Source organism: Micromonospora sp. NPDC049049, from assembly GCF_040649115.1.
Lineage (GTDB): Bacteria > Actinomycetota > Actinomycetes > Mycobacteriales > Micromonosporaceae > Micromonospora.
In genome coordinates this window covers 397,711-455,381 of sequence record NZ_JBEZEX010000001.1, presented here as the reverse complement: position 1 = coordinate 455,381, position 57,671 = coordinate 397,711, and the positions used below count along the sequence as shown (strand labels likewise).

General features: G+C 70.4%; 46 protein-coding genes and 3 pseudogenes (1 of these 49 running past the window's edge). 18 read left to right on the top strand and 31 right to left on the bottom strand.

The window, feature by feature from the left end; genetic code table 11:
* Together proB and AB0B68_RS02110 are read left to right on the top strand one after the other, a co-directional pair.
* Positions 1 to 1,123: the 3' portion of a glutamate 5-kinase gene (gene proB / locus AB0B68_RS02115; protein ID WP_357200772.1), read on the top strand. Its footprint begins 35 nt before the window's first position; only the last 1,123 of its 1,158 coding nucleotides appear in the window; its start codon lies beyond the left edge, outside the window; the stop codon is at positions 1,121 to 1,123.
* A 26-nt stretch (positions 1,124 to 1,149) separates the two neighbouring features.
* The gene (locus AB0B68_RS02110) at positions 1,150 to 2,391 is read left to right on the top strand and encodes a glutamate-5-semialdehyde dehydrogenase (RefSeq protein ID WP_357257454.1); all 1,242 of its coding nucleotides are present in this window, start codon (positions 1,150 to 1,152) and stop codon (positions 2,389 to 2,391) included.
* A gap of 190 nt (positions 2,392 to 2,581) precedes the next feature.
* Here AB0B68_RS02110 and AB0B68_RS02105 read toward each other — a convergent pair whose 3' ends face one another.
* The 6 genes and pseudogenes from AB0B68_RS02105 to AB0B68_RS02080 form a co-directional block, all read right to left on the bottom strand.
* A complete protein-coding gene (locus AB0B68_RS02105) occupies positions 2,582 to 3,418 on the bottom strand; it encodes a prenyltransferase/squalene oxidase repeat-containing protein (RefSeq protein ID WP_355005704.1) in 837 nt (278 codons plus the stop codon).
* Positions 3,419 to 3,597: 179 nt separating this feature from the next.
* Positions 3,598 to 4,846 (bottom strand): annotated as a pseudogene (gene moeZ / locus AB0B68_RS02100) (adenylyltransferase/sulfurtransferase MoeZ).
* A 56-nt stretch (positions 4,847 to 4,902) separates the two neighbouring features.
* The gene (locus AB0B68_RS02095) at positions 4,903 to 5,724 is read right to left on the bottom strand and encodes a DUF3152 domain-containing protein (RefSeq protein WP_357200763.1); all 822 of its coding nucleotides are present in this window, start codon (positions 5,722 to 5,724) and stop codon (positions 4,903 to 4,905) included.
* A gap of 96 nt (positions 5,725 to 5,820) precedes the next feature.
* Positions 5,821 to 6,690 (bottom strand): DUF3152 domain-containing protein, encoded by an 870-nt coding sequence (locus tag AB0B68_RS02090; protein ID WP_357257452.1) that lies wholly within the window; start codon positions 6,688 to 6,690, stop codon positions 5,821 to 5,823.
* A 5-nt stretch (positions 6,691 to 6,695) separates the two neighbouring features.
* On the bottom strand, positions 6,696 to 7,670 hold the full coding sequence (locus AB0B68_RS02085) for an alpha/beta hydrolase (RefSeq protein WP_357257449.1): 975 nt from the start codon (positions 7,668 to 7,670) through the stop codon (positions 6,696 to 6,698).
* A gap of 23 nt (positions 7,671 to 7,693) precedes the next feature.
* A pseudogene (locus AB0B68_RS02080) lies at positions 7,694 to 8,851 on the bottom strand (hypothetical protein); the annotation flags it as partial.
* Positions 8,852 to 11,154: 2,303 nt separating this feature from the next.
* Here AB0B68_RS02080 and AB0B68_RS02075 point away from each other — a divergent pair.
* On the top strand, positions 11,155 to 11,793 hold the full coding sequence (locus tag AB0B68_RS02075) for a TetR/AcrR family transcriptional regulator (protein WP_030489514.1): 639 nt from the start codon (positions 11,155 to 11,157) through the stop codon (positions 11,791 to 11,793).
* A gap of 64 nt (positions 11,794 to 11,857) precedes the next feature.
* Positions 11,858 to 12,085, top strand: a complete 228-nt coding sequence (locus tag AB0B68_RS02070; RefSeq protein WP_179781071.1) for a DUF3107 domain-containing protein — start codon at positions 11,858 to 11,860, stop codon at positions 12,083 to 12,085.
* 75 nt (positions 12,086 to 12,160) lie between these two features.
* On the opposite strand, the gene AB0B68_RS02065 is transcribed toward AB0B68_RS02070, so the two are convergent.
* Positions 12,161 to 12,802 carry a ferritin-like fold-containing protein gene (locus tag AB0B68_RS02065; RefSeq protein ID WP_238689107.1) on the bottom strand — a complete coding sequence of 214 codons (642 nt, stop codon included), beginning with the start codon at positions 12,800 to 12,802 and terminating at the stop codon, positions 12,161 to 12,163.
* Between the two features lie 418 nt (positions 12,803 to 13,220).
* Here AB0B68_RS02065 and AB0B68_RS02060 point away from each other — a divergent pair, with 418 nt between their 5' ends.
* Positions 13,221 to 14,909, top strand: coding sequence for a DEAD/DEAH box helicase (locus tag AB0B68_RS02060; protein ID WP_357257447.1), 1,689 nt, complete (start codon positions 13,221 to 13,223; stop codon positions 14,907 to 14,909).
* A gap of 86 nt (positions 14,910 to 14,995) precedes the next feature.
* Positions 14,996 to 16,159 (top strand): SAM-dependent methyltransferase, encoded by a 1,164-nt coding sequence (locus AB0B68_RS02055; RefSeq protein WP_357200751.1) that lies wholly within the window; start codon positions 14,996 to 14,998, stop codon positions 16,157 to 16,159.
* Here the strand turns inward: AB0B68_RS02055 and AB0B68_RS02050 are convergent.
* Positions 16,156 to 16,596, bottom strand: a complete 441-nt coding sequence (locus AB0B68_RS02050) for a hypothetical protein (RefSeq protein WP_357200748.1) — start codon at positions 16,594 to 16,596, stop codon at positions 16,156 to 16,158. The genes AB0B68_RS02055 and AB0B68_RS02050 overlap by 4 nt on opposite strands.
* Before the next feature lie 247 nt (positions 16,597 to 16,843).
* Here AB0B68_RS02050 and AB0B68_RS02045 point away from each other — a divergent pair, with 247 nt between their 5' ends.
* Positions 16,844 to 17,260, top strand: a complete 417-nt coding sequence (locus AB0B68_RS02045; RefSeq protein ID WP_357200745.1) for a helix-turn-helix domain-containing protein — start codon at positions 16,844 to 16,846, stop codon at positions 17,258 to 17,260.
* Between the two features lie 127 nt (positions 17,261 to 17,387).
* On the opposite strand, the gene AB0B68_RS02040 is transcribed toward AB0B68_RS02045, so the two are convergent.
* The 8 genes and pseudogenes from AB0B68_RS02040 to AB0B68_RS02005 all read right to left on the bottom strand — a co-directional run.
* Positions 17,388 to 18,314, bottom strand: a complete 927-nt coding sequence (locus tag AB0B68_RS02040) for a hypothetical protein (protein WP_357200742.1) — start codon at positions 18,312 to 18,314, stop codon at positions 17,388 to 17,390.
* Between the two features lie 289 nt (positions 18,315 to 18,603).
* Positions 18,604 to 20,727, bottom strand: a complete 2,124-nt coding sequence (locus tag AB0B68_RS02035; RefSeq protein WP_357257445.1) for a DEAD/DEAH box helicase — start codon at positions 20,725 to 20,727, stop codon at positions 18,604 to 18,606.
* 128 nt (positions 20,728 to 20,855) lie between these two features.
* Positions 20,856 to 21,959: a branched-chain amino acid ABC transporter permease gene (locus AB0B68_RS02030; protein WP_357257444.1), complete on the bottom strand. Its 1,104-nt coding sequence runs from the start codon at positions 21,957 to 21,959 to the stop codon at positions 20,856 to 20,858.
* Positions 21,956 to 22,846, bottom strand: coding sequence for a branched-chain amino acid ABC transporter permease (locus AB0B68_RS02025; protein WP_357200733.1), 891 nt, complete (start codon positions 22,844 to 22,846; stop codon positions 21,956 to 21,958). The genes AB0B68_RS02030 and AB0B68_RS02025 overlap by 4 nt, the downstream gene beginning before the upstream one ends.
* Positions 22,846 to 23,628, bottom strand: coding sequence for an ABC transporter ATP-binding protein (locus AB0B68_RS02020; RefSeq protein WP_357200730.1), 783 nt, complete (start codon positions 23,626 to 23,628; stop codon positions 22,846 to 22,848). Before AB0B68_RS02020 ends, AB0B68_RS02025 begins: the two co-directional genes overlap by 1 nt.
* 114 nt (positions 23,629 to 23,742) lie before the next feature.
* Positions 23,743 to 24,486: an ABC transporter ATP-binding protein gene (locus AB0B68_RS02015; RefSeq protein WP_357200727.1), complete on the bottom strand. Its 744-nt coding sequence runs from the start codon at positions 24,484 to 24,486 to the stop codon at positions 23,743 to 23,745.
* Positions 24,487 to 24,488: 2 nt separating this feature from the next.
* Positions 24,489 to 25,688 carry a substrate-binding domain-containing protein gene (locus AB0B68_RS02010; RefSeq protein WP_357200724.1) on the bottom strand — a complete coding sequence of 400 codons (1,200 nt, stop codon included), beginning with the start codon at positions 25,686 to 25,688 and terminating at the stop codon, positions 24,489 to 24,491.
* A 603-nt stretch (positions 25,689 to 26,291) separates the two neighbouring features.
* Positions 26,292 to 26,519 (bottom strand): annotated as a pseudogene (locus AB0B68_RS02005) (glycerophosphodiester phosphodiesterase family protein); the annotation flags it as partial.
* Between the two features lie 145 nt (positions 26,520 to 26,664).
* On the opposite strand from AB0B68_RS02005, the gene AB0B68_RS02000 reads away from it, so the two are divergent.
* Positions 26,665 to 27,999 (top strand): potassium transporter TrkG, encoded by a 1,335-nt coding sequence (locus AB0B68_RS02000; protein ID WP_357196371.1) that lies wholly within the window; start codon positions 26,665 to 26,667, stop codon positions 27,997 to 27,999.
* A gap of 68 nt (positions 28,000 to 28,067) precedes the next feature.
* Entirely contained in the window at positions 28,068 to 28,736 is a 669-nt protein-coding gene (locus tag AB0B68_RS01995; protein ID WP_357257441.1) for a TrkA family potassium uptake protein, read from the top strand.
* A 53-nt stretch (positions 28,737 to 28,789) separates the two neighbouring features.
* On the opposite strand, the gene AB0B68_RS01990 is transcribed toward AB0B68_RS01995, so the two are convergent.
* From AB0B68_RS01990 to AB0B68_RS01960, 7 genes are all read right to left on the bottom strand, one after another.
* The gene (locus AB0B68_RS01990; RefSeq protein WP_357257439.1) at positions 28,790 to 30,442 is read right to left on the bottom strand and encodes a serine/threonine-protein kinase; all 1,653 of its coding nucleotides are present in this window, start codon (positions 30,440 to 30,442) and stop codon (positions 28,790 to 28,792) included.
* Between the two features lie 71 nt (positions 30,443 to 30,513).
* Positions 30,514 to 32,076 (bottom strand): fused MFS/spermidine synthase, encoded by a 1,563-nt coding sequence (locus AB0B68_RS01985; RefSeq protein ID WP_357196381.1) that lies wholly within the window; start codon positions 32,074 to 32,076, stop codon positions 30,514 to 30,516.
* Between the two features lie 36 nt (positions 32,077 to 32,112).
* Entirely contained in the window at positions 32,113 to 33,129 is a 1,017-nt protein-coding gene (locus AB0B68_RS01980; protein WP_355005721.1) for a hypothetical protein, read from the bottom strand.
* 181 nt (positions 33,130 to 33,310) lie between these two features.
* Positions 33,311 to 34,120: an inositol monophosphatase gene (locus AB0B68_RS01975; RefSeq protein WP_357196384.1), complete on the bottom strand. Its 810-nt coding sequence runs from the start codon at positions 34,118 to 34,120 to the stop codon at positions 33,311 to 33,313.
* Positions 34,113 to 34,565: a response regulator gene (locus tag AB0B68_RS01970; RefSeq protein ID WP_357196387.1), complete on the bottom strand. Its 453-nt coding sequence runs from the start codon at positions 34,563 to 34,565 to the stop codon at positions 34,113 to 34,115. Before AB0B68_RS01970 ends, AB0B68_RS01975 begins: the two co-directional genes overlap by 8 nt.
* A complete protein-coding gene (locus AB0B68_RS01965) occupies positions 34,562 to 36,286 on the bottom strand; it encodes an ATP-binding protein (RefSeq protein ID WP_357257437.1) in 1,725 nt (574 codons plus the stop codon). Before AB0B68_RS01965 ends, AB0B68_RS01970 begins: the two co-directional genes overlap by 4 nt.
* Positions 36,283 to 37,482 (bottom strand): fused response regulator/phosphatase, encoded by a 1,200-nt coding sequence (locus tag AB0B68_RS01960; protein WP_357196392.1) that lies wholly within the window; start codon positions 37,480 to 37,482, stop codon positions 36,283 to 36,285. Before AB0B68_RS01960 ends, AB0B68_RS01965 begins: the two co-directional genes overlap by 4 nt.
* A 392-nt stretch (positions 37,483 to 37,874) precedes the next feature.
* Between AB0B68_RS01960 and AB0B68_RS01955 the strand changes: the two genes are divergently transcribed.
* Positions 37,875 to 40,193, top strand: a complete 2,319-nt coding sequence (locus AB0B68_RS01955; protein WP_357257518.1) for a M28 family peptidase — start codon at positions 37,875 to 37,877, stop codon at positions 40,191 to 40,193.
* Positions 40,194 to 40,248: 55 nt separating this feature from the next.
* Here the strand turns inward: AB0B68_RS01955 and AB0B68_RS01950 are convergent, their stop codons facing one another.
* Positions 40,249 to 40,737 carry a hypothetical protein gene (locus tag AB0B68_RS01950; RefSeq protein ID WP_357257435.1) on the bottom strand — a complete coding sequence of 163 codons (489 nt, stop codon included), beginning with the start codon at positions 40,735 to 40,737 and terminating at the stop codon, positions 40,249 to 40,251.
* Positions 40,738 to 41,018: 281 nt separating this feature from the next.
* Here AB0B68_RS01950 and AB0B68_RS01945 point away from each other — a divergent pair, with 281 nt between their 5' ends.
* A complete protein-coding gene (locus tag AB0B68_RS01945; RefSeq protein ID WP_357257433.1) occupies positions 41,019 to 43,169 on the top strand; it encodes a tetratricopeptide repeat protein in 2,151 nt (716 codons plus the stop codon).
* 75 nt (positions 43,170 to 43,244) lie between these two features.
* Here the strand turns inward: AB0B68_RS01945 and AB0B68_RS01940 are convergent, their stop codons facing one another.
* Together AB0B68_RS01940 and AB0B68_RS01935 are read right to left on the bottom strand one after the other, a co-directional pair.
* Positions 43,245 to 44,186, bottom strand: coding sequence for a threonine/serine dehydratase (locus AB0B68_RS01940; protein WP_357257431.1), 942 nt, complete (start codon positions 44,184 to 44,186; stop codon positions 43,245 to 43,247).
* Between the two features lie 16 nt (positions 44,187 to 44,202).
* Entirely contained in the window at positions 44,203 to 45,003 is an 801-nt protein-coding gene (locus AB0B68_RS01935) for a proline hydroxylase (protein WP_357257430.1), read from the bottom strand.
* Positions 45,004 to 45,197: 194 nt separating this feature from the next.
* Between AB0B68_RS01935 and AB0B68_RS01930 the strand changes: the two genes are divergently transcribed.
* Positions 45,198 to 45,446: a hypothetical protein gene (locus AB0B68_RS01930; RefSeq protein ID WP_357257428.1), complete on the top strand. Its 249-nt coding sequence runs from the start codon at positions 45,198 to 45,200 to the stop codon at positions 45,444 to 45,446.
* Positions 45,447 to 45,524: 78 nt separating this feature from the next.
* Positions 45,525 to 46,208 carry a hypothetical protein gene (locus tag AB0B68_RS01925; RefSeq protein WP_357257426.1) on the top strand — a complete coding sequence of 228 codons (684 nt, stop codon included), beginning with the start codon at positions 45,525 to 45,527 and terminating at the stop codon, positions 46,206 to 46,208.
* Between the two features lie 44 nt (positions 46,209 to 46,252).
* Here AB0B68_RS01925 and AB0B68_RS01920 read toward each other — a convergent pair whose 3' ends face one another.
* Both AB0B68_RS01920 and AB0B68_RS01915 read right to left on the bottom strand, forming a co-directional pair.
* Positions 46,253 to 47,701 carry an ATP-binding protein gene (locus AB0B68_RS01920; RefSeq protein WP_357257424.1) on the bottom strand — a complete coding sequence of 483 codons (1,449 nt, stop codon included), beginning with the start codon at positions 47,699 to 47,701 and terminating at the stop codon, positions 46,253 to 46,255.
* 80 nt (positions 47,702 to 47,781) lie between these two features.
* Positions 47,782 to 48,006 (bottom strand): hypothetical protein, encoded by a 225-nt coding sequence (locus AB0B68_RS01915; protein ID WP_357257422.1) that lies wholly within the window; start codon positions 48,004 to 48,006, stop codon positions 47,782 to 47,784.
* Positions 48,007 to 48,149: 143 nt separating this feature from the next.
* Between AB0B68_RS01915 and AB0B68_RS01910 the strand changes: the two genes are divergently transcribed.
* Positions 48,150 to 49,337 (top strand): GNAT family N-acetyltransferase, encoded by a 1,188-nt coding sequence (locus AB0B68_RS01910; RefSeq protein WP_357257516.1) that lies wholly within the window; start codon positions 48,150 to 48,152, stop codon positions 49,335 to 49,337.
* A 228-nt stretch (positions 49,338 to 49,565) separates the two neighbouring features.
* On the opposite strand, the gene AB0B68_RS01905 is transcribed toward AB0B68_RS01910, so the two are convergent.
* Both AB0B68_RS01905 and AB0B68_RS01900 read right to left on the bottom strand, forming a co-directional pair.
* Positions 49,566 to 49,784 carry a hypothetical protein gene (locus AB0B68_RS01905; RefSeq protein WP_357257420.1) on the bottom strand — a complete coding sequence of 73 codons (219 nt, stop codon included), beginning with the start codon at positions 49,782 to 49,784 and terminating at the stop codon, positions 49,566 to 49,568.
* Positions 49,785 to 49,980: 196 nt separating this feature from the next.
* Positions 49,981 to 50,307 (bottom strand): hypothetical protein, encoded by a 327-nt coding sequence (locus tag AB0B68_RS01900; RefSeq protein WP_357257418.1) that lies wholly within the window; start codon positions 50,305 to 50,307, stop codon positions 49,981 to 49,983.
* Positions 50,308 to 50,455: 148 nt separating this feature from the next.
* On the opposite strand from AB0B68_RS01900, the gene AB0B68_RS01895 reads away from it, so the two are divergent.
* The gene (locus tag AB0B68_RS01895) at positions 50,456 to 51,865 is read left to right on the top strand and encodes a helix-turn-helix transcriptional regulator (protein WP_357257416.1); all 1,410 of its coding nucleotides are present in this window, start codon (positions 50,456 to 50,458) and stop codon (positions 51,863 to 51,865) included.
* Here AB0B68_RS01895 and AB0B68_RS01890 read toward each other — a convergent pair whose 3' ends face one another.
* On the bottom strand, positions 51,866 to 52,432 hold the full coding sequence (locus tag AB0B68_RS01890; RefSeq protein ID WP_357257414.1) for an NUDIX hydrolase: 567 nt from the start codon (positions 52,430 to 52,432) through the stop codon (positions 51,866 to 51,868).
* Positions 52,433 to 52,840: 408 nt separating this feature from the next.
* On the opposite strand from AB0B68_RS01890, the gene AB0B68_RS01885 reads away from it, so the two are divergent.
* From AB0B68_RS01885 to AB0B68_RS01875, 3 genes are all read left to right on the top strand, one after another.
* Positions 52,841 to 53,050, top strand: coding sequence for a hypothetical protein (locus AB0B68_RS01885; RefSeq protein ID WP_357257412.1), 210 nt, complete (start codon positions 52,841 to 52,843; stop codon positions 53,048 to 53,050).
* A 466-nt stretch (positions 53,051 to 53,516) separates the two neighbouring features.
* Positions 53,517 to 55,508: an ATP-binding protein gene (locus tag AB0B68_RS01880; RefSeq protein WP_357257410.1), complete on the top strand. Its 1,992-nt coding sequence runs from the start codon at positions 53,517 to 53,519 to the stop codon at positions 55,506 to 55,508.
* 996 nt (positions 55,509 to 56,504) lie between these two features.
* Entirely contained in the window at positions 56,505 to 57,578 is a 1,074-nt protein-coding gene (locus AB0B68_RS01875; protein ID WP_357257408.1) for a pentapeptide repeat-containing protein, read from the top strand.
* The last annotated feature ends 93 nt before the right edge of the window (positions 57,579 to 57,671 follow it).

Sequence of the window (57,671 nt, the reverse complement as noted above, 5' to 3'; positions counted from 1 at the left end):
GCAGAATGGTCGGGTGCGAGACGCAGTCACGACGGCCCGGCGGGTCGTCGTCAAGATCGGATCCTCCTCGTTGACCACCGCCACCGGCGGGCTGGCCGACGAGCGCGTCGACACGCTGGTCGACACCCTCGGTCGACTCACCGCCGAGGGGCGCGAGGTGGTGCTGGTCTCCTCCGGCGCCATCGCCGCCGGGCTCGCCCCGCTCGGGCTGTCCCGACGCCCGCGCGACCTGGCCACCCAGCAGGCCGCCGCCAGCGTCGGGCAGGGGCTGCTGATCGGCCGGTACGCGGCCAGCTTCGCCCGGCACGGCCGCACCGTCGGGCAGGTGCTGCTCACCGTCGACGACGTGACCCGGCGAGCCCACTACCGCAACGCGTACCGGACGCTGCGCAAGCTGCTCGACCTGCGGGCGGTGCCGATCGTCAACGAGAACGACACGGTGGCCACCCAGGAGATCCGCTTCGGCGACAACGACCGGCTGGCCGCCCTGGTGGCCGCGCTGGTGCACGCCGACCTGCTGGTGCTCCTCTCCGACGTGGACGCGCTCTGGACCGGCGACCCCACCAACCCGCGCTCGACCCGGATCCCCGAGGTGCGCGACGACACGGACCTCGCCGGCATCACCATCGGCGGGACCGGCCGGTCCGGCGTCGGCACCGGTGGCATGGTGACAAAGGTCGAGGCCGCGCGGATCGCCACCGGCTTCGGCATCCCGGTGGTGCTCACCGCCGCCGACCTGGCCACGCCCGCGCTGGCCGGCGAACCGGTCGGCACGCTCTTCCACCCGCAGCGGCAACGCCCAACGGCCCGGTTGTTCTGGCTGGCCCACGCCACCTCACCCCGGGGCCGGCTGCACCTCGACCCGGGCGCGGTCGCCGCCGTCGTCGGGCGGCGCAAGTCGCTGCTCCCGGCCGGCATCACCGCCGTGGACGGCACGTTCACCGCCGGCGACCCGGTGGACCTGGTGGACACCGCGGGCGCGCCGGTCGCCCGAGGGTTGGTCAACTACGACGCGGTGGAGCTACCCGGGCTGCTCGGCCGCTCCACGTCCGAACTCGCCGCGGCGCTCGGCCCGGCGTACGAACGAGAGGTCGTCCACCGCGACGACCTGGTGCTGCTGTAAGCCAACTGCCAGCTGAGGAGTAGTCGATGAGCGTCGTCGAGCAGGCGAAGCGGGCGCGGGACGCCGCCGCCGACCTGGCCACTGCCACCCGTACCGTCAAGGACGCGGCGCTGGTGGCGATGGCCGACGCGCTCGTGGCGCGTACCCCGGAGATCCTGAGCGCGAACGAGACGGACCTGGCGGCCGGCCGTGAGGCCGGGCTGAGCGCGGCCGTGCTGGACCGGCTCGCGCTCGACGCGGGTCGGGTCGCCGGGATCGCCGACGCGCTGCGTGAGATGGCCGCGTTGCCCGACCCGGTCGGCGAGGTGGTCCGCGGGTCCACCCTGCCCAACGGCCTGGAGCTGCGCCAGATCCGGGTGCCGTTCGGGGTGGTCGGCATCATCTACGAGGCGCGGCCCAACGTGACTGTGGACGCCGCCGGGATCTGCCTCAAGTCCGGCAACGCGGCGCTGCTGCGCGGGTCGTCGTCGGCCGCGCACTCGAACGCCGCGCTGGTCGCGGTGCTGCGTGACGCCGTCGCCGGGGCCGGTCTGCCCGCCGACGCGGTGCAGTTGCTCGACGCCAGCTCCCGTGACTCGGTCAAGGAGCTGATGCGCGCCCGGGGTCTCGTCGACGTGCTCATCCCGCGCGGTGGCGCGTCGCTGATCCGCACAGTGGTCGAGGAGTCGACAGTGCCGGTGATCGAGACCGGGGTGGGCAACTGCCACGTCTACGTCGACGCCGCCGCCGACCTGGCGAAGGCCGTCGCGGTGACGCTGAACGCCAAGACGCAACGCCTGTCCACCTGCAACACGGCCGAGTCGCTGCTGGTGCACGCGAGCATCGCCGACGCGTTCCTGCCGCTGGTGCTGGCCGCGTTCGCCGAGGCGGGGGTGACAGTGCACGGCTCACCCGAGGTGGCCGCCCACTCCGCCGCAGTGGTCGCGGCCACCGAGGAGGACTACGCCACCGAGTACCTGTCCGCCGACATCTCGGTGGCGGTGGTGGACTCGCTGGACGCGGCGGTCGCGCACATCCGCCGCTTCGGCACCGGCCACACCGAGGCGATCGTCACCGACTCGGCGAGCGCGGCCCGTGACTTCGTCGCGCGGGTCGACGCGGCGGCAGTGATGGTGAACGCGTCGACCCGGTTCACCGACGGCGGCGAGTTCGGCTTCGGTGCGGAGATCGGCATCTCCACCCAGAAGCTGCACGCTCGCGGCCCGATGGGCCTGCCCGAGCTGACCAGCACCAAGTACGTCGTCACCGGCGACGGTCACGTGCGCTAAGCCCCTACCCTCGCCCTCCCGCGCCCGCGCCGCCCGCCCTCTCCCGCGATCTTGCAGTTACTGTCCCGGCATAAGGGGCATTTATGCGCAAATCCGCGACAGAAACTGCAAGATCGCCGAGGTTGGAGGGCCGGGGCGGGGCCGGGGCGGGGCCATGGCCCGGCCGGGGCGGGGCCATGGCGCGGGCGGCTCAGCGGGGTGGCGCGGGGCGGGCCGCCCGGATCGCGGCCAGGGTGGCGTGCACGTCGAACTGGTGGCCGTCGTCGCTCTCCCAGCCGCCGTCGCTGCGCTGGGTCTCGGTCAGCCGGCGCAGCGCCCGCACCATGATCCAGTCCTGTGGGTCGACGCCGGCGCGGCGCAACGTGGCCGCCAGCCACGCCACGTCCCCGGGGGACATCTTCGGCATCCGCTCGGCGAGCGCCACCTGAATCCGGGCGGACTCCTGGAACATCTCCTGCCGGTGCAGCACGGCCGCGCTCAGCCAGCCCGCCGCGAGGTACGACGGCCAGCTACCGTCCGGGCGCAGCCGCGCGGCGAGCGAGTGGGCCGCCGCCTGCACCACCCCGGCGTACGCCCCACCGACCCGGTGGTCGAGCGGACCCGACGCCCGGGCGTCCAGCCCGGCGACGGTGAGCCAGAAGCCGGCGTTGGCCGACACGAGGAACCCGGCCTCCGGGTCGCCGGGACGGGCCCACTCCGGCGCCGAGTCGGCCAGCGACGCGTCCTCTTCCCAACCGCCGTCGGCCTGCTGCCGGGACGCCAGCCAGTCCAGTGCGCGGCGGGCGGCGGGACGGCCGAGCGCCCCCAGGTCGTCAAGCTCGACGAGCCGGAAGCAGGTGGCGTCGATCGAGGCGACCTCGCCACCCCAGGTGGCCGGCCAACCGCCGTCCGGTGACTGGCCCACCTCGGCCGTCTCCAGCAACTCGGCGGGCACGGCGGTGCCGTTGCGGAGCCAGGAGAGGCGGGCGCGTTCCACCGCATCCCCGTGCGCCACGACGAACCCGATCGCGGCTTCCAAGTCGACCACGGCGGAGACGCTACCTGCGCAGACGCGATGCCGCCTCGGAGAATCGGCCAGCCCGGGATGGCTGCGTCGCTCCGGCCGGACGGCCGCTCGGCGTCATCTGCGTCGATTTGCCGGGGCGGTCGCGCGGGCCGCCCCGGCGCGGCGGCGTGGCCGCGCCAGGGCCGCCCCGGCTCGATCGGTCAGTACGCGGGCAGCGACGGGTCGATCTGCTTGATCCAGGAGAGCACGCCGCCCTGCACGTGCACGGCGTCCTTGAAACCGGCTGCCTTGAGCGCGGCGAGCGCCTCCGCCGAGCGGACGCCCGACTTGCAGTGCAGCACGATCTGGCGGTCCTGTGGCAGCTTCGCGAGGGCCTCACCGGAGATGATGTCGCCCTTGGGGATCAGGGTGGCGCCGGGGATCTGGACGATCTCGTACTCGGCCGGCTCGCGTACGTCGACGAGGAAGATGTCCTTGCCGGCGTCCTGCCACTCCTTGAGCTCCAGTGCGGTGATGGTCGAGTCGAGCGTCGCCTCCTGGGCCTCCTCGGAGACCGCGCCGCAGAAGTCCTCGTAGTCTTCCAGCAGGTCGGTGACCGTCGGGTTGTCGCCGCAGAGCGCGCAGTTCGGGTCCTTGCGGACCTTGATCTTGCGGTATTCCATCTCCAGGGCGTCGTAGACCATCAGGCGGCCGACCAGCGGCTCACCGATGCCGGTGAGCAGCTTGATCGCCTCGTTCACCTGGATCGAACCGATCGATGCGCAGAGCACGCCGAGCACGCCGCCCTCGGCGCAGGAGGGAACCATGCCGGGCGGCGGCGGCTCCGGGTAGAGGCAGCGGTAGCAGGGGCCGTGCTCGGCCCAGAACACCGACGCCTGGCCGTCGAAGCGGTAGATCGAGCCCCAGACGTACGGCTTACCCAGCAGCACCGCCGCGTCGTTCACCATGTAGCGGGTGGCGAAGTTGTCGGTGCCGTCGACGATCAGGTCGTACTGGGCGAAGATCTCGCGGACGTTCTCGCGGTCCAGCGCGGTGTTGTGGATCTCCACCTTGACCAGGGGGTTGATCTCGCGGATCGACGCGGCGGCCGACTCGGCCTTGGACCGGCCGATGTCGGAGACGCCGTGGATGACCTGGCGCTGGAGGTTCGACTCGTCGACGGTGTCGAAGTCGATGATGCCGAGCGTGCCGACCCCGGCCGCGGCGAGGTACAACAGGGCGGGCGACCCGAGGCCACCGGCGCCGACACAGAGCACCCGGGCGTTCTTCAGCCGCTTCTGGCCGGTCACCCCGACGTCCGGGATGATCAAATGGCGTGAGTAGCGGCGGATCTCGTCTACGGTCAGCTCGGCGGCGGGCTCGACGAGCGGGGGCAACGACACGGTGGACTCCCCGGGATCGGCGGTGTGAACCGCGCCATTGTTGCTCGCGGGAGCCCTCCTCGGCCATGAGGGACGACACGTGGTCCGGTATGCGGGAGCGGGAATAACCGACGACCCGGCGGATCAGGGGACGATGTCCCCCGCGTAGCGACGACCGTCGAGGTACGGCCAGGCGTTGGCGACGCAGCCCTGCAGCCCGTACGTCTGCTGCTGCATCACCGGGGCGGGCTCCCCCGGGCCCGGACACGCCTCGTGCTCCTTGCCGAACTCGTGGCCCACCTCGTGGTTGATGACGTAGGTCCGGTAGGTGTCCAGCGGGGCGCCGTAGTCGGGGACCGCCTCCATCCAGCGGGCCAGGTTGATGATGACCTGACCGGGCAGGCGACAGGAGGTGTAGCGCTCGGTGGTCAACCCGCCCTCGGCGCACATCCGCTCGGACGTGACCGGGGTTGCCAGGTAGATGGTGAAGTCGGCGGCCCCGGCGTCGGCCACCCGTTGCACCCGCAGTTCCTCGGACGCGATCCAACTGCGCGGGTCGGTCAGCACCTCGTCAACTCGGGAGGCGAACACGTCGGCGTCCTGGCCGGCGCCGCGTTCCACGACGACCCGGTATCGGTGCAGCGGCCCGTCCGTGCCGTACACCGGTGTCTCGCCGTCGGCTGCCGTGAAGCGTCCCGCTCCGACCGACGGATAGCCGGTGGGCGCCGGGTGCGCGGCCGCCCCACCTCCGTGGCCCATTCCGCCCTGCGTGGTGGCCGGAGGCTCGACCGACGGTTCGCCGCCCCGGCTCACAGTCACCCCGATGGCGCCTGCGAGCACGAGGAGACCGAGCAGCATGCTGCGACGACGACGCCGGTGCATCCGGACGAACGCGGGACGCGCATCCCGCAACGCCGAGCTGGGCTCGGGCGGCCGGGGCGGGCCGTAAGGGGACGACGGCGTCATAGGATCAAGCCTGCCAGATTATTCGGGCATTTCTCCGTTTTCGCCGCTATTGCCGCAAGACGCCTGATGGAGGGGTCAATGGTCGGCGTGTCGTACTCAGAGGGCGGGGCCCGTGTACCGACGCCCGTTCAGGTATGGCCAGGGGTTGACCCGGCAGCCGTCGAGGAACAGCGTCTGCTGCATCATCACCGGAGCCTGCCGGCCCTTGCCGGGGCAGCGCTCGTGCCGATGCCCGAGCTGGTGACCCACCTCGTGGTTGACCACGTACGTCCGATAGACCGTCAACGGCACGCCGGCCGAGACGAAGTGCGGCACTGACAACCGCCACCGATCCAGGTTGATGATCACCTGGCCGGGCGCCCGACAGGACGTGTACGGGCGGCCGCCGATCCGGATGTCGACCCCACCCTTCGCGCACATCCGACCCGCGGTGCGGGCGGTGGCCAGGTAGACGGTGAAGTCCCGAGGCGCAGCCCCCGGCACCTGCTGGAGCCGCAACCTGCCGCTGTCGACCCAACTGCCCGGCCCGGCCAGCGCCGCCTCCACCGCCTCGGCGAACTCGGTGACGTCCTCCGCACTGCCCGACTCCACAGCGACCCGGTAACGCCGCAGCTCACCCGCCCGACCCAGCACCGGGCCGGAACGGGCGTCGTAGCCGAACCCGCCCGTGCCGGCGCTCGGAACCGCGCCCGGCACCCGCAACACCGGGGGCGGGCTCGGCGTGACCGGGGGCGGGCTCGGCGTGACCGCGCCGGAGGGCGAAGGGGCGGGCGGCAGCGGCCCGGCCACCAGCGGCGGCGGCGCGCTGATCTCCTCGGCGGCCAACCGCTCAGCGCCCGGATGTCCACCCGGCCCTTCAGCGATCACGGTCACCGCCGCGCCGACGGCCACCACCACCGCCACCAGTTGGGCGACCAGCGCGAAACGTCGCCGACGGCGAGCAGAATGGCGCGCTGAGCTGAGCATCCAGGTCAGCCTGCCAGATCAGACCGCCCCGCGGCGTCCCCCGTTTCGGTGAGCAGGCCGACCACCGCGCGGGCGACCAGCCGGGGAACCTCCAACTGCGCCACATGGCCGACGCCCTCGAGCATCATCAATCGGCTGTCCGGAATGAGCCGGGCGGTCTGCGGCCCGACCCGCACGTCGACCAGACGGTCCTGCAGACCACCCACCACAAGGGTCGGTGCGCGTACCGCCTCGGCCAGGCGCCACAGCGACCCCGGCCCCCGCAGGTACGCCCGCAGGAAGCTGGAGACCAGCCCACGGAACGTCCGGACGTACGCGGCGGCGTAGTGCTCAGCCTCGTACCGCACCCGGATCTCCTCCAGCGCCTCTGCCCGGCGCTGATCGCAGATCCGGCTGAGGTCGGCGACGCACGCCTCCAGCACCTGCTGGGCCATCACCTCGGGGGCAAGCTGGGTGAGATGCCGGGCGACCAGCCGCTCACCTCGGGGAATGGCGAGCACCGGCAGCATCCGCCCCTGCAACGAGCGCCGGAAATCCAGGAACGGCAGCGCCGGGGAGATCAGGGTGAGGGTGCGGACCAGATCCGGCCGGAGCGCGGCGACCTGGACCGCGACCGCGCCGCCCAGCGAATTGCCGAACAGGTGCACCGGCCCTCGACCGGAATGCTCGATCCAGCGGACGACCAGATTCGCGAAGGCCGGAATCGTGTAGCTCGGGCCCGGCTCGCTCCGGCCGAAGCCGGGCAGGTCGATGGCCTGACCGTCCAGCCGGTCGGCGAGCAGACCGGCCAGGTCGGTCCAGTTCTGCGACGACCCGCCCAACCCGTGCACGTACAACGCCGGCTCCGCCCCGGCAGCGGTGGCGGGGGTGTCCCGGACGTACGTGACCCGGCCGTCGAGGCGGACCTCCCGGCCCGGCCATGGCGGCGGAACGCGGTCGTCGGGGAGCAGGTGGTCCGGCCAGAGGGTGGCGCGTCTCATTGCTCCAGTCTGCCTCGAACCACTCAGGACAGCAGCGCCTCAAGCCGACGGTTGACCGCCGCCAGCGTCGCCCGGACCACCGCCTGACGCGGATCACCCGCGACCAGGGCCGACCCGGCGAGCTGCTCGACCCAGCCCTCACAGACCAGCAGCGCCACAACGGTGGCCACCTCGCAATTGCCGAAGGGCACCACAGCGGCGTGCTCGACGAAACAGCGCCCCCGCTCGGCGTTCTCGGCACCGCGCAGCAACTCGTCCACAGCGGCCGCCGCCGCCACCGCGCAGAGCCGCAACACGTAGCCGTCCACCGCCGGCCCGGTGGCGTACCCGGAGGCGCTGTCGCCCCCGGCCAGCAGCCGGACCTCCACGTTCGCGTCCAGGCCGAAGGTGCTGACCTGCACGTGGTCGATCACCACCCGGGGCCCCGGCGTACCGCCGGTCTCCAGCGGTCGCGACGGCGCCGACTCCGTCGTGGTCACCTGACCACCGGAGTACGACGTGCCCAGCGTCGCCGGGCTACCGGTCGCGGCGCCGGCCGGCGCGGACGAGACCGACCCTGGTTCCTCCACCGTGGCGCGCCCCCGGTGCGGAGCGTTCGACCGGCGGCGGCGCGTCGGGTCCGTGCCGGTCCGCTGCTCCGGCCCGGCCGGCAGGGACTCGACCCGACCGCTTGACGGGCGGGCGGCCGTCGGCGGCTCGGCCGACCGAACCTCGCCGGGATCGCGCGAAGCCGCGTTTCGAGTCTCCGGGGTACGCCGCTCGGCGGGCTCGGCCGCGCGACGGCGAACCGGTGGTGGTGGCGTGCTGGGCAGGCCGGGCACGTTCTGCGGGGCCGCGGCCAACCCCATCCGCTCCTGGAGCAGCCGGGCCACCTGCCGGCTCACCTCGGCCGGGTCGGCACCGTCGGCCAGGTCCAGTCGCAGACTGTGCGCCCCCGCCGGAGTGCGGCGCAGGGCCGCGTCGCGGACACCGGCCACCTCCCGGACGGCGTCCAGGATCGCGTTGACATCGAACCCCTCGGGGCGCTCGCGCAGCGGGGCTGGCTCGTCGTCCCGGCGCAGGTGAGTGGCGATGCGGGCGAGTTCCGGAGTTTCGGCGGGTGGCTCCACGGCTGGCGGCTCCGGCACGACGGGCACGTCCGGTTCCGCGGGGACGCGCTGCGGCAGCACCACCGCGCTCGCAGCCGACTGCCGGCCATCGTCGGCCGGGGACGTCGGGTCGGGAGCGGATCGGCGCGCCGCGTAGGCGGAGGCGGAGGCGGACGTCGGTGCGGACTGATCGCGGCGGCCGGAACCCTTGGGGTTGGTTGGCGGAACCGCTGCGGTGGAGGGCGGGGTGGCGTCAGTCGATGGCGAGCCGTTCACCGGCGCGGCCGGTGTGGGCGGCTCGACGGGCGACGGGCCGGGCTCGGGTGTCGCCGGCCGGAGCCGGAACGGCCCGGTCGGTCGGACGTCGGGCCGGGACCGGCCAGGCGTCTCGCCTCCGTCGCCCCCACCGGTGCTGGCCGACCGGCTGGCCGGCCACGACGGGCGCTCGACCGGGGTGGCCGGGAGCCGGCCCTCGGACCAGTCCGGCCGCTCGGCCCCGGAACTGCTCGCCGTCGGCGAACCGCTGGTCCAGGACGAGCGCTCCGCCACCAGCGACGGGCCTGCCGGAGCCGGTGGCGCGTCGGTCAGCGTGGGAGGTGGCCCGGCTGGAGCCGGAGGCGGTCCGGCGGGTGCCGAAGGTGTCGCCTCGGCCGGTACGGGCGGGTCGGCCGATGCGGGGCTGGAGGCCCAGGAGGGTCGCGTCGGCGGGGAACTGGCCGGTGCCGGATCGGCGCCGCCGGCCCAGGACGGTCGCGTCGCCGCCGCGCCGGTGGCGGGCGGTTCGGAACCGCCGGCCCAGGACGGGCGTACCGGCGGCACACTGGTCGCCGCCTCGGACCCGCCGGCCCAGGACGGCCGTACCGGCGGCAGGCTGGTCGGCGTCGGATCGGACCCCCCGGCCCAGGAGGGCCGCGCGGGCGATGCGTTGGTGGGGTCGGGATCGGCCCCGCCAGCCCAGGACGGGCGGTCGGACCGGGGTCCGCCGGTCGCCCCGGAACCCGCCCAGGACGGCCGGTCAGCCGGCGGACCACTGGTCGGCGTCGGCGTCGCGCCACCCGCCCACGACGGACGGTCAGCCGGCGGACCACTGGTCGGTTCGGCGGGGCGTTCCGGGGTGGACGCGGATTCGACCCGGCCGGGTTCGTACGGCCGGGGCACCTCGGCGCGCACCGGCTCGTACGGACGGGGCACCTCGGCGCGCACCGGCTCGTACGGCTGGTGGGGTTCGCCGACCCAGTCCGGCGCCGACTCGTCCCGTGCAGCCGGGCCAGTCGGCTCGTCGTCCTGGCGGGACCAGGGCGGGGCCCATCCGCCACCCCAGCTCGGGCGGTTCCAGCTCGGCCCCGACCAGTCGGGCTCGGTGGCCGACGACTCCCCGGCCCGGTGCGTTTCGCCGGGACGCTGCGCGTCCCCTGTGCGATGCGCCTCGCTGGCGCGATGCGTGTCTGCCGGGCGGGAACCCTCGGAAGCGCGACCGGGCTCGCCCTCGTCGGCGGAGGCGGCCGGCCCCGGGTTGCGTCCCGAGGTGGCTGCGGGCTCGGGTGCGAGCGGGTCCCGCCAGTCGCGTGGGGCGGTCGGACTCTCGTCGGCGGCCAGCCGCTCGGCGATCGGCGCGTGGAAACCGGGTGGAACCTCGAAACCCGACGCCGCGGTGCCGACGGGTGGCACCTGGACGGCCGGCGGGGCCGAGGTGGGCAAGCCGGGCTCGGCCCAGCGGGCACGGTGCGCGGCAGCCGGATCGGCGCTGGAGTGTGGGGCGGGGCCCGGGTCGGACTCGACGGCACCCTGCTCCGCTGGCGGTGCGGGACGTTGGGCGGGCACCACGAGCCGGTCGCCGGCCGCCCCGAGGCGACCCTCCTCGGGCAGCCCGGGCGGTGCGCTCACCGGCGTGGGGCGCCCCGAGGGCGGTTCGAGACCGGGGTGGTGGACGCCGTTGACGTCGTCCGGGTGGTGCACGCCGTTGACCTGGTGGCCGTTGGTGCGGGCCGGCGACTCCGGCTCGCCCGACCGCCCCACCAGCGGCGATGGCAGGTCACCGTGCCGTGTCGAGGAGGTCCGCCAGCCCGACGCGGGGTCGGGCTGCCAGCGCGGCGCCTCATCCCGGGCGTCCTCGTGGTCGGCGGCTCGGGGCCACCCACCCGCCTGAGGCGCCCACCCACTGACGGAACGGCTCGGGTCGTCGTGCTGACCCGCTCCGTCACCGTGATCTCCCGGGGTGGCGGCTCCGGGTTGCCCTGTTTCACTCACCGCGCGCTCCTTGGTCGCCCCCGCTGAGGCTACCGTGTGCCGAGAGTGGCGATAAGTTACAGCGGCGGGCCATTTCCACGACCGAGGTCACGGGCCTCGCCCGGTCTGGGGGGAAAATGCCGGCTCGTACGGAGAACTCGGAGGATCCCATGACCGCTGCGGGGAACGGTGCACAGACCGCTGGCCGGCCCACCCGCCTGCCTCGCTCCGCGCGTCGTAAGCAGCTTCTCGCTGCGGCGCAGGAGGTGTTCGTCGCGCAGGGCTACCACGCCGCCGCGATGGACGACATCGCCGAGCGGGCCGGGGTCTCGAAGCCGGTGCTCTACCAACACTTTCCCGGAAAGATGGATCTCTACCTGGCGCTGCTCGACACGCACTGTGACGCCATCGTCGCTCAGGTGCAGGATGCGATGCGCGGTACCAGCGACAACAAGGAGCGGGTCAGCGCGTCGGTACGGGCGTACTTCGACTTCGTCGACCACGAGAGCGAGGCGTTCCGGCTCGTCTTCGAATCGGACCTGCGCAACGACCCGGCCGTGCGGCAGCGGGTGGAGCGGGTCGAGCAGGGCTGCATCGCGGCGATCACCGACACCATCATCTCCGACACCGGGGTGAGCCGCGCGCACGCCGAGCTGCTGGCCTCCGGGCTGGTCGGCGCGGCGGAGACGGCCGCACAGTTCTGGCTGGCCGGCGGCCGACAGGTGCCGAAGGCCGAAGCTGAGGCGTTGGTGGCCGCGCTGTCGTGGCGGGGCATCGCGAGCTTCCCGCTGCAAGGTGAGTCAGCCTGACCGCCGGGCCCGTGATCGGATAGCCTTCGCAGGGCGGTTCTCTCGCCCCAGTTGAGGAGGCACAGTGGAGGTCAAGATCGGCGTGCAGTACGCGCCACGCGAGCTGGTAGTGGACAGCGCGCAGTCGCCGGCCGAGATCGAGCAGATCGTGACCGACGCCTTCGCCGGCAACGGCGGCACGCTCTCCCTGACCGACGAGAAGGGCCGGCGGGTCATCGTTCCGGTCGAGAAGGTCGCCTACGTCGAGATCGCCGAGGCGTCGCCCCGGGCGGTCGGGTTCACCGTCCGCTGACCGGTCCGGCCATCGCGGCAGGTCGGCACTCGGCCCGCCTGCCGCAGGCCGGAGCCGGCCAACCCGGCCGGGTGGTCAGTTGTTCAGCCCGGCGGCGGCCATTCGCGCGGTGTGCGCGGTGGTGAGCCTGCCGAACAGCCCTGGCACGTCGACCCGGCCGTCGCGTGCGATCAGCGCGGTGAGGGTGGCCCGCTCGGCGGCGACACGGCCGGCCTGGGACAACGCCTCACCCACCAGCCGTCGGGCCCACATGGAGAGCCGACCGGCCACCCGGGGGTCGTCGGCGACGGCCACCCGGATCTCCGCAGCGGCGAAGTCCGCGTACCGGGAGTCGTGCAGGACGTCCAGCACCAGCGCCCGGTCCGGTTCCTCCAGCGCGTCGGCGATCTCGCGAACGAAGTCGTCGGTGATCGCGTCGCCCACGTACGCCTTCGTGACCACCTCCGCCCAGTCCCGCGGCTCGGTCGAGTCGTGGTACGCCTGCAACGGCTCGACATAGGGCGCCATCGCATCCTCGGGCGGTACGCCCAACGCGGTGAGCCGGTCGGCGAGGCGCCGGTAGTTGGCGATCTCAGCTGCGGCCATCTCGTTCAGCGCTGCCCGGCGGCGCAAGTCGGGAGCGAGCCGGGCATCGCCCGCCATCCGCTCGAAGGCGAGCAGCTCGCCGAAGGCGACCAGACCCAACAGGTCGGCGTACGCGGAACCGGAGGCGGACACGAGCGGCAGGCTATCGCGTGGCTGCCCTCCGCGCTGGCCCCCGTCGATCATGGAGTTGTGGTGCCCGGTTGCCGCATTTTTGAACCTTTTGTCCACCACCACGACTCCATGATCGACCCGGGCGGGAGGCGCGGGGCACCGGACAACGGGGCACGCAGGCGCCGGGGCTGGTGTGGCGTGGGTCACAATTGCTTGCCCCGCGTGGCGAGTGGCCGACTGGGAATCGGGACGGGGGTATGCCTGTTCAGGTAACATGGAGCAGTTGCCGTGGGCGCCGATCTGATCGAAGCTCAGCCCGCGGCGCGCGTGCGGCCCGGTCCGGCTCGGCAATCTGCCGCCGACCGTGTGGCCCGCGTCATACCGAACGCGCCCTGAGGACATGACGGGCGCACCCACGAGAGGGCACCCCCACATCCACATGAGCGACCTGACTCAAGATTTGCTGGACGGCCAGGAACTGGCCCCCACCGCCCCGGTTCGACCGGAGGCCCCCACGTTCGCCGCACTCGGCGCCCGCGCCGAGACCGTCGAGGCCCTGGCCTCGGCCGGCATCACCCGCGCCTTCGCCATCCAGGAGTACGCGATCCCGATCGCGCTGCGCGGCGTCGACCTGATCGGCCAGGCGCCCACCGGCACCGGCAAGACCCTCGGCTTCGGCGTACCACTGCTCGACCGGGTCTTCGCCCCGGGCGAGGGCAGCGACGGCGTCCCCCAGGCGCTGGTCGTCGTCCCCACCCGTGAGCTGGGCATCCAGGTCGCCAAGGACCTGGCTGCCGCCGGCCGGACGCGTGGCGTCCGGGTGCTGCCGATCTACGGCGGCGTGGCGTACGAGCCGCAGATCGACGCGCTGCGCAAGGGCGTCGAGATCCTGGTCGGCACGCCCGGCCGACTGATGGACCTGCAGAAGCAGAAGCACCTCCGGCTCGACCGGGTGCACGCACTCGTCCTCGACGAGGCCGACCGGATGCTCGACCTGGGCTTCCTCGACGACGTCGAGAAGATCCTCGCGATGCTTCCGGAAGACCGGCAGACGATGCTCTTCTCGGCCACCATGCCGGACCCGATCGTCACCCTGTCGCGGCGATTCCTGCGCCAGCCGATGACGATCCACGCCGGGCACACCGCCGAGACCGGCCCGTCGCCGCAGACCCAGCAGTTGGTCTACCGCACCCACTCGATGAACAAGGTCGAGGTGGTGGCGCGCATCCTCCAGGCGGAGGGGCGCGGGCTGACCATGATCTTCACGCGTACCAAGCGGGCGGCCGACCGGGTCGCCGAGGATCTCGACTTCCGTGGGTTCGCGGTCGCCGCCGTGCATGGTGACCTCGGCCAGGGTGCCCGCGAGCGGGCGCTGCGGGCCTTCCGGGCCGGCAAGATCGACATCCTGGTCGCCACCGACGTGGCGGCCCGTGGGCTGGACGTCACAGGCGTCACCCACGTCATCAACTACGACTGCCCGGAAGACCAGGACACCTACACCCACCGGATCGGTCGTACCGGCCGGGCCGGCGCGACGGGTGTCGCGGTGACCTTCGTCGACTGGGACGACATGCCGCGGTGGCGGATCATCGACAAGACCCTCGGTCTGGAGATGCCGGAGCCGCCGGAGACGTACCACACGTCGCCGCACCTCTACACCGACCTGCACATCTCCACCGAGGTCAGCGGCACGCTGCCCACGGCCGAGCGCACCCGGGCCGGGCTGTCCGCCGAGATCGAAGAGGATCTGGGTGGGACGACCCGCTCCCGTCGGGGCGACAGCGGTGGTCGTGGCCCCCGACGCGGCGAGAGCCGTGGTGAGGGTCGCGGCGAGCGCCGTGGTCGGGGCGATGGCCGCCGCGACCGCTCCGACGCCGCCACGCCGACCGCCGCCGAGGCACCTGCGGCCGACGCCGCCGACGAAGGCACCCGTACCCCTCGCCGTCGGCGTCGCCGCCGGGCCGGCGAGGCGGTCACGGCCGAGACGACCGCGGTGATCTCCGCCGACGCCGGCCCGTCCGAGCCGGCCACCGCGTCCGACGGCGAGGCGTCCAAGCCGCGTCGCCGACGCCGCCGCCGTGGTGGCGGTTCCGACGCGGGTACGCCGGCCGAAGCGACAGCGGACTGACACAGCCACACCTGACATCCCCCGCACCGCCTCGCGCGGTACGGGGGATGTTCTCTTCTCCCACCCCACCTGACGAAGATGGAACGATGCCGCAACCACTGGACGCCGCCCTGACCGAGGTTCGGGCGCTGCTGCTCGACCCCGCGCTGACCCGGGCGGTCGCCGCCGGACGTCGGCGCGGTCGCCGCCCCACAGTCGAGCGGGCCGAACTGCGGCCGGTGCGGCTCAAGGCCGGGCCCCGGATGCAGATCACCACGTCCGACGGTGCTCGCCCCTACACCCGCAACCTCGCCTCCGGTCCGGAGGCCGCTGCGGCGATCGACGAACTGCTGGCCGAGCCGTTCGGCAACTGGCACGTCGAGACGGCCGACGCGACCCTTCAACTGCGGGTGACCAAGTCCGGTGAGGCGCAGGTGCACCGGGCCGCGACGTCCCGTCCGGTGGCGACGCCCACCGGGAACGACCGGGCGAAGGAATACCTGCTCGACCCCGGTGACCCGATCTTCGCCGAGATCGGCGGCTCGGCGGCCAAGCGCCGCCAGGTGGACGCGTTCCTGCGGGCCCTGGCCGCTACCCTGCCCGACGACCTGACCGGTTCACTACGGGTGGTCGACCTGGGCTGCGGCAACGCCTACCTGACGTTCGCCGCGTACCGCTACCTGACGAGTCGGGGGCTCGACGTCCACCTGGTCGGCGTGGACGTCCGGGAGGACCAGCGGCGGCGCAACACCGAGCTGGCGCAGCGGCTCGGCTGGGCCGACCAGGTCAGCTTCGTGGCCGGGACGATCGCCGACGCCGTCGTCGACCCTGCCCCCGACCTGGTGCTGGCGCTGCACGCCTGCGACACCGCCACCGACGAGGCGCTGGCCCGCGCGGTGCGCTGGGAGGCCCGCTGGGTGCTGGCCGCGCCGTGCTGCCACCACGATCTGGCGAAGCAGCTCCGCGCCCATCCCGCCCCGGCCCCGTACGACCTGCTGACCCGGCAGGGCATCCTGCGCGAGCGCTTCGCCGACGTGCTCACCGACGCGCTGCGCGCCGGGTTGCTGCGGGTGCACGGCTACCGGACCGAGGTGGTGGAGTTCGTGGACTCGCAGCACACCCCGCGTAACCTGCTGATCCGCGCCCGTCGTACCGGTGCCGGGGCGACCGAGCCACAGCGCGCGGAGTACCGCGAGCTGGTGGACCAGTGGCAGGTCACTCCCCGGCTGGAGACCCTGCTGGCCGCCGGAGAGGCACCCCAGGGCGGCTAGCGTCGGCGGTCCCGGCCACCGTTGCGCTCGCTGGTAGAACGGTCGAGGAGAGACACCCGGTCGGCGGCGGGCCGCTGGGCGGCCCAGTCACCGTCGACCGGGGCGGTCGGGAATGGCACGACCTTGCCCTCGGTCTCGGCGTTGCCGGCCGCCGCGAAGGCGTTCCAGGAGATGTCGACCAGTAGCTTCTTCACCTCGGCGTGCCGGATGGCGGCGTTGTGTTGCACCGCCATCCGGGCGCCGAGCAGGACAGCGACCAGCGTGGTGGTGATGGCGCCGGTGGCGGCCAGCACCTGGAGACCGGTCGCGGAGTCGGTGCGGAGCACCAGGACCAGCAACCAGATCCAGAACGCGGCGGCGAAGACGCCGGCCTTGGCGACGAAGAAGAGGCTCACCGCACCGGGCTGGTACGGCTGGGGGCGGCTCAATTCGGCCATGGTGCTCCTCGGCGATGGTCCGGTCGCAGGCGGCAGACGACAGACGCGATGTCGGGACGGGCACCGAGCTTAATGGAAGAACGATGAAGATCGCTCGATGCAATTTTCGTTCTGCACACACGCTTCCAGAGAAAAGTCTCGCCCACGGGACAGTTTGTGCGGTCAGTCAATTGTTTCCGGCTTCTCGCGTACTACCCTCGGAAGGCGCATCGTCCCGGTGCTCCGGCAGGGGGGAAGACACGCAGGGATGGGATCAGCCGACGTATCACCGCAGATGGCCTTTGCTCGCTTCGTCCGGCGCGCCATCGATGACGCTCGCGACGAACGTGGCTGGACCGTGACTGATCTTGCCTCGCACACGGGCGTGGGCCGCTCCACCGTCTTCCGCTGGCTGGCCGGCGACTGGCAGGACTATCCCGAGTTGGCCAAGGTGCGCGGCTTCTGCGCCGCGCTGGATCTGCCGGTCGCTGCCGCGTTCCGCGCGCTCGGCCTGCCCGACGCCGGTCCAGCGCGTCGCCGACGCCACGACGACGGCCCGGTCGAGGCCGACGTCCGGGCCATCCTGGACCGGCTGGCCGACCCCACGGTCCCCGCCGAGGAGAAGCACCACATCCGCGACCTGCTCCGCTACCTGGCCCGCCGCCCCATCCGCCGAGCCAGCTAACCCGCCCCGCCCCGCCCCGGCCCTGGGCTCCGCCCCTTGCGGCCGTTGATCATGAAGTTATTGCCACGACACGCCGAAGCGAAGGGCAACAACTTCATGATCAACGGGGCAGTGGCCCGGAGCCGGGCTAGGGGACGGTCAGGGTGAACTCGGCGGTTCGGACTTCCGCGTTCACCTGGAAGTCGAGGTAGAGGCGGTAGCGGCCCGGACCAGGGGTGGTCAACCAGAACTTGATCTGACCGTCCACCAACTCGGTCTCCGGGTGCACGTGCAGATAGCCGAGGTCGCCCTCGCGCAACGCCACCAGGTGCCCGTACGCCCCGAGGTACCGCTCCAACTGGGCTGCGCCACCAGCACCATCCACCCGGAAGGTCAGCGGCACTGTCGCCCCGGCCTGCACCGTGCCCTGGTAGCCGACGGTGAAGCCGTCCACGGTCGTCGAGGTGGCCGGCCCCGGCAGTGGACGGGGCCGGTAGTCGCCGGGGGCCACCAGGTCCGCCCCGAGGGTCACAGCGGTCTGCGCGCCGTTGTCGGCGACCACTGTGAAATCGGCGTACGCACGCCAGAGGCCGGGCTGCGCGAGGGTCAACGGCACCGACCAGGTGCCGTCCGCCGCCATGGTCGGGTGCAGGTGCTGGTAACCGGTCAGGTCCCGCCGGACGACGATGAGGTGCATCGGCTTGTCGTGCACGATGGCGAACCGGCTGATCGGCCGGCGCTGCGCGTCGCGCACCTGGAAGCGGAGCTGACCCGGGCGACCTGCCACGAACTCGGTGGCCAGGGGCACCAGGGTGAACCCGGCCGAGCTGACCGCCAGACCGCCCGGCTCGACGGCCGCGCCCTGATCGGTGGCCGTGGCGCTGCCGTGGTTGTGCGGCGCGACGCCCGGTGGGTCGGTGTGCTCGGCGGCGAACGACGGGCTGCCGGTGACCGCGCCGTTGGCGTTGAGCCGGCCGAGGCCGAAGCCGAGCAGCACCGCCAGCACCAGCCCGCCGACCACCAGCGCCAGCCGGAGGGTGCTCCGGTCCGGCTCGACGGGGCCCTGGTCAGCCACGACCGACGCCCAGCGCCTGACCGGCCTCGCCGCCAGCGATCCTGCCCGCAATGGTCCGCGCACGGGTGAAGGGCTGCTGGTCGGTCATGCCGACCACGGTACCGTCGCGCCCGGCCGGGTCAGGCCGACGCCCGGACAGCGTGGCGACCGTCGCACTCGACACCGCCCGGGAACTTTCCCACCCCGACCGGCGCAGATCGCGCCGCAGCGCTAAGCAACGCCCCGAACAGGCACGGACCGCGGCGCAGACCCGAACATCGCCGAGGGAAACCGACCTGCGGGCAGCAGGTCAGCCGGCCACGGCGAGGGCGAGCGGGAGCACGTCGGTCGCGCCGGCCCGACGCAGGGCCCGGGCCACCAGCGTCATCGTCCAGCCCGAGTCGATCAGGTCGTCGACGAGCAGCACCGGGCCGTCCAGCCCGGCCAGGGCGTCGGCCAGATCGGCCGACACGGTGAAGGCGTCGTGCAGCGCGCGTACCCGCTGGGCGCTGTTGCCGCGCGGCCCGGCCGGGCCGTCGGGGCCGGCCGCGGTGACTTCGCCGAGCAGCGGCAGCCGGCCCACTGTGGCGATCCGCTCGGCCAGCGAGCCGAGCAGCCGGGGCCGCCGCCGGGAACCGACCGCGACCACCGCCACCGGACGACGTGGCCAAGGGTTGTCGCCGTGCGCCCACGCCCTCAGCACCTCCACGACCGCGCCGGCGACGTCGTCGGGCACCGGCGCGTCCGGCGCTTCCGGGCCGACGAGGGCACGCAGCCGGCTACCCCAGCCCAGGTCGGAGAGGCGCCCGACGGCCCGGCCCGGCAGCGCCTGCTCCGCGGGGGCGATCCGGCCCTTGAGGGGTACGCCCACCGCGTCGAGCCCGGTCGGCCAGAGCTTCTTCGGAGCGATCTCCACGCCGGGTCGACCCAGGAAGGCCTGCGCGGCGGCGAGCGCGGCTGTCGACACGTCCGCGGCGAAGAGTGGGTCGGCGCACCTGTCGCATCGGCCGCAGTCGACCGCCTCGGTGTCGTCCAGGCGTTCCCGTAGATACCGCATCCGGCAGTCGGACGTCGTCGCGTACTCCCGCATGGCCTGTTGCTCGACGGTGCGCGCCTCGGCGACGCGGCGCAACCGGGCCTCGTCGTAGACCCACGGCTCGCCGGTGGCGAGCCAGCCACCGCGCACCCGGCGGACCGCGCCGTCCACGTCGAGCACCTTGAGCATCAGCTCCAGCCGGGCCCGGCGCAGGTCGACGAGGGGTTCGAGGGCCTGGGTGGAGAGCGGGCGGTCGGTGTGCAGGGCCGCCAGCACGGCTCGGACCTGCTGCTCCGGTGGGAACGCCAGCGAGGCGAAGTAACGCCAGATCGCGGCGTCCTCGACGCCGGGCAGCAGCAGCACCTCGGCGTGCTCGACGGCGCGGCCCGCGCGGCCGACCTGCTGGTAGTACGCGATCGGCGAGGGTGGCGCGCCGAGGTGGACGACGAAGCCCAGGTCGGGCTTGTCGAAGCCCATGCCGAGGGCGCTGGTGGCGACCAACGCCTTGATCTTGTTGTCGAGCAGGTCCTGTTCGGCGGCGCGCCGGTCGGCGTCGTCGGACTGCCCGCTGTACGAGGCGACCGGGTAGCCCCGGGAGCGCAGGAACTCGGCGGTCTCCCCCGCTGCCGCCACTGTCAGCGTGTAGACGATGCCCGAGCCGGGCAGCTGGTCCAGGTGGTCGGCGAGCCAGGCCAGCCGGTGCGCCGGGCTGGGCAGGTCGAGCACCCCGAGGCGCAGCGACTCGCGGTCCAGCGTGCCGCGCAGGATGAGGGCGTCGCCCAGCTGCTCGGCGACGTCCTGGGTGACCCGGGCGTTGGCGGTGGCGGTGGTCGCCAGCACGGGGGTGCGTTCGGGCAGCTCGGCGAGGAACGTCCGCAGCCGCCGGTAGTCCGGCCGGAAGTCGTGCCCCCAGTCGGAGACGCAGTGCGCCTCGTCGACCACCAGCAGGCCGGTGGTGGCGGCCAACTTCGGCAGGACGCCGTCGCGGAAATCCGGGTTGTTGAGCCGTTCCGGGCTGATCAGCAGCACGTCCACCGCGCCGGTCTGGATCTCGGCGGTGATCTCGTCCCACTCGTCGAGGTTCGCCGAGTTGATCGTGCGGGCCCGGATGCCGGCCCGCGCGGCGGCCTCGACCTGGTTGCGCATCAACGCCAGCAGCGGCGAGACGATGACCGTCGGGCCGTGCTCCCCCCGCTCCCGCAGCAGGGCGGTGGCCACGAAGTAGACAGCCGACTTGCCCCAACCGGTGCGCTGGACGCAGAGCACCCGCCGCCGGTCGACGACCAGCGCCTCGATGGCGCGCCACTGATCCTCGCGCAGCCGGGCGTGGTCGCCGGCCAGCCGGCGCAGCACCGCCTCGGCCCGCTCGCGTACCGCTGCCCGCTCTGCTGTCTCCACCCGGCATTTCTACCAGCGCCGTCCGTCATACCCCTGTTGATCAAGAGGTTTGCGTCACCATCCGGTCGGATTTTGACGCAAACCTCTTGATCAACGGGCCTATCAGCTCGGGGTAGATCAGCCCGGGATTATCGGCGGGGGCGGAGGGCTCGGGTCAGGTGGGACAGGCGGGGGGCCAGACTGGTCAGGCCGCCTGGGAAGAAGTAGACGGCCAGGATGAAGACAGTGCCCAGGACGAACAGCGGCTGGCTCAGCGGACGGCTGAGGACGGCCGGCAGGTTGTCCACCGCGTCGCTCGTGCCGAAGGCGGTGAGCCGGTGGTCCAGGTACATGTAGAGGACACCACCGAGCACCGGACCCCACCGGGTGCCCGGCCCGCCGAGCACCACCATGACCAGCAGCGACAGGGTCAGCTCGGAGGACGTGATGTGCGGCGACGCGCCGCCGACGATCAGGACGTAGACCACCCCGCCCGCCGATGCCAACCCGCCGGCCAGGGTGAACGCCACCAGCTTGTAGCGGTACGGGTCCAACCCGAGCACGCCGATCCGCCGCTCGTCGTCACGCAGCCCGGCGAGCACCCGACCGGTCGGTGAGCCGCTCACCCGGTGCACCACGAAGACCACCAGCGTCAGGTACGCCAGCGCCAACCAGTACAGATTGACGGTGTTCGTCACCCCGACCAGCCCGGCGGGCAGCCCTGACACGTCCAGCGGCAGGCCCTCCTCGCCACCGGTGAGCCCGCCGAAGTCCCGGGCCACCAGGATCGCGCCCACCTGGGCGAAGGCCAACGTGACCATGGCGAACGCGATGCCCACGGTACGCAGCGCCACAGCGCCGAGCAGCGCGGCGAGGATGGTGCCGCCGGTGATGGTCAGCAGCGCCGCCTGCCACAGCGGCAGACCAGCCCTGGTGACCAGGATGTCGGTGCCGTAGACACCGGCGGCGAAGTACAGCGCGTGCCCGAAGGAGAGCATCCCGGTCCGACCGAAGAGCAGGTCGTACCCGGCCGCCAGCCCGCCGAAGATCAGGCAGATGGCGAGGATCTGCAGGGTGCCGGGTGAGTTGACCGGCCCCTCGAAGATCCCCGGTAGGGAGATCGTCGAGTACGGCAGGATCACCAGCACGACAAGCGCCACCAGCGGCAGGAACGGGCGGACCCGGTGCCACCGCCCCCGCTGCGGGGTCAACTCGTCGGGCACCTGCGCGGGAGGAGCGTCGATCACCGTCATGCCGTTGCCACCTTTCCGGCGATGCCCTGCGGGCGCAGCAGCAGCACCACGGCCAGCAGCCCGACCACGCAGATGTCGCCCAGCCCGGACGTGCCGTAGTAGTTGACGAACTGCTGCACCAGCCCGACCACGACCGCCGCGTACGCGGAGCCGACCACCGAGCCCATCCCGCCGATCACCACCACGATGAACGCGAAGATCAGCAGCGAGCCGCCCTGACCGGGCGAGACGGTGCCGAAGTAGACCCCGCCGAGCGCGCCGGCGAGCGCCGCAGCCGCCCCACCGATCGCGAAGACCAGCGTGAACGCCTTGCGGACGTCGATGCCCAGCGCGGTCACCATCTCCCGGTTCTCCACGCCGGCCCGGATCACCAGGCCGTACCGGGTCCACCGCAGGAACGCCAGGATCGCGCCGAGCACCAGCACCGCCGCGATGATCAGCAGCAGGCCACCGTTGGGCACCTGCGCGCCGAAGATCCCGGTCACCTGCCGGGTCCAGTCCGGACGCGGGAACGGACGGGCGTCCGCACCCCAGGTGGCCTGGAGCAACGCCACCCCGGCCAGCGACAGCCCGACGGTGACCAGCACCTGCTCGATGGTGCGGGAGTACAGCGGGCGGATCAGCACCAGCTCGACCAGGATCGCGACCAGCGTGCCGGCGGCCACCCCGAAGGCGACAGCGACCACGAAGCCGAACCCGTCCGGGCCGGCGCCCGGCAGGTTGCCCGCCGCCCACCAGGTGCCGTACGCGCCGACGCCGAGGAACAGCCCGTGCGCGAAGTTGAGCACGTCGGCCAGGCCGAAGACCAGGGACAGGCCGGACGCGACCAGGAAGTACAGCGCCGCCAGACCAAGCCCGGTCAGCGCCAACAGGATCACGGTGCCCATCAGAGCTTGTCCTTCCTCGCGACTGCGGGGCTCGCAAGCTCACTCCTCGCGCTCGGCGCAGCCGCCTCCGCCGAGCCGACACCGAGCAGCGACTTCGTCAACGCGGTCTCCAACAGCAACTCGTGGGCGTCGCCGGTCCAGGCCACCTTGCCGGCGGCCAGCACGACCGCGTCGCGGGCCAGTCGGCGTACGACGGCGAGGTTCTGCTCGACCAGCAGCACCGGCACCGACTCCGCGACCCGTTCCAACACCTCGGCCACCTCGGTCACCACCTTCGGCGCCAACCCCTTGGTCGGCTCGTCGACGAGCAGCAGCCGGTTGTCGTTGAGCAGCACCCGACCGATGGCGAGCATCTGCTGCTGCCCGCCGGACAGCGAACCGGCCCGTTGCCGTCCGCGTCGGTCCAGCTCCGGAAAGAGCGCGAAGACCTTGTCGTACGCCGGGGTGGTGCCGCGCCGCTCGGCGAGCCGCAGGTTCTCCGCGACGGTGAGCCCGGCGAACACGCAGCGGTCCTCGGGCACGTAGCCGAGCCCACCGCGGACCAGCCGGTGCGTCGGCCGGGCCAGCAGACTCTGCGCGCCCATCCGGATGGTGCCGCGGACCTCCCCGGCAGGCGGGGTGAGGCCGACGATCGCGCGCAGCGTGGTGGTCTTGCCGACGCCGTTGCGACCGAGCAGCACTGTCACGCCGGTCGGGGCGACGGTGAAGGACACCCCCTGGAGGATGTGCAGCCCGGAGATCCGGACCGACAGGTCCTCCACAGTGAGGATCGGTTCCGTCACTGAGATGCCTCCGTTCGCGACTGCGGGGCTCGCAAACCCGGCTCACTCCTCGCGCTCACAGGGCCGCCTCCGTTCGCGACTGCGGGGCTCGCAAACCCGGCTCACTCCTCGCGCTCACAGCGACTCCCCCAGATAGGCCTCTTGCACTGTGGGGTTGGCCATCACCGTCTCCGGGGTGTCGCAGGCCAGCAGCGCACCGTGGTGCATGACGGCGATGCGGTCGGCCAGTTCCAGGATGACGTCCATGTGGTGTTCGACCATCAACACCGCCCGGCCGCTGTCGCCGGTCAACGACTTGATGACGGCGACCAGCTCCGGCACGTCCTCGGCGCTGACCCCGGCCATCGGCTCGTCCAGCAGCATCACCCGCGGTTCACCGGCGAGCAGCAGGGCGATCTCCAGCTTGCGCTTCTCGCCGTGGGCCAGGGTGCCGGCGAGGGCCGTACCCCGGTGGGCGAGGCCGACCCGGTCGAGCGCCGCGTCGGCGGCGACGGCGACCTCCCGGTCGGCCGCCGCCCGCCGCCACAACGCCATTGAGCCCCCGCGGTGCGCCTGCACGGCGAGCCGGACGTTCTCCCGCACGCTCAGCGATCCGAAGACCGAGGACGCCTGGAAGGTACGGCCCAGGCCGAGGCGGGCCCGCCGATGCGGCGGGAGCGCCCCGATGTCCTTCCCGTCCAGAACGACCCGACCCTCGGTGGCCCGACGCAGGCCGGTGATCAGGTTGAACAGTGAGGTCTTACCGGCGCCGTTCGGCCCGATGACGCCCAGGAACTCCCCGGGAGCCAGGTCGAGGTAGACGCTGTCGACGATGGCGACCTCACCGATCCGCCAGGTCAGACCGCGGGTGGCGAGCATGGTCAGCCCTTCATGGCCACGGCCGGCGGCGCGGTCTCGTCACCGGTGAGGCTCTTCTGCGCGGTTGCCGTGAACGCGGTGCCGCTGCCGGTCAGCTTGGCCTGGAACATCGGCTGGAGCAGCGCGTGGTCGGCGGCCCGGATGGTCATCTTGCCCTTGACCCCGTCGAAGCTCCAGCCCTCCAGAGCGGTGACCATCTTGTCGACGTCGTCCCCACCCTCCTGCGCGGCCCGGACCACCATCTGCGCGGCGGCGAAGCCGTCCGGGTGGAACAGGTCGATGGTGTTGACAGTGGCCTTCAACGCCTTGCTGGCCTCGGTGTCGCTGGCACCGTCGAAGTAGTGCGACAGGAAGGAGATCTTCGCGCCGGCAGCACCGAAGGTCGGCCACGAGGCGCGGATGTCCAGGCCGGTGACGACGGTGGTGGACGAGAGGACGCCCTGCTGGTCGAGGGTCTGCCACATGGCCGGGGCGGTCGTGCCCGCCCACGCCACGAAGAGCAGGTCCGGCTTGGCGGCCTTGATCTGACTGGCGAACGGGGTGAACTCGGTGGCACTGGCCGGGGCCCGGACGCTGCTCACCGTCGCGCCCGCGCTGCCGATGACGGCCTTGACGGCGGCCTCGTTGGCGTCACCGAACGCGCCGTCCTGGGCGAAGACCACCACCTTCTTGCCGGCGGGGTCGCCGATGAACGACTTGGCGGTCACCACGTCCTGGTACGACTGCCGACCGGAGCGGAAGGTGTACTTGTTCGCGCCGGTCACCGCGTCCGTGGCGGCCGGGCCGGAGATGAACAGCACCTTGTTCTGCGCCGCGATCGGCGCCACCTGGAGCGCCACACCGGAGGCGGTGGAACCGGCGATGATCTTCGTGCCCTTGCCGATCAGGTCCTTCGCCGCGGAGACCGCCTTGGCCGGATCGCCCGCGTCGTCGACCTCGGTCAGCTCGATCTTCCGGTCACCGACCTTGCCGGTGCCCTGGGTGGCGAAGTCCAGCCCCGCCTTGAACCCCTCGATGTACTGCTTTCCGTAACTGGCCAGGGCTCCCGACTGGGAGTACACCAGGCCGACCTTGACCGGCGCGGCGCTGTCGCCGCCGCCGGTGGCGGTGTCCTGCGGGCTGCCACAGGCCGTGGCGGCCAGCGCCGCGGCCATCATCGTGGCGGCGGAGAGGAACGCCCGCCGCGTCGTCCGGACCGTCATTGCGACTCCACATGAGGACTCAGAGGGAGAGAACTTCTTCGTGACGGCTCACGCTAGAAGTGACGTCACCCACGAGCTATGTGGCGGAAACACACAAGTAACAGGATTGAGGTGGCCGGAGGTTACAACGGGCCGCATTACCAGCCGGGAGCTCATGCCCTCGATGGCCCGAACCCCCACGGACCACCCGAACCGTGTGTCGCCCCGCGCCATTCGCCCCGGTTCGGTCAGCCGCAGGGCCCGTCGTGGGCCGCCGAGCGCCGGCAGCCTCGACGACCGTCCATGATCGCCCGCGCCGCGCTGCCCCTTCTCCGCGATCTTGCACTTCCTGTCCCGACACAAGCCGCATTCCACCCATGTCGACAACCGAAACCGCATGATCGGCGCGATCTTCTCGCTCCACCTACGGTGACCGACCAGGAGCCCCTTCTCCACACGTGGGCCAGCGCGGGCAGACGTGAGCAAGCGCGGGCGGACGGGGGCGGTGCGATTCGTTTACGGCATCAGCTCCATAGCGTCCGCGAGGTGGTGCCCGCACCCCGCGGGCACCTTCAGGCGGGCGGGCACAGGGCTGGCCCGTCGTCCGGGTGGCGGACGACGGGCCAGCTCGGCGAGGGTGAAGTCCTCGGTGAACCCCCCGGTCACCGCGACACCGTCGATGGTCTTCGTCGTCTTACGGGCCGCGAACTCCGGGCGGGTCGACACGTCGGTGGTGCCGGAGATCTCGTTCTCGTGCCGGGCGACCAGCACGCCGTCGGAGGTGGAGACCAGGTCCGGCTCGATGTGGTCGGCACCCATCCGGATCGCCAACCGGTACGCCTCCAGCGTGTGTCGCAACGCCGTCTCCTGTCATCGATGGTCCGGGTAAGCAGACCGCCCGTGATGTGCCAGGAGTTGGTCGATGGCTGGCCGGCAGATGAATCTCCGGAATGCCCGTTCCCACTCCGGGGGCGCGGGCGGACAGGAAGATTGTCTGGTGCGCCGGTTCTTCCGCAATCCCGTGCGGCTGGTGCCGTTCGCGTTCCTGGTGCCGATCCTGCTCGGTACCGGGTTGCTCATGGCGCGCTGGGCGACCGCCGAACACGTACGCCCACCAGTGGTCACGGCGCTCTTCACCGCCACCTCGGCCGTGTCGGTCACCGGCATGGCCATCACCGACACGCCGAACTACTGGTCCGGCTGGGGCCTGCTGGTGATCACCCTTCTCACCCAGCTCGGCGGTCTCGGCATCCTCACCGTCGCCGCGTTGGTCATCCTGGTGGTCTCCAGTCAGCTTGGACTGCGCAACCGGTTGCTGGTGCAGGCCGAGACGGCGGAGTTCGGCCTCGGTGACGTGGGCCGGCTGCTCCGCCGGATCGCGCTGACCGTCTTCGCCTGCGAGGCGGTGATGACAGTGCTGGTCGCCGGTCGACTCTGGCTGACCTACGACTACCCGTTCGGGGAGGCCCTTTGGTCGGGCGTCTTCCACGCCGTGCAGGCGTTCAACAACGGTGGCTTCGCGCTCTACACCGATGGCCTGCTGGCCTTCAGCCGTGATCCGTGGGTGTCGCTGCCCCTGGCGATCGGCGCGATCATCGGCGGTCTCGGGTTTCCCGCCCTCTTCGAGGCGGTCCGTGAATGGCGGCAGCCGACCCGCTGGGCGGTGGCGACGAAGTTGACCATCTGGGGCAGCGTGGTGCTGCTGCTGCTCGGCTTCGGTGGCCTGCTCGCCGCCGAATGGACCAACGCGAGCACGATCGGCCAGTACGACGTACCCGGGAAAGTCCTCGCGTCGTTCACCCAGATCGCGCTGAGCCGCACCGGCGGCTTCAGCGTCCTGGACATCACCGCTCTCCAGGAGGAGAGCTATCCCCTGCTGATCGTGCTGATGTTCATCGGCGGCGGCAGCGCCAGCACGGCCGGTGGCATCAAGGTGTCCACGTTCTTCCTGCTGGCGTTCACCATCTGGGCGGAGCTGCGCGGTGAGCCCGACGTGACGATCGGGCACCGGCGGGTGGCCACCGCGAGCCAGCGGCAGGCGATCACCGTGGCGCTGCTCAGCGTCGCGTTGGTGATGGCCGGAACCATGTTGTTGCTGCTGCTCACCGAGGGCGTCCGCTTCGTCGCGGCCCTGTTCGAGATCACCTCGGCGTTCAGCACCACCGGTCTGACCATCGGTCTGGCCGCCGAACTGCCGCCCGGCGGCCAACTGGCGCTGACCGTGCTGATGTTCATCGGCCGCGTCGGGACGCTCACCCTGGGGTCGGCGATCGCCCTGAACACCCGACGCCGGCTCTACCGCTATCCCCAGGAGCAACCCATTGTCGGCTAGGGCGTGGTTCGGAGGTGTCGGCCGGCCCGCACACCGGCGACACGCCATTGGAAGCAGGGAGGGCCGAGGTGTCGGCTAGACGGGCGGACAGCGGCGGCATCGTGGTGATCGGGCTGGGTCGATTCGGTTGCCACCTGGCCGGGTCGCTGACCCGGATGGACCGCGAGGTGTTGGCGATCGACCGCAGCCCGGCGAAGGTGCAGCGCTGGTCGGCGCAGCTCGACCGAGTGGTTCAGGCCGACGCGACCGAGGAGGGGGCGCTGCGGCAGCTGGGCATCACCACTTTCGGACGGGCCGTGGTGGCCATCGGGGCGTCGGTGGAGGCGAGTGTGCTCACCGTGTTGGCGCTGGTCGAGCTGGGTGTACCCGAGATCTGGGCGCGGGCCACCTCGCAGAAGCACGCCAAGATCCTGGCGTCGGTGGGCGCGCACCACGTGATCTTCCCGGAGGCGGAGACCGGGGACCGGGTCGCGCACCTGCTCGTCAGCCGGTTGCTCAACTTCATCGAGTTCGACGACGACTTCGCCATCGCCACCGTCCGGGTGCCGGAGTCCCTGGTCGGGCGCACCCTGATCGACCTGAGACCGGAGGAGCGCTTCGGTGTACGCGTGATCGGCGCCAAGCTGCCCGGCGAACGCTTCCGGTACACCTCCGACGACACCACGCTTCCCCAGGGCGGGGTGCTCATCGTCGAGGGTGGGATCGACCAGGTGCAGCGATTCGCGGGGATGCGCTGACCCGCCGTGGCCTGCTTACTTCTTCCGGTGACCACGCGGCCCCTTGGTCACCTTCACGCTTTTCCCGGGCCACCACCGGCGGCCTTCGCGGCCTTCGCGGGCTTCGCCGGGGCCTTCGGAGGCTTCGGTGGCTTGGCCTTCGACGCGCCGCCGCCCGCGCCGGAGCCGCCGCGTGCCGTCGTCTTCTTCGGCGGGGCCTTCACCGTGGCGGCCTTGGGCGGCGGGGCCGTGGACGGCGCGCTGCCGGCGACGCCGGAAACCCGAACCCCGCAGGTCGCCTCGCCGAGTCGGAACTCGACAGGCAACGGGTTCGCCCCGCTGTACTTACCCGTGAGGGTCACCTTCTCGGCCGCACCGGGGGCAAGCGTGGTGCGCTGGGCCGCCGGTCGGATCAGCACCGTGCTCCCCTGCTGGTGCACCGGCGCGGGCTCCGCCTTCGTCACCTTCTGCTGCCCGGGAAAGGTGAAGCTCATCGCCCAGTCCCGAAGCTCACGGCCACCGGTGTTGGTCAGGGTCAGCTCGGCGGAGAAGTCGGTGCCGGAGTCGGTGCGCAACGCGTACGCCACCTCGCAGGGCGCCGCCGTCGGCATCCCCATCCGAGCCTCGGTCGTCGGCCGGTCCTCTCCGCTGGCCGGGCTGCGCGAGGTGAACCCCCACATCGCCCCGGTGACAGCGATCAGCCCGACGGCGGCCACGCCGGCCTCCACCCGCCGACGCCGGGTCACCCGCTGCTGCGTCCGACGGTTACGGGTCCGCGACAGCGGCAACGCGTCGGTCGCCGCCGACCAGGGCAGGATGGTGGTACGCGCACTGCCGAGCATCGCCGCGTCCAGCGGCCCGGCGGCCGGGGAGACCGGCACCGCAGCGAGCATGCCGGCCGCCTCGGCGAGCGTCCGGGTCAGCTCGGCGGTGGCCGGCCGGTCCGCGGGTCGCTTGGCCAGGCAGCGTCCGACCAGGTCGGCCACCCCGTCGGGCAGCCCCGGGACGGTGGGCATCGGCTCCGGGTCGTTGTACATGTGGGCGCGCAGCATCTGGGTGGTAGTGCTGGCCAGCCACGGCAGTCGACCGGTGAGCATCCGGTAGAGCAGCAGCCCAACGGCATACACGTCGGTGGCCGGGGAGACCTGGCCGTTGTCCAGCCGCTCCGGGGCGAGGTACGCGGGAGTGCCCAACAGCGCGCCGTCCGGCCCCTTCTCGCTCTCCCCGACGAGCGCGGAGATGCCGAAGTCGACCACCTTGACGCCGGTCGAGGTGAGCATGACGTTGCCCGGGGTGACGTCGCGGTGCACCACTCCGCGAGCGTGCGCGGTGGCCAGCGCGGAGCTGACCTCGGCACCGATGGTCACCGCCTCCCGCCACGGCAGTTGGCTCTCCCGACCCAGCCGGCTGGCCAGCGAAGCGCCGTCGACCAGCTCCATCACCACGTACGGCACGGTGAGACCGACCTGCTCGGACTCGCCGTAGTCGTACACATTGGTGATGTTGGGGTGGCAGAGCCGCGCGGCGGCCTGCGCCTCGATCCGGATGCGGTGGCGGAAGGCCCGGTCGCTGGCCAGCCGGGAGGCCAACACCTTCACCGCGACCTGGCGACCCAGCACCTCGTCATAGCCACGCCAGACCACCGACATGCCACCCGCGCCGAGTTGCTCGATCAGCCGGTACCGCTCATCGAGCAACTGCGCGCCGTTCCGGTCCCCACCGCCCATGGTGAGCGATGTTGCCCAGTAACGGCCCGCCTACACCTGGAGTATCGGAATCGGTCAGGATTGTCACCCGATCAGGCGGTGGCCAGCAGTTGGTCAACCGGGGCGTAGTCGTCTGTCAACACCATCGCCTGACCGACGAAGTCCGTCAGCGCCGCACCGGACAGCAGGCTGACCTTCGGGTCCACCTCGGCCAGCCGGGCCCGGACGGCTTCCAGCGGCAACGGCGCGTCGGAGCCGACGATGAGGAAGTTGGAGCCCTGCTCCTCGGCGAGCGCTTCCGGGGGCGCGATCAACGCGACATGCCCGAACTCGGCGGCCACCGTGGCCAACTCGGCGCGGATGAACCGCAGCGGCGGGTAGTCGATGACGTTCTGCACGTACACACCGCCGGGGCGGGTCACCCGCCGGACGTCGGCGGCCATCTCCCGGGTGGCCAGGTGCCAGGGCACCACCAGGTGCCCGAACGCGTCGCCGACCACCAGGTCACGGCTGTCGGTCGGCTCGCCGGCAACCAGCATCCGGGCGTCACCCACCACCGCCCGCAGGTCCGGCCCCGGCCGTACGCCCAGCTCCTGCTCACCCAGCTCGACCAGCCCGCCGTCGATCTCGAACACCAGGTTGTCGGTGCCCGGTCGGGTCGCGGTCAGGTAGCGCGGCACCGTGAACCCACCGCCGCCCAGGTGCAGCGCGTCCAGGCGCTGACCGGCCGGCGCGGCGACGTCGCCGACCGCGCCGATCCACTTCGTGTACGCGTACTCCAGGTATTTCGGGTCGGCGAGGTCCACGTACGAGTGCTGGGCGGAGTTGAGCAGCAGCGTCCGTCCGCTGGGCCGGGAGGGGTCCGCGGTGACCCGGGCGCAGTGGTACGCCGTCTCGATGTCGCACGGGTTGGGCGCCACGGTGCTCAGCCCCGCCCCGGCCAGGCCGAGCACGGCCAGCGCGGCCCGGGCCCGGGCCGGACCGGGCAGCTCGGTGGGCTCCTCTCGGCGCAGGTACCAGCCGAGGCCGATGCCGACCAGCCCGAGGGCGAGCGCCAGGGCCAGCAGGATGACGGTGCTGCGCAGCGCGGCGACCAGCACGAACCCGGTCAGCAGGGTCGCGGTGATGCCGCCCAGGGTGCCGATCCCGGAGAGTCGACCGACCACCTGGCCGGTGCGGCGCAGGTCGGCCAGCTGGAGCTTCACGACCAGCGGGGTGACCGCGGCCAGCAGCGCGGCCGGCACGAACACCGCCAGCGCCACCAGCAGCAGGATCGCGCTGGCCGCGCCACCGCGCAGCACCTCACCGGCGTACCGGACGACGGGCAGGGTGACAGCGGTGGCGATGCCGGCCAGCACCAACGCCGGCGCGAGCAGGCCCCGCGGGTCACGCCGGTCGGCCAGCCAGCCGCCGGTCCACGCCCCGTAGGCGATCGCGGCCAACGCGATGCCGATCACGGAGCTGGTCACCTGAAGGGTCACCCCGACGTACGGGCCGACCAGGCGCAGCGCGACGGTCTCCAGCACCAGCACGGCACCGCTGGAGAAGAAGACCAGGAACGCGGCCAGGCCGTTGGGCAGCGCCCGGCCGGTGATCGGCACGGGCTGGGCCGGGGGCGCCGGAAGGGCCGCTACGTCGGACGGTGGGGAGCTCATCGTCGCGATGGTACGCAGCGAAGCTGGCGGTTCGGGTCAGTACATCGAGAGATGAACATGGTTCGTGTGGCTCGCCGCCGGAGAGCCGCTTCCACTGTACGAGCGCCAACCGGTGCCGGGATGCCAGATCTGCCGATACCAGATCACGTAGAGCACGCCCAGCCGATCGGCGTTGCGCACGTGCCAGGCGGCCAGGCTGTCCCCGTACGCCTTGTCGCCGCCCGTCGCGTTCTTGTCCTCGAAGCCATTCGTGGCGGCCGAGAAGTCGCAGGCACGGCCCTTCGGATGCTCGCCGCCGCCACCACTGCGCTTGCAGGAGACGTGCCGCTTGTAGCCGGCCGCCTGGGTCTGCTTGAGCGCGTTGAGGGTGCGCGGAGTGATGCACCCGGAGGTCGTCGGGTCCTTCACCGAGCAGGATTCCGACGGCCAGGACCCGTCGGAGTTACGCGGGGCCGGCTTCGCCGAGGTGGAGCTGCCACCACTGAAACCGTTGCTGCCGCCGGAGCTGACCTCGGCGAGCGCCTCCTCGGCTTCCTTCTTCTTCTTCGCCATCACGGCGAGTTGCTTCTGCTGCTCGCGAACCTCGGCGTCCATGGCCACCTTGGCCTGCTGCGCCTGCTGCCGGGCCTCGGTGAGGTCGCGCAGCCGCTTGCTGTCCCGCTGAGCCATCAGGTCGAGGTCGCCCGCGCGTTCCAGGAACGCCTCCGGCGTGGCCGTGTTGAGCAGCATCGAGACAGCGCTCAGCCGACCCACCCGGTACGACTGGGCGGCCACCTCACCCACCTGGCTGGTGAGCCCGACCAGCCGACCCTCGATCGTCGTCAGCTCGCCGGCCAGCGCGGTCTGGCGACGCTTGGAGTTGTCCAGCTTGGCCTTGGCCTCGATGTGGCCCCTGGCGGTCAGCTCCAGCGCGTCCCGCAGCTTCTTGCTGCCACCCTCGTCCGGCTCCGCGTACGCGGGCACCGCGGCACCGCCGAGCACCAGCGCGACGGCGGCGAGCACGGCGAACAGAGCGCGGCGACCGAGCCGCGGGCTGAACCTGTTCCTGGGCACGAAAGCGTCCTTCCGTCGACCGCCGGCCTCCGATTGAACGCTGCATGGCGACGCCGGTCGGCGGCCCGCTGGCGGAGACCGCCGGTCACGATACCGGATCGTGGGCGGGTGACCAGCCTGCTGAACCTCAGGCTGCCTCGATGTCGACGCAGCGTTCCAGCGCGGTCGCGCAGCGCGCGGATCAGGGGCTGAGGAGCGCCTCGCGCACGTCGGCCCAGACCTGCTCGTTGGCGGCGACGAGCAGACCGCGGCCGTCGTCGGCGGGGTGGTAGTCGACGCCGTCGAATCGGCGGGCGACGCCCCCGGCGGCACGGACCAGCACGGTGCCCGGGCCGTGGTCCCAGGGCAGGGTGCGCCAGAAGAGGACGAACTGCTGCTCGCCGGTGAGGATGTCCAGGTACTCCCGACCGGCGCAGTGCTGGCCGGGCAGCAGCTCACCGAGCCGCCGCCCGCCGGCGCGGACCCGGTCGCGGGTCTCCGGCGGCAGGAACCGGGTCATCGCCGCGCCGCGCAGCTCGCCGAGCGGCGGCACCGAGCCGGTGCCGTCCACCGGTCGACCGTTGAGCAGGGTGCCCTCGTCCGCCGAGCCGGAGGCGAGAGTGCCGGCCAGCGGGTCGAGGATCCAGCCGGCGGCCGGTCGCCCGTCGGTCAGCAGCGACACCATCAGGGCGAACGGCCGGCGACCGGCGGCGAAGTTGGCGGTCCCGTCGACCGGGTCGACCAGCCAGACGTCCCCGCCGTCGCGGAGGTGCCGCAGCAACCCCGGATCGTCGGCGACACCCTCCTCGCCGACCACCTTCGAGCCCGGCCGCAGCCGGCGCAGCCCCGCCGAGAGCAGTTCCTCGGCCCGGCGGTCCGCGACGGTGACCACCTCACCGGGCGCCTTCTCCGACACGTCATCGTCGTCGAGCTTGCGGAACAGTGGCAGCACGACCTGGTCGGCGGCCTCCCAGAGCAGGCCGCTGACGTCGTCCAGCAGGGTGTCAGCCACGCGGCGGCAACTTGACCACGCTGACGAAGAACTCGTCGATCTGACGGACCACCGAGATGAAGCGCTCGAAGTCCACCGGCTTGGTCACGTAGGCGTTGGCGTGCAGCTGGTAGCTGCGCAGGATGTCCTCGTCGGCCTGCGAGGTGGTGAGCACCACCACCGGGATCCGGCGCAGGTCCGGATCTTTCTTGATCTCTTCCAGCACCTCCCGGCCGTCGCGCCGGGGCAGGTTGAGGTCGAGCAGGATCAGGTCGGGCGCCGTCACGTCGGCGTACTGACCTTCCCGGCGCAGGTAGGCGAGCGCCTCAGCCCCGTCGGAGACGACGGTCAGCCGGTTACGCAGCTTGTGCTCCTCGAACGCCTCCTGGGTCATCAGCACGTCACCGGGGTCGTCCTCGACGAGCAGGACCTCGATCGGGCTCTTGCCGTCCGCCGGCGCGGTCATCCCACCGTCTCCTTCATGTCACCCGTTCTACCGCTTTCCAGCGTCCGGTCGGCCCGGTCCGGCTGGTCCGGCCCGTCGGCCTGCTCGATCAGCTCTGCCGGCGCCTCGGTCGAGGGCGTCGCGTCACCATCGGTCGGCTCCACCGCGGAATCGGCGGCGGCAGCCGCCGCGACGTCCTCGGGAAGTGCCGGCAGGGTGAACCGGATCGCGGTGCCCTCGGGCACGCCGGTGTCCACCCAGACGCGGCCGCCGTGGTACTCGACGATCTTCTTGACGATCGCCAACCCGATGCCGGTGCCCGGGTAAGCGTCCTTCGAGTGCAGCCGCTGGAAGATCACGAAGATCTTGTCGGCGAACTCCGGCTCGATCCCGATGCCGTTGTCCTGGCAGGTGATCTCCCACTCGGCACCCACCAGGCGGGCCGAGACGTGCACCTTCGACGGCGCGTCCGGGCGGCGGAACTTGATCGAGTTGCTCACCAGGTTGGCCAGCAAATTGGTGAGCAGCGGTTCCTCACCCGAGATCGTCGGCAGCTCGGCCCAGGTCAACTCGGCGTCCGCGTACTGCCGGGCGGCCTCGGTCTGGCCGGCCACGTCGCCCATCACCTTGTTGAGGTCGACCTCGACGAAGCCGGTGGTGAGCCGCCCGATCCGGGAGAACGCGAGCAGGTCGTTGATCAGGCGCTGCATCCGTTGCGCGCCGTCCACGGCGAAGGCGATGTACTGGTCGGCCCGCTCGTCGAGCTGCCCGGCGTAACGGCGCTGGAGCAGCTGGCAGAAGCTGGCGACCTTACGCAGCGGCTCCTGCAGGTCGTGCGAGGCCACGTACGCGAACTGCTCCAGGTCCCGGTTGGAACGGGTCAACTCCTCGGCCTGCTTCTGGAGCTGACTGTTCACCCACTCGATGCGCTCGCGGGCGGCCCGGACCTCGGCCAGGTCGGCGGCGATCTTCTGCCGCATCGCATCCACGTCCTCGCCGAGCTGGATGAACTCCGGCGGGCCGACGGTGGCGATGCGGTGCTGGTAGTCGCCTTCGGCGACCTCGCGGACCTGGTTGGCGAGGCCGGTCAGCGGCCGGACCACCATCCGGTCCAGCGAGAGCAGCAGCACCGCACCGGCGATGACCACCACCAGGGCGGCCACGATCAGCAGGACGACCAGCACGTTGCTGCTGGTACGCACGTTGGCGGCGGTCTGCTCCCGGGCGGCCAGGACCTCCTCCTGGAGGTCGTTCACCGCCGAGCGCACCTCGTCGAACTGTTGCCGGGCCGATTCGGTGACCAACGCCTGCCCGGCGCTGGTGCCGCTCTGCTCGGTGGTGACGATCACCGGCTCCGCGACTGACCGCCGCCACTGCGTGACACGCTCCTCGACGGTCCGCAGCTCCTGACTGATCCCCGGATAGTCGTCGAGCAGCTTCCGCATCGAGGCGATGACGCTCTGCTCCTGAGCGAGCCCTTCCCGGTACGGGCTCAGGTCGTCCTGGTTGCCGCTGACCGCGTACCCGCGGATCGCCGTCTCCTGGTCGAGCAGCGCGTTGAGCAGTTCCTGGGACTGCACCCGCAACGGGCCGGTCTCATTGAGCACCGCGTCGATCTGGGTGCGGTTGCGGGCGGCCACCGCCGCTTCCGCGCCGGCCAGCCCGATCAACAGAAAGCCCACGACGGAGAGCAGGGTGATCACCCGGCGGCGGAGACTCCAGCCGCCGATGACCGGCCTCACCGGCCACCGCCCCGGCTGACCAGCAGCATGGCCACGTCGTCGGCGAGCGGACCACCGTTGAGCCGCTCGGCCCGCCCGACCAACCACGCCGGCAGCTCGGGCAGCGACACCGAACGGTTGGCCGGCTCGTCCAGCAAGCCACTGAGGCCCGGCACGTCGAGCCGTTCGTTGCCGGCACCCACCCGCCCCTCGATCAGGCCGTCGGTGTACATCAACAGGGACCAGTCATCGGTGTCGAACTCCAGGTCGTAGGCAATCGGCCGGCGGGGTCGTACGCCCAGCAGCAGGCCGCCGGGCGCGGGCACCGGGGCGACCCGGCCGCCGGAGAGCAGCAGCGGTGGCGGGTGCCCGGCCAGTCGGACTGTGGCCCGGTTGGCGTCCAGGTCCAGTCTGACGGTGGCCACCGTCGCGAAGATCTCCTGGAGGCGGCGCTCACTCATCAGCACCTGCTCCAGGGCGGGCAGCACCTCGTCGTCCGGCACCCCGGCGAGCACCAGGGCGCGCCAGGCCACCCGCAGCTCGACCCCGAGCGCGGCCTCGTCCACCCCGTGCCCACAGACGTCGCCGACGATCAGGTCGAGGCGGTCCGGGTGGGTCTGCACCACGTCGAAGAAGTCCCCGCCGATCAGGGCGGCGTGCCGGCCCGGCCGGTAGAAGGTGTGCACCGCGACCTGGTCGGTGGTCATCAGCGGTTGGGGCAGGAGACCGCGTTCGAGTCGGGCCGACTCGGCCTGGCGCAGCTCGACCTCGCGCAGCCGGCGGGCGTTCTCGTCGGCGCGCTTACGCTCCACGGCGTAGCGCAGCGCCCGGGTCAGCAGCACCCCGTCGACCTGGCCCTTGACCAGGTAGTCCTGGGCGCCCTCGGCGACCGCCACGACGCCCAGGTGCTCGTCGGTGCGGCCGGTCAGCACGCAGACCGCGGCCCCGCTGGACATCTCCAACACCTGGCGCAGCCCGTCCAACCCCTGCGCGTCGGGCAGACCCAGGTCGAGCAGGACGCAGTCGACGTCGTTGATCCGCTGCCGCGCCTCCCGCAGGCTGGTGGCGACCAGCAGGTCGATCATCGAGTTCGTCTCGGCGAGCAGCTCACCGACCAGGAAGGCGTCGCCCTCGTCGTCCTCCACCAGCAGCACGCGCAGCCGCTCACCCGGCGGCAGGTTGGCGTGCCGCGCCAGACCACCGTGCGGGTACGGCACAACTGGGGAACCGGCCGAGCCGGCCCCCCGGTGCGGCCGGGTCACCGCCGCGAGACGCGGGAGTTCGCTGGTGATGTCGGGCTCCTTCCGAGTGCCCCGCTGATCCTGTATTAGACAACGGTCGCACACAACACGATGCCTCCGGCGCGGGCGGGGATGGAGCGCATCACTGCTCGGCCGCGGACAAACCGGGCGGCTGATGGACGCCTGACGTACCGGCCATCCCCTCCACAGCCGCCGACGGGCAGGATGATCCCACCCCAGGCCCCACCACCCCCCGAGGAGTTCCCGTGGGAGCACCCACCACCCCGGCCACGACGGGCACGCCACCCCGTCCGGTCCCGGGCGTACCCCCTGCCGACCGCGCGTTGACCCGGCCGCGCCGGCGGCTCGTGGCCGCCGCGGCGGCTCTGGTCGCGCTGGCCGCCGTCGGCGCCGGCAGTCTGCTCGACCTGCGTACCCCCGCCCCGAAGCCGGCCGACGCCCCAGCGGACGCGTTCAGTGCCGCCCGGGCGTACGAGGACGTCAAGGTGATCGCCGCCCGGTCGCACGTCGCCGGCAGCCCGGCCAACGAGCAGGTCCGCGCTCACCTTGAGCAGCAGTTGCGAGGGCTGGGCCTGGAGACCGAGGTGCAGGACACCGTGGCACCGGAGGCCGGTCAGCTCAGCGGGGCGGCGGGAGGGGCGACGCTGGCCCGGGCCCGCAACGTGGTGGCCCGGATGCCGGGCACCGACTCGACGGGCCGGGTCTTCCTGGTCGCCCACTACGACTCGGTGCAGACCGGGCCGGGCGGCAACGACGACGCGGCCGGCACGTCGACGATCCTGGAGGTGGCCCGCGCGCTGACCACCGGCCCCCGGCCGCGCAACGACATCGTCTTCGTCCTGACCGACGCCGAGGAGGCGTGCCTCTGCGGCGCGTCCGCGTTCGCCGCCAGCCACCCGCTGGCCGCCGACGGCGGTGTGGTGCTCAACCTGGAGGCGCGGGGCTCCACCGGGCCCGTGATCATGTTCGAGACGTCCCGGAACAACGCGAAGCTGGTGGACATCTTCGGCCGGGCCGCCCCACACCCGGTCGGCACCTCGTTCGCTGTGGAGATCTACCGCGCGCTGCCCAACGACACCGACTTCACCGCCTTCCTCGATCAGAAGTTCATCGGGCTGAACTCGGCGTACATCGACGGGGGCGCGATCTACCACACGCCGTTGGACACCCCGGCCGCCATGGACCGGGGCAGCCTCCAGCAGCACGGGGACAACGCGTTGGGCCTCGCCCGGGAGTTCGGTGGCACCGACCTGACCGACCTGCGCTCCGGGCACGACGCCACCTACTTCCCCGTCCCCGGCGGGCTGGTCCGCTACCCCGGCTGGCTCACAGTGCCGCTGGCCCTGCTCGCTGTGGCACTGGTGGCCGCCCTGGGCTGGCTGACCCGCCGCAGCGGCCGGGCCAGCACCGGCCGGCTGGCCGCCGGCTTCGCGCTGGCCCTGGTGCCGATCATCGCCGCGCCGGTCGCCGCCCAACTGCTCTGGTTGGCGATCACCACGATCCGACCGGGGTACGCGGAACTGCTCGACCCGTACCGGCCGATCTGGTACCGGCTGGCCGTCCTGGCGCTCGCCGCCGCCATCCTGTTCACCTGGTACGCGCTGACCCGCCGCCGGATCGGCCCGGCCGCGCTGGCCGTCGGCGGACTGGCCTGGCTGGCAGTGCTCGGGGTGCTGCTCGCCGTGGCGGTGCCGGGTGGGGCGTACCTCACCACAGTGCCGGCGCTGGCCGGTGCCCTCGGCGGGCTCGTCGCGCAGCGTACCCGGCAGACCGGACCGTGGCCGGTGGTGGCGGTGACGGCCGCCGCGGCAGTGGGTGTGGTCATCCTGCTGCCCACCGTGGTGCTGCTCTTCCCCGCGCTGGGGATGGCCATGGGCGGGGTGGCCGCGCTGGTCGCGGTGCTGCTCGGCCTGGTCGCCCTGCCGGTGGTCGACCTGCTGCACCCGCAGGCCGGCGGCCAGCGTGGTCTGCTCGCGCTGCGGGCCCGGCGGCTCGCGGTGCTGCCGGCCGGCGCCGCCGCTGTGGCGGCGGTGGTGCTCGCCGGGGTCGGCCTGGGCGTCGACCGCTTCGACGCCGCCCACCCCGCTCCCACCCACCTGATGTACGCCCTGGACGCCGGCACCGGCCAGGCCCGTTGGCTCAGCCACGAGAGCGACCCGCAGCCGTGGACGGACGGCTACGTCGACGGGGTCACCGATGTCGGCGACGACTTCCCCGGGCTCGGCGACGGTGAGTTGCGGGCCGGTCCGGCGCAGTCGGCGAACCTGCCGGCGCCGAAGCTGGAGGTGGTGGCCGACGCCACCGCGGGCGGCGAGCGCACGCTGCGGCTGCGGCTCACCCCGCAGCGGGTGGCCCGGCTCGCCACCCTGCACGTCGACACGTCGACCGCCACCGTGCTGCGCGCCGACGTGGCGGGGCGGTCGGTGCCGGTGGAGCCCCGCGCCGGGAAGTGGGGCTTCGGGCTGGTGTTCCACGCCCCGCCAGCGGAGGGCATCGAGGTCGTGTTGACAGTGCGCCCGATCGCCGGGCAGGTCGCGCTGCGAGCGATGGACGCCAGTGACGGGTTGGACGCGCTGCCCGGCTTCCGCCCCCGGCCGCCGGCCGTCGGCGTCGTCGGGTCGCACAGCTCGGAGATGCTGGCGGTCGCCCGCACCTATCCCCTCTGAGCGCACTGTGGTCCGGCGGAGCGTTCTTCCGCCGGACCACCTCCTCCTCCTCCGGTCAGCCCACCGGCTCCGGTTGGCCGGCACCGATCCGGTGCCAGCGATTACCGTCGTGGTCGGTGAAGGTGAGGTCCACCAGAACGGTGTCGGCCGGGCGGAGCCGATGCTCCGCCGCGACGGTGACGAAGAGGTCGTGCACGTCGCGGCCGGGAATCCGCCGGACCTGTTTCGCCGCCGCCAGCTCGACCGGTGGGGCGTCCGGATCGTCGGGCGGGGCGAGCCGGGCCAGCACCACCACGTCCAGCACCGGGGCGTCGCTCTCGTTGGCCACCGCGACCCGCAGCACCGAGGTGCCGCGAATCTCGGCCACCGCCGAGACCAGCCGAGCCTGAGTGGCCCGGACCCGCAGATCGTCGTCGCGACGGGCACGGATTTCCCGCCGCAATCCGAGGTAGACGAAGAGCACGCTGGCAATGGAGCCGACCGCGCCGAACCAGTCCGGCACGGAACCCCAGTCGACGACGTCCTGGATTGGCGACCAGTTCATAAGTCCATCGTGGATGCCCGTGTCGAGTGCCGCGCACGGCGGATCGGCCGGAATCAGCGGCGAATTGGGAATTCCCGCGCTGATTTTGGTCAGCCGGGTGGCCTGAACGGAGAGTGTGCAACCCAGTACGGGGATGGATACGCTTGCTGTCGACATGGTGCGGATGGCAATCCCTCCGACTGTCCATCAGATGGACAGGATCTTTCGCCTCCGCCCCATTGTGAATTCGCCACCGAAGGGGGACCGCATTGACTGCGGACGTTCCACCCGAGGATGCCGGCGTGCCTCGGCCTGCGTACGACCGGCCGAGTCGGGTCTCCGTCGATCCACCGCTCGGGCGACTGGACAGCCCGCTGCACGGGCGTGACGACCTGATCGGCGAGATCATGCGGCCGGGGGCAGATGCCGGGGGCCGACCCGCGGTGCACATCCTGTGCGGCATGGGCGGGTCCGGCAAGAGCCACGTCGCGCTGGAGATCGCCCGTCGGGCCCGCGCCGACGGCCGTACGGTCTGGTGGGTGCAGGCGGGGCGGCTCAACTCCGGGATGCGGGAGGTGGTCAGCCAACTCGGCGCGTCGGAGACCCAGGTCGACCAGGCCTGGGCCGGCATGATCAGCGCCACCGACCTGGTGTGGCGCTACCTCAACCAGGCCGCGCAGCCCTGGCTGTTGATCTTCGACAGTGCGGACGAGCCCGCCAGCCTGGGCCCCACCGACGGAGTCCTCGCCGACGGCACCGGCTGGCTGCGCAGCCCGGAGGCCGAGGACGGCATGGTCATCGTGACCAGCCGGGACGGCAACCGGGCCACCTGGGGCACCTGGTCGGTGCTGCACCAGGTGCGCCCACTCGACGCCGACGCCGGCGCGAAGGTGCTCATCGACCGGGCCGGCGCCCAGGCCGGCGGGCAGGCCGACGCCCGGGAGCTCGCCCGGGAGCTGGGCGGGCTGCCTCTCGCCCTGCGCGCCGCCGGCAACTACCTGCGGTCGGTCAACGCCAGCCCGGTCTGGCGGGGCTCATCCACGATCACCACCTTCGCCGGCTACCGCACCGCTGTGCAGCGTCGGTTCCGCTCACCCCGCGACGCCGCCGACGTCGACCTCGACGAGTCCCTCGGCCTGGAGATCGTCCGCGAGGTCGACGACATCTCACTGGACCTGCTGGCCCGCCGCCAACTCCAACAGAGCCGACCACTGCTCAACGTGCTGGCCTGCCTGAGCATCTCCCCGGTGCCCTACGAGGTGGTGCTCAAGCCGGCCATCCTGGCCGAGTCGCCGCTCTTCAAGGGACTCACTAGCCGGCAGCGGGTGAAGGTGCTGGAGGGCATCGGCAACCTGGCCCTGGTCGACTTCGACGTGCAGGAGGAGGTCACCGACCCCGCGTTCGCGCACGTGCTCTCGCTGCACCCACTGGTGCACGCGATGTTCCGCGACCGCGACGAGGTGCGTGAGCAGATCGCCGAATACCACGGGCTGGTCATGAAGCTGCTGCTCGCCGCCACCGCAGGGCAGAACCCGGACGACTCGGCGGCCTGGACCAACTGGGACGTGCTGGTGCCACACCTGGTCGAGGCCGTGCGGGAATACCTCGTGCCGCAGAAACACAAGCACGACCCCGAGACGGTACGCCGCGCGCTGGAGCTGGCCCGACTCACCGCCCGCTACCTCATCGCGGTCGGCCTACCCGGCTCGGCCTTCGACATCCTCGACCCGATCGTGCGCGGTTGCGCCGCGTACGACCACGACCTGGACCGGCCGCAGGTGCTGGCGCTGCGCCACGAACTGGGCCGCACCTGGCTGGAGCGCAACCAGCCGGAGATGGCCGATCGGGTGCTCCGCGAGGTGATCGCCGACCGCACCAGGGTGCTGGGCAGCGACGACGCCGACACCCTCGCCAGCCGGCACAAGCTCACCAAGGCGATCATGGCGCAGCGGCAGTGGCCGGAGGCCGAGTTGGAGCTGCGACAGATCGTCGCCGCCGAGGATCAGGTACGCGGCCCGGAACACTGGGACACCATGATCGTGCGACACAGCCTGGCGCTGGCGGTGCTGGCCCAGCAACGGGCGCCTGAGGCCGAGGAGATGCTGCACGCCATCCTGGAGGTCCGCTACCGGTTGTGGCCGCTCAACCAACCGGAGACCTGGCAGGCCCGGCACACGCTGGCCCGCTGCATGCAGGCGCAGGACCGGTTCGCCGAGGCGGAAGCCGAGCTGCGCGCCACCCTGGCCACTGTGGAACCCCGGCACGCCGACCGCAGCGAGGTGCTCGCCATCCGATCCACCCTGGCCCTGGTGCTGCTACTCGAGGAGCAGGTCGACGCGGCGATCGAGGTGTACGAGCAGTTACTGGCCGACCGTCGGCGACTCCTCGGCGACACCCACCTGGACACCCTCCAGGTGGAGCACGCGCTGCGCCGGCTGCGCGACGGCGACTGACCGGTGCAGTGCGGCGCGGCCGGTCAGTGCGGCGCGGCGCGGCGGGCAATGCGGCGCGGCCGGCGGTACGGCCGGTCAGTGCGGCGCGGCCGGGCCCAGGTCGCTCGGGTCGGTGTTGCCACCACAGATGATCACTGCCACCCGCTCCCCCGGCTGCGGCACGTACGCGCCGCCGACCAGCGCGGCCAGCGCGGCCGCGCCACCCAACTCGGCGGCGACCCGCAGTTCCGACCAGAGCAGCCGACGCGCCCGCACCAGATCCTCGTCGCGGACCAGCACGGACACCACCTCGGTCCGGCGGGCGGTGTCGAAGGCGATCTCGCCGATCCGCCGGGCACCCAACGAATCGGTGGCGATGCCACCCACCTCGATGTCGACCGGGCGACCCGCCTTCAGGGCCGAGTGCAGGGTGGGGATCTGCTCCGGCTCGACCGCCACGACGCGTACCGAGCCACCGAACCAACTGGCGATGCCGGACACCAGCCCGCCGCCACCGACCGCCACGAGCACGGTGTCGATCCCGTCCACCTGCCGCTCCAGCTCCCGGCCGACGGTGCCCTGACCGGCCACCACCTCGGGCTGGTCGTACGCGTGCACCACCAGCGCGCCGGTCTGCGCGGCCCGCTGCGTGCTCGCGGCCAGGGCCTCGGCGTAGTGCTGGCCGACCTGACGCACCTGTGCGCCCAGCCCGGCCAACCGCTGCACCTTCACCGGCGAGGCGGTGACCGGCACGAAGACCTCCGCCGGCACGCCCAACGACCGGGCCGCGTACGCGACGGCGAGGCCATGGTTGCCACCCGACGCGGCGATCACTCCGGCCGAGGGCAGGGACCCCTGGAGCATCCGGTTGAACGCGCCGCGCGGCTTGAACGAGCCGGTGTGCTGATGCAGCTCCAACTTGAGACTGAGCTGCCCCGGCACACCCAGATCGGCGCCGTCGACGGCGATGACCGGGGTTTCCCGGACCCGCCCCTCGACAAGGGCCGCGGCCGCCTCGACGTCGTTTCTGTCCACCATGGGGAAACGCCCTTCACTACGACCAGAGGGCCAGTCGACCATCGTCGGTGAGCCCGACGAAACATCCTATGGAGATCCGTCGGCCATCCGACGCCTGACGCACCGTGTGATAGTGCCGCGGATCAAACAGAAAGCCCTCCCCGAGCGTGGGGCGCAACGTCAACGACTGCGTGTCGGCGGCCACCGCCTCTTGGAAGCCGTACCCGCCGGGGATCCGCAGCGGCTCGTCGTCCGGCTGCCAGCGCCGCCGCCACAGCACTGTCTCACCACCGGCCGGTGGCACCCGGATGTAGATGTTGAACGCCAACTGGGCCACCACCTCGCTGTCGAGCAGCCGGCCCGCGTACTCCCGTACCGCGTCGTCGAAGTGCACCTGGAGCCCTGCGTTGATCTCGCGGACGATGCCGACGTGCATTTCCCGACCCTGCCGACGCCCAGGTGCCACGTCCGGCCAGGCACCGCGGAACGCGGCCAGGCACAGGTCCCGGGGCGAGTCCGACACGCCCAGCGTGGACCAGCTCTTCTCGGCCGCGCTGGCCGCGTCCCAGTAGTCCTCGCGGAGCTCCCCGGCCGACCGGTGGTCGTTGATGGCCGGACCGAACTTGGCGACGACGGGAAAGACCCGGCTCTCGTCGTAGCGGTCCATCGGCGCGTTGGCGAGGGCGGCGGTGATCGCCTGGCAGCGGGCCACCGAGAGCAACCCCGGCACCCGAACGGCGGCCAGCCGCCCCGCGATGAGCCCGGCGACATCCGCTCGGGTGATCGATTCTGATTCGACGGCGACGAACAAGGGATCGGTCCTGCTCGAATGCTGCACGGCGGTCCTCCCGTAACGAAGATCCCTCACCGGACTTGTCGCGCCCCCCGACCCGCGCACCGTGCAATGTACAAACCGCAGGCAAGGCCAGGTGTACGCAGTTCCGGGCGACGTGGCGCGGCCACCGCTACCATCGGCGCAACCGGGGTAAGTGACACCGAACCGTACGGCGGAAGCTTTCCACCGATCGGGGAATGGTGACGATTCTCGGCGTGACGCATGATGCGACTAGTTCGAACGCTGACAAGGAGTTCGAGATGGCAGGCGCCGGCCCGACGGATCTTGACATGCACGTCGACCGCCTGGAAATGGCGCGTCGAATAGCCCGGGAAATGATCGAGTCCGACCATCAGGCCCTGGAGCTCGCCGTCCGGCAGCGTCCACAGTGCTGGTCCCGACGCCCGGCCGGCCACGGCTCCCGCGCCGACGCCGCAGCCCACTGACCCTCCACACTGCCACCCCCGGCGCCCCGATCGCGCTGCTAGCCTGGCGCGTCGCGACAGCTAGCACGGGGGTGCAGAATGAATTGCTCGACTTGCGGGAGCAAGCTCGACCATCCTGGGCAGGGGCACACCTGCATCGGCGGCGCCACGCCGCCGCCCCGGCCACCCGCGCACTGGCAGGCGGCCCAGTGGGCTCTGGTGACGCTCGTGGTGATCTTCGCAGGGCTCTCGTTGGTGCGCGCTGCGATCGCCGCCGACCTGCTGACGTCGCCGACCGGAGGGGCAATCAGCGCCCTGTCGATCGCCGTGCCGCTGGCCCTCTTCGCCGCCTTCCTCACTTGGTCGAATGTCACCAAGCGCGTTATCGACGCGCACTCGATCGCCGCGGCGACGGTCCGGCATTGGGCGGTCGGAGCGGGTGGTTTACTCCTCTTCCTGTCGTACCTCCTGCCGGTGAAGACCCCGACCGCCTTCCACGTCGTCCGGGCGGCCGCCGCGATCCTGCTCGGCATCGGTGCCCTGGTCACCCACCGCAGAGCCACCCGTCGGCTCGCTGACCCGGCCACCCCCGCCGGGGGCATCCCGCCACGTGACACGCAGGATGCTCCGCCGGGACAGGTGCCCCAACAGGCGGGGAGTCAGCCTGCCCGGTTGGCGCTCGACATCGAGACGCAGCCGGAGGACTGGAACGCGTCCCTGTGGGATCCCGAGGTCCAGCGGGACATCGAGCGCCGGCGCCGCCAGCCGACGCCACCCGCCTGACCCACCCACATCACCCAGGGCAGCCCGCGCATCGCTGGACAGCGTCAGGCCGACCACGCCTGGACGATGTCGTCAGGCCCCCAGATCAGATCCACGGCCCCGGCCGGGAGGTCGGCTCCGGAGCGGCTGACCGCGACCAAGCCGCTGACCCCGGGCTGAAAACCCGGGATCAGCGGGGCGTGACGGCGCAGTTCGTCGAGGTGGTGCCTGTCGAACGGGCCGTCCTGCCACTTGATGGAACCGGCGAACGCGATGCGGGAGGCGATCGGAGCGCGGTCGGCTCCGACAAGATCGATCTCCGGGTTGGATTGCCGGTTCCACCAACCACCGACTTCCCAAGTGTCAGTCCAGGGCAAACCGCCGGCACCGGCGGAGATGGCGAGCGCATCGCGGATGATCGGCTCGACGGCGTTACCCCGCCAACTGGACCACCGACTATCGAGGACGGCGCGGGCAGCCGCTGTTCGGTCGCGCAGAACCAGTTGATGCACGTCGCGCAGAATGGCCAGGTACAGACGCAGGTTGCTGTCGGCGATTCGGTACTGGGCCAGTTTGCTGGGCTTGGTGGACAGCGGCTTGTCGACAGCGAGGACTTGTTTCTCCTCGACGAGCCGGTGAAGCAGCGGAGACAGGGTGCCGGAGCTGACCGGGCCGCCGCGGTCCCCGGCGGCAGCGGCAATGTTGCTGAACGTGCGGCTGCCTGCCCCGCCCACCGCTTCCAGGATGCGCCGGGCAGTGTCCGGGGCAGGAAACTCCGACGCGAGGGACTGCTCGGGGACGGTGAACAACGCCGACGTCTTGTTGGAGATCTCCTGATTCAGGAAATCGGCGGGTGGCGTTCCCGGGGACCACTCCAGGGCGACACCCGGCAACCCACCCGTGATCAGGTGTGCATCGATAGCGTCCGCGCCGCTCAACCCGGTCACGGCGGCGGTTTCGGCAAGGTTGAACGGGCCGAGGACCAAGTTCGTGGCCCTGCCGTAGAACGGCCGGTCGTACTCGGTGAACCGCTGCATCATGTGCAGATCACTGCCGAGCAGCAACAGGAGCACTGGTTTGCTGGAGATGAGCCGATCCCAGGCAACCTGAAGGTGCCCGTCGAAGGTCGCGTCCTGCTCGGAGATCCAGGGCAGTTCGTCGAGGACGACCACACTCGGCGTATCGGGCAGGACACCCGCCAACAGCCGCAGCATGTCTCCCCAGCCACCGGCCGGCGGCTGAGACGGCAGAAGATCACGGCCGCCAGCGGTAAGCAGCGACGAGTCGCGCAAGGCCCCGAGAAAGTAGCTGACCGCTTCGATGCTCGACGCGCCCTTGACCGCGGTGTAGAAGCAGTACGGCAGATCGACCCGGTCGCACAACTCCTGCACCAGCCGCGACTTGCCCACCTGCCGGCGACCGCGTAAGGCGACCGAGCGACCCTCGCCGGTGCGTTTCACATGATCAAGCTGCTTCGCGAGCAGGTCGAGTTCCGTGCGCCGACCGACGAACATCGACCCTCCCGAAGCTAGATTGAATCTTACTTCGGACCAGTCTACCTAAGCTGAGGGGTCGCTACAGCTGGTCCCCGGGTTCACAGGGCGAGCGCGACGGGTTGGGTTGGCACTCCCTCAGCGATCAATGCGGCCAACGGCGTGGCGAGGTCGCGGGGCGAGAACAGTTCCGGGCCGACGTACTCACTGATCTCTGACAGCGACCACCAACGCCAGCCGACGACGTGCTCGGCGGCGAGTTCCTCATCGCTCATCGCACCGCGCGGCGTGAACGACGCGGTCCGAACCAGGAAGTAGTCGTTCACGACGCCATCGTGGCCGGGTGCAAACCCGGCGGCCACTATCTCCTGGCGCCAGAACCCTACGGGTCAATCCCGTCGACGCCCGTCACGGCACAGCGGTGGGCCTGGAAGCGGCAAGCGGCACCGAGCCTCGTAGCGTTCTCGGGATGAGCAGGAACGACGAGCGTGACGTGGTACGACGGGGGTACGACTCGCTCTCCTACCACTATCGATCGGACGACGCTGACGACGGCCAGTACGCCCCCTGGCTCGCCGGCTTACACCAGCGCCTGCCTGCCTCAGCAGCGGTCCTCGACCTCGGGTGCGGCTGTGGGGTGCCGGTCGCCCGCTTCCTCGCCGACGCCGGACACCGCGTGACCGGCGTGGATATCAGCGACGTGCAGATCGAGCGGGCGCGCCGCCTGGTGCCCGACGGCACCTTTCTCCGCGCCGACGCCACCCGGCTCGACCTGCCGCCGGCCTCGTTCGATGCCGTGGTCTGCCTGTACGCAGTCATCCACATGCCCCTGGCCGATCAACCGCAGCTCATCAAGAGCATCGCCACCTGGTTACGTCCCGGCGGCTGGCTGCTCACCACCGTCGGCAACAGCGCCTGGACAGGCACCGACGACAACTGGCTCGATGGCAACGCCACCATGTGGTGGAGCCAAGCCGACGCCTCCAGATACCGCTCATGGCTGCGACAGGCGGGGCTGGCAATCATCGCCGAGGACTTCGTCCCCGAGGGCGGCAGCGGGCACACCCTCTTCTGGGCGCAGCGACCACAGAGCTGGCCAGGAGCGGCCCTGTGCGAGGCTACGGCGGTGACTGACCTCGGCATTCGCGCGGCCACCTCTGCTGATTCCGAATTCCTGGTCGACATGCTCGTGGAGGCCGTGAACTGGCTGCCTGAGCGCAACTGGTCGCGCGAACAGATCCTGGCGAACCCCGCGCTGGCTCACTACGTCACCGGCTGGATGCGACCAGACGACTTCGGCCTGGTTGCGGTGGACTCGGCTGGTCGTTCAGTCGGCGTGGCCTGGTTCCGGTACCTGACCTCCGCCGATCCCGGCTACGGGTACGTGAGTGACGACGTGCCAGAGCTGACTATCGGCGTGGTGGAGACCTGGCGGGGCCGGGGCGTGGGGCGGACGCTTCTGCGCGCCGTTCTGCAGGCCGCACGAGAACGTGGCATCCGCACGGTGTCGCTGAGCGTGGAGCGGGCGAACTTCGCTGCGAAGGTGTACGCCGCTGAGGGGTTCCGCACGGTTGAGTCGTTCGAGGACGCGGACACCATGGTCGCTGAGATCGGGCCTGACGCGCATGGTGCCACCGCCACCTCTGAACAGGCGTAACGCTGCGCCGAGGTGTGCGACTCGGAACGGTCGCGGGCGCTGCTCTTCGGGCTCTACGTTGCTACGCCCGCGCTGTTCCTCGCGCTGCTGGTCAGCCTGGCAATGCTCGCGGTCCTCATCGCCCGTACCCGGATCCGCTCATCGGCCGTGCTGGGCAGCCTGTCCGCGGTGCTTCCACTGGCGTGTGCGGACTCCTCATCCCCAGCCTCTGACCGCCGCCCAAGATGCTCACCGCGTCCAACCCAGGAAGCGACGGTGCAGAACCCCCGCCGGCACCCAGGTCAGGTCTCGCGAGGCGCAGACCAGTTGAGCACCCATGTAGAGCGCCAGGGAGACGGCTGCGCCCTCGTACTCAGCGCGTAGTTCTCGCTGTCGGGTCCGGCAGGGCCAGGCCGCATTGCAGCCTCCGCAGGTCCAGATTGGCAGCACCGGGCCGTGGGTGGTCACCGTAGGTCGCCAATGAGGTGTACGAAGTGCGCCCGCCTCTGGAGCCATCCCAGTCGCTCGGGGCAGGGATGCGGCCGGCCGCATCGGCACAGGTCGAGCCCGACCTGGTCGTGGCGGTTCAGAAGCTCGTCGGCAGCGGCGACTTGATTCTGGGCGTGGTCGATGAGGGCCGCCAGGCCGTGAATAGCAGCCATCTTCACTCCGTCAGACCCGCACGGCTACGGTGCCAACCTGCCTCCGCCATGACGGCGATGAGGTTGAGGTCACCCGTGGCGATCCGGCTCCGGGCGATATCGAGCCACAGCTGTGACGCGGCGGACTGCTCGCCGCCAGCAGTTCGCAGGCCTTCTACGGCGAGGCTCGCCAGGCGGCACGACACAAGTTGGTCGTCGTGGACGCGGCCAACGATGAGGCAGCGGTCGGGGCGGTGGTCTTCCCACAGTGCTCGGCACAGACGCCACAGCAGCCGGTGGCGGCAGCCGTCGGGCGGCTCGACCGGTGGGTTGTCGATATCGAACAACATGCCCAAGACGGTCCTGCCGGCTGCGGCCTCTGGGCCATGTCCGCTAGCCATGTCACGGTGACATGAGCGGCTCGACCTGCGCGGGCACCAGACCTAGGCTCCAGGTTGAGCACGATGCGTAGTCAGTCGACGACGGGTAGGACCGGTTGTGCCAGTCGACCAGCTTCAGACTCCGGACGGCTTCTGGGCGCGGGAGGACGTCAGGACCGCAGTGCGTGTCCGCGACATCGGCACTCTGTTCCGGCTGCTTGCCCGGCATACGGGGGCTAGTCAGACGCGCATCGGGGCCGTCGTCGGCCTGGAACAGGGCTATGTCAGCCGGGTGATCGCGGGCCGGAAGGTCACCTCCATCGACGTGCTGGAGCGGATCGCCGACGGCTGCGGTATGCCGGACGACACCCGGATGTCGCTCGGCCTCGCACCGCGCCACCAAGAACGTCACCTCATCCCCGGCAGCCCTAGGGGTGACGTGCCAGATGACCGATCCTGGCGTGAGGACGTCCGCGCCGCCACGCAGCTATGGGAAGGCGACGTGAACCGCCGAGACATGCTCCGTCAGACAGTGTTCAGCTCCGCTGGCTACACCCTGCCGGCGCTGCGCTGGTTCACCGCCCCCACGACTCAACCCGTCACACAGAAAGGTCACCGCTCAGTCGGTCAACCCGACATCGACACCATCCGCGAGATGACCTCCACCTACCGGCGACTCGACAACCAGCACGGGGGTGGCCACGCCCGCGAAACCCTCGCCCGCTACCTCAACCGCGAGGTCACGCCCCTGCTGACCGAGGGCCGCTACGATCCGGCGACCGGCCGAAAGCTCTTGGCCGCCGTCGCCGAACTGACTCAGCTCGCCGGTTGGCAGGCATATGACACGGCCGAACACGGCCTCGCTCAGCGCTACCTCACCCACGCCCTCAACCTCGCCCAAGCTGCCGACGACGCTGGGCTTGGCGCCGAAATCCTCGCCGCGATGAGCCACCAAGCCACCTACCTCGGTCACAACGCCAGCGGCGTCGACCTCGCTCGCGCCGCACGGCAGGCGGCACAACGCGCCGGCCTCGCAGTGCTGACCGCCGAGGCGCTGGTCATGGAAGCTCATGCCCACGCCGCCGCACGCGACGAACGCGCCTGCACCACCGCACTGCACCAGGCAGAACAGACCCTCGACCGGGCCGACCGCAGCAGCGACCCGCAATGGCTCGGCTACTTCGACGAGGCGTACCTGTCAGCCAAGTTCGGCCACTGCTTCCATGCCCTCGGCCGTTACCAGCAGGCCGAACGCTTCACCGCACGCTCCCTGCAGATGGACGAACGCTACGTACGCGGAAAGGCCTTCAATCTCACTCTTCTCGCATCCATCCACGCCCATAACGGCGAGCCCGATCGCGCCAGCGTCATCGGGGCCAAAGCCCTCACGCTGACCTCTCAACTGCGATCAGCCCGAGCCGTCCGGTACCTACGCGACCTGCAAACCGAACTCACAGCGCACCGCCGCCGGCCAGCCGTTCGACACTTCATCAACCGTGTCGACGTGACCCTCGGTCAACGCCGCTGACTACAGCTCACCCCGGGCTTTGCGCGCGACCAGCTCCAACACCGCGATCACCGTCCCGGATCCCACGATCTCACCCCGAGACACGAGGTCCCGCGCTTCCGTCAACGGCATCCAGGCCACCCGCTCGGCCTCGTTGACGTCCACCGGCGAACCGATATGTGTCGCCTCGCGCGCAAGGAACAACAAATTCTCCGCGTCCGCGGTCGCCACCCACGGCTGGAACGACAGCATCGGCTCCACCGCACCCGGACGCCAGCCGGTCTCCTCCTCGACCTCCCGGACCGCACAGCTCGCCGGCTGCTCACCGTCGTCGACGTAACCCCCGGGCAACTCCCACACCCACCTGTCGAACACGAACCGGTGCCGCCGCATCAGCAGCAGGCGCTCCTGCTCGTCAAGCACCGCAACCATGGCTGATCGGGGCGCCCGGATCACGTACTGCTCGAAACGGACCCCGTCCGGCAGCTCCACCTCGGCGATGCTCAACCGCGCCCGCCGGCTGCCGTCCACCACCCGCTCACCGTGAATCGTCCACCGCGTCGGCTCGGTAACCTGCTTCTCCGTCACCAGCCCAGTATCCGACCGCTGGCGCAGACGCACCGCCGCACCACACGACGAAGATCCATCCGACGCCAAACCGAACCGATCCTTCGAAGCTAGATGGGATCTAACTTCGACGCGATCTACCTAGACCAAGGATCGGTGGCTGGACGGGCTGGTCGCGCAGAACACTCGCCTTTGGGCGCTACTTCCAGCGGTATTGATCTAGCCTAGGGGCGTAGGCAACCAAACCGGGCGACCGAGTGTCTGAGCTGCTGCTAGACCTGACATGGATGGTCAACGATGGTCACTGCTTGCTCTCGTTAGACGGCCCGGAAACGGCATGATCTTGGCGATTCGCGTCGGGCAGGGACGAACCCGAACCTGCGAGTTCGGGGCAACCTGGGGCTCAGCCCCCTCGCTATCGTGAGCGACATGGATCTCCGGTACACCCGCAGTGGATCAACCCGAGTCGGCGGCAACGTAGCGCTCGGAGCCGGTCTGCTGATCGCCCTGCTCATGGTCAGTCCGGAGAACCCTCAAACCGGCGGCTACGTCCTGGCCAGCCTGCTCGTGCTGACGGGTGTGGGACTACGAGTCGAAGCAGCCCTCATCGCCTTGCAGGAACAGCGCGGCGGCCAATGATCCAGGGATTTGAACCCCTTGCACCTTCGAGCTTGATAGATCATCTGCTATCGGACGGATCGTCGGGCTGCCCTGCGCAACCGTCGCCAACGCCTCTCGACGTTTGACACGGCTTGTCGGTCCCGGTTGTGCCGGAACTGTGCCCGATGATCTTCGACCCCGGCGCGACCTCTTGACCCCCAGAGGTCGGCAACGCGGTCTCGATCGACCCGCTGCACTGGCCGACGGCATAGAGACGCCTTGTGCGGTCCCGCCAGGTGCCGTCGGTTGCTGTAGTTCGCTGCTGTACTGGCGCGCCCCCGGCTTGAGCGCCTACTCAAGCGCCCGACGACCCTCACGACGGTCCCGACAAGGAAGCGTCACGCCGGTAAGGAAACACAAGCAGGCGCGTGAATCCGATACCCGACAACTCCGCATCGTACGTGTGACGGAGGCACAGAGTGACGGATCCTGGCAGGATCGACGGATGCGGCGCGTACACCTTGAGGCAGCAGAGGACTTTGTCCAGCGGATCGCCTACGAGAACGACCCAGTCGGCGCAGTCAAAGAGTTGGTCTGGAACGCCCTAGACGCCGACGCCACCGAAGTGGACGTTCGCTTCGAAAGAACAGCGCTCGGCGCGATCGAGAAAGTGGTCATCGAGGATGACGGAACGGGGATCAACCCCGACTCAACTACCAAGGTCTTCGAGAGACTCGGCGGCTCCTGGAAAAAATTCGCCTCTAAAACACCCGACCGTGGCCGATATCTACACGGCAACGCGGGCCAAGGTCGCTTGCGCGGCTTCGCGCTCGGTACCAGGATCCGGTGGACCACGGTTGGGGAAGGTATTCAAGGGCGGGCACGTACGATAGTTGAAGCAACCGCTGCCGCCCGGAATGACTTCATCATTAGCGATCCCAGCCCGACCGATCAAGCGCCAGGCACAGTTTTCGAGGCGGCCGGGCTTCAAACGCCGAAGCTGAGAGATCTTGAACGAGAGAAAGCAATCCCAAGGCTGACGACGGAGTTCGCGCCATATCTAATAGCATACCGCGATGTAGAAATTATTTACGATGACGTCAGGCTCGACCCTGAGTCAGCAATTCTCAAGGACACCACTCACGATTTCGGATTTCAATTCGAGGACCGCCCGCATGCTGCTTCAATCCGAATCATTGAATGGTCACTTAAGACGAATCGTGAGCTGCGCTTGTGTGACTCGAACGGCATGACGGTTGATATTCTAGAACCGGGAATACAAGCACCTGGCTTCGTCTTCACGGCGTATGTCAGCTGGGACGGGATGGCTCACCACCAAGGACAGCACCTTCTCGGACCGGAAGCAGACACCCCGGTTGCACCCCTGATACTAGCCGCCAAAGACCAGCTCAAAGAACACTTTAAAATTAGAATCCGCGAGCGTCGCCATGAGGTCGTGGAGCAATGGAAGCGCGCCGAGGTTTATCCGTATAAGGATGAGCCATCGAGCGAGACTGAAAAGGTTGAGCGGGAGACATTCGACCTCGTCGCCACCACTGTCCATCAACAGATCCCCCGGCCGCTCAAGCACCAAAGAGCGATGCTCCAGCTCCTCAAGGAGACTGTAAAGCTCCAGCCAGAGCACACGAATCGGATTCTTGACGACATCTTTAGGCTCACTAGCGACGACAAGGCCGAACTGGATCGCCTTCTTAACAGGACAAGCCTATCAAGCCTGATCAAAGCTTCGACCGCCGTCACCAACCGTCTTGACTTTTTACGCGCACTTGCCCACATGGTGTTTGATCCGGAAACATATAAGCTGGTTCGAGAGCGCTCACAGCTACATAAAATCCTTGAGAATGAGACCTGGATATTTGGCGACCAGTTTTCTCTCCTCGTTAGTGATCAATCACTCGACGCCGTCCTAGCACAGCACCTCCATCTCCTTCGGCGCGCAGAAGAGTCGGGTGAACCAGTGCTTCGCCACGACGGGCGAGTGGGGATTGTCGACCTGATGCTTTCGCGCGCCAAGCGCGATCATGATCGGCGACAACATCTCGTCGTCGAGCTCAAGGCTCCCAAAGTAACGGTTGGCGACAAGGAACTCGGCCAGATCAAATCCTATGCACTAGCGGTGATCAGGGACGACCGGTTCTCCAACGTGAAAACTGAATGGGACTTCTGGCTGGTCACCAAAAAGATGGACGACTTCGCCGCAGCCGAGGCCGAACAGGATGACCGGCCAAAGGGATGCGTCTGGGATAAAAGGATAGGAAGCGCCTCGGTTCGAGTCTGGGTGAAATCCTGGTCCGAAATAATCGATGACTGCGAAGGTCGCCTTCAGTACTTCAAGGATCACTTTGATGACACGACACTCGATAACGGACTCGACTATCTAAACTTGGCGCACGACTCCGTCCGGATACCCGAAGTTCTCCGGATTGTGCGTCAGGCTACGCCCCCAAGTCTTGATACCGCTTCGCCGGAGAACTGAGCCCCAATCAGCCCTGCTACACCTCCCTAGCCATCCCGTCAGCCTTCGTCCGCACCTTGTGGAGTTGGTGGGGCCTGCCTGGTCAAGGTGGAGCGCCCCACCGTCTGAACAACCTTGGCCAGGTGGGCCCCACCTGCTCGGCTTTGCCCGGACGGAGGTTGTCGGGATGGTGCCACCATCCCAGAGCGCTTCGCCGGAGGCACTGTCTGTGTCTCGACCAAACTTGAAGCCCCGGAACCGTCATCGATCATGGCGGCCCGGGGCTTCTTCGTATGTCGCGCCGCCGGCGGGCTGTCATCGTTGCGGCGGCGGCCGAAGGCCAGAGGCGCGGCGGCGGGCCATCGGCCCGGTCCAGGTTCGGCGGCGCGCACGGCCCGCGAAGTGGGCCGCCTTGATCTCGTACAGAACTTCTCACACAAGGGCCTTGAGGTCCGCTATCCGATGCTTGAGGCTGATGGGATGCTTGAGCGCCGCAGGGGCACCCCTTCTGTACTCACGGCGTGCCTGACGCTAGGTGCCCTAGGACTCTTCCTCGCGCTCCTGCTTGGACCAGTTAGTGAGCTATCAACGTCAGGCGATAAGGACAGAGCAGCTGCGGTCAACAGCACTCGTCAAACATTCCTGGCAGCCACCGCCGGGACGGCAGCAGCTATCGGCCTAGCTTTCACCGCAGGAACGTACTATCTGAGCCGACGTGGGCAGCAGGCCGATCGATACATGAAAGCCATCCCACATCTCGCGTCGGAGCGCCTCACCGAACGACTCGGGGCGATACATGCTCTTGAGCATCTAATGCGAGAGTCGCCGGTTGATCACATGACAATTGTAGAAATTCTCGCCACCTTCATTAGAGAGTCAACGCGCGTCGTTGACGGCACCGTCTGCAGCGGAGCTCCGGTTGCGGCAGACGTCCAGGCTGCCCTCACGGTTCTAGGGAGAAGACCGCGAAGGTTAGAGCCAGAAAAGCTCAACTTCTCAGGCACCTGCCTCCGGCGCGTGGACCTCCGAGGCTTAAGCTTTCAAGGTTCAAGCTTCGCCGGTGCTTGCCTCGAAGACGCCGACCTTTTCAGCGCATTTTTGCAAAGCACGACGCTTACCGGTGCGTGCTTGCGGCGCGCCGACCTCTCTAATGCAAATCTCCAATGGGCACATATGGCAGGGGTTAATCTGCAAAGAGCCACCCTATTCGCCGCGCAATTAGGGGGCAGCATTCTTACACGGGCAAGAATGCAGGAAGCGTCGCTTCTTGGGGCGGACTTACAACGGGCAAACCTGCTGCAAGCTCGACTTAACGGAGCCAATCTGAACAGCGTCAACTTTTCGGAGGCGGGGCTGGTTGCAGCGCAACTTCAAGCAAGCCGACTGGTAGGCGCGCGGCTCTGGGGCGCAAGCCTCCGAGGGGCCAGGCTTGACAGGGCGGACCTAACGGGCGCCGATTTTCGTGGCGCGAATTTGACTAATTGCAGGATGCACCGGGCAACAATCAAGAATGCGAACTTCGCGGATGCTCAGCTCGGATATGATCAATTAAGCCAGATTGATCCCCGAACTTGGCCGAGGTTTTTTGCTGCTCATACGGTCGACAACAGTGAGGGACGAAGTGGCCGATGGGCGGGCCTCTCGGATCATCAACGCCGCCGCGACACGCGCTTCGTCTCCGCGGCGCGAAAGGGCCTGCGAAACTTGGTCTTTACCCTTGAAGATTTGGACGAAGCCAGCATTTGGCCACGCGACGAGGATGACCGAATACTCCGGGACCTGGTCTTTCAAGTAGCCACCTGGGCCGACAGCCTTCCGGATATTGGCTTCGCGGAGGAGTGGATAACGAACTTGGGGCAAATACTCGATCGGTGGTGGCCAAGTTTCCCGCGCCCCGTAGAAGACCTTTATCGTCAGGTCCAGGACATGCGTCGTATCGTCGACCACTACCAGCTACCGAAAGCCGCGAGGCTTACTAAAGCTGATACGGGCCGTCTGCCGGAAGATTCGCGAGCTGGATCCACCACTAAAGATCAACATCAAACAGAGGGGCAAGCGCATTTATCGAATAGCACCGCGAAATCCCCCTGAGCACGATGCGGAAGGCTGGGTAGCGAGGTCACCGGTTCGCCCCCCATTGGCCGCCGTCGGCCTAGACTAGACGCTTCACCATCTGCCGGGCTT

Excerpts from the sequence above, each read along its gene's own strand:
- AB0B68_RS02110 (WP_357257454.1), top strand. The coding sequence starts at position 1,150 with ATGAGCGTCGTCGAGCAGGCGAAGCGGGCGCGGGACGCCGCCGCCGAC.
- AB0B68_RS02095 (WP_357200763.1), bottom strand. The coding sequence starts at position 5,724 with ATGACGCCGTCGTCCCCTTACGGCCCGCCCCGGCCGCCCGAGCCCAGC.
- AB0B68_RS02090 (WP_357257452.1), bottom strand. The coding sequence starts at position 6,690 with ATGCTCAGCTCAGCGCGCCATTCTGCTCGCCGTCGGCGACGTTTCGCG.
- AB0B68_RS02085 (WP_357257449.1), bottom strand. The coding sequence starts at position 7,670 with ATGAGACGCGCCACCCTCTGGCCGGACCACCTGCTCCCCGACGACCGC.
- AB0B68_RS02075 (WP_030489514.1), top strand. The coding sequence starts at position 11,155 with ATGACCGCTGCGGGGAACGGTGCACAGACCGCTGGCCGGCCCACCCGC.
- AB0B68_RS02060 (WP_357257447.1), top strand. The coding sequence starts at position 13,221 with ATGAGCGACCTGACTCAAGATTTGCTGGACGGCCAGGAACTGGCCCCC.
- AB0B68_RS02055 (WP_357200751.1), top strand. The coding sequence starts at position 14,996 with ATGCCGCAACCACTGGACGCCGCCCTGACCGAGGTTCGGGCGCTGCTG.
- AB0B68_RS02050 (WP_357200748.1), bottom strand. The coding sequence starts at position 16,596 with ATGGCCGAATTGAGCCGCCCCCAGCCGTACCAGCCCGGTGCGGTGAGC.
- AB0B68_RS02045 (WP_357200745.1), top strand. The coding sequence starts at position 16,844 with ATGGGATCAGCCGACGTATCACCGCAGATGGCCTTTGCTCGCTTCGTC.
- AB0B68_RS02030 (WP_357257444.1), bottom strand. The coding sequence starts at position 21,959 with ATGACGGTGATCGACGCTCCTCCCGCGCAGGTGCCCGACGAGTTGACC.
- AB0B68_RS02025 (WP_357200733.1), bottom strand. The coding sequence starts at position 22,846 with ATGGGCACCGTGATCCTGTTGGCGCTGACCGGGCTTGGTCTGGCGGCG.
- AB0B68_RS02015 (WP_357200727.1), bottom strand. The coding sequence starts at position 24,486 with ATGCTCGCCACCCGCGGTCTGACCTGGCGGATCGGTGAGGTCGCCATC.
- AB0B68_RS02010 (WP_357200724.1), bottom strand. The coding sequence starts at position 25,688 with ATGACGGTCCGGACGACGCGGCGGGCGTTCCTCTCCGCCGCCACGATG.
- AB0B68_RS01990 (WP_357257439.1), bottom strand. The coding sequence starts at position 30,442 with ATGGGCGGTGGGGACCGGAACGGCGCGCAGTTGCTCGATGAGCGGTAC.
- AB0B68_RS01985 (WP_357196381.1), bottom strand. The coding sequence starts at position 32,076 with ATGAGCTCCCCACCGTCCGACGTAGCGGCCCTTCCGGCGCCCCCGGCC.
- AB0B68_RS01970 (WP_357196387.1), bottom strand. The coding sequence starts at position 34,565 with ATGACCGCGCCGGCGGACGGCAAGAGCCCGATCGAGGTCCTGCTCGTC.
- AB0B68_RS01950 (WP_357257435.1), bottom strand. The coding sequence starts at position 40,737 with ATGAACTGGTCGCCAATCCAGGACGTCGTCGACTGGGGTTCCGTGCCG.
- AB0B68_RS01940 (WP_357257431.1), bottom strand. The coding sequence starts at position 44,186 with ATGGTGGACAGAAACGACGTCGAGGCGGCCGCGGCCCTTGTCGAGGGG.
- AB0B68_RS01930 (WP_357257428.1), top strand. The coding sequence starts at position 45,198 with ATGGTGACGATTCTCGGCGTGACGCATGATGCGACTAGTTCGAACGCT.
- AB0B68_RS01925 (WP_357257426.1), top strand. The coding sequence starts at position 45,525 with ATGAATTGCTCGACTTGCGGGAGCAAGCTCGACCATCCTGGGCAGGGG.
- AB0B68_RS01920 (WP_357257424.1), bottom strand. The coding sequence starts at position 47,701 with ATGTTCGTCGGTCGGCGCACGGAACTCGACCTGCTCGCGAAGCAGCTT.
- AB0B68_RS01910 (WP_357257516.1), top strand. The coding sequence starts at position 48,150 with ATGAGCAGGAACGACGAGCGTGACGTGGTACGACGGGGGTACGACTCG.
- AB0B68_RS01900 (WP_357257418.1), bottom strand. The coding sequence starts at position 50,307 with ATGTTGTTCGATATCGACAACCCACCGGTCGAGCCGCCCGACGGCTGC.
- AB0B68_RS01885 (WP_357257412.1), top strand. The coding sequence starts at position 52,841 with ATGGATCTCCGGTACACCCGCAGTGGATCAACCCGAGTCGGCGGCAAC.
- AB0B68_RS01880 (WP_357257410.1), top strand. The coding sequence starts at position 53,517 with ATGCGGCGCGTACACCTTGAGGCAGCAGAGGACTTTGTCCAGCGGATC.